General features: G+C 75.3%; 58 protein-coding genes and 2 pseudogenes (1 of these 60 running past the window's edge). 32 read left to right on the top strand and 28 right to left on the bottom strand.

The window, feature by feature from the left end; genetic code table 11:
• Nucleotides 1–406: 406 nt before the first annotated feature.
• From ABZS80_RS11595 to rho, 4 genes and pseudogenes are all read right to left on the bottom strand, one after another.
• Nucleotides 407–1180 carry a hypothetical protein gene (locus ABZS80_RS11595; protein WP_355055742.1) on the bottom strand — a complete coding sequence of 258 codons (774 nt, stop codon included), beginning with the start codon at nt 1178–1180 and terminating at the stop codon, nt 407–409.
• A 206-nt stretch (nt 1181–1386) separates the two neighbouring features.
• Nucleotides 1387–2478 (bottom strand): DUF3626 domain-containing protein, encoded by a 1092-nt coding sequence (locus ABZS80_RS11590; protein WP_355055654.1) that lies wholly within the window; start codon nt 2476–2478, stop codon nt 1387–1389.
• A 46-nt stretch (nt 2479–2524) separates the two neighbouring features.
• Nucleotides 2525–2989, bottom strand: coding sequence for a VOC family protein (locus ABZS80_RS11585; protein ID WP_355055653.1), 465 nt, complete (start codon nt 2987–2989; stop codon nt 2525–2527).
• An 11-nt stretch (nt 2990–3000) separates the two neighbouring features.
• Nucleotides 3001–4107 (bottom strand): annotated as a pseudogene (gene rho, locus ABZS80_RS11580) (transcription termination factor Rho); the annotation flags it as partial.
• Nucleotides 4108–4637: 530 nt separating this feature from the next.
• Between rho and ABZS80_RS11575 the strand changes: the two are divergent.
• The 3 genes from ABZS80_RS11575 to tsaA are packed head-to-tail and all read left to right on the top strand — an operon-like array spanning nt 4638 to nt 6852.
• The gene (locus ABZS80_RS11575; protein ID WP_355055652.1) at nt 4638–5501 is read left to right on the top strand and encodes an MEDS domain-containing protein; all 864 of its coding nucleotides are present in this window, start codon (nt 4638–4640) and stop codon (nt 5499–5501) included.
• On the top strand, nt 5498–6445 hold the full coding sequence (locus tag ABZS80_RS11570; protein WP_355055651.1) for a sensor histidine kinase: 948 nt from the start codon (nt 5498–5500) through the stop codon (nt 6443–6445). Before ABZS80_RS11575 ends, ABZS80_RS11570 begins: the two co-directional genes overlap by 4 nt.
• Nucleotides 6442–6852, top strand: a complete 411-nt coding sequence (tsaA, locus tag ABZS80_RS11565) for a tRNA (N6-threonylcarbamoyladenosine(37)-N6)-methyltransferase TrmO (protein WP_355055650.1) — start codon at nt 6442–6444, stop codon at nt 6850–6852. Before ABZS80_RS11570 ends, tsaA begins: the two co-directional genes overlap by 4 nt.
• 45 nt (nt 6853–6897) lie before the next feature.
• Here the strand turns inward: tsaA and ABZS80_RS11560 are convergent, their stop codons facing one another.
• Nucleotides 6898–7527, bottom strand: coding sequence for an MBL fold metallo-hydrolase (locus ABZS80_RS11560; protein WP_355055649.1), 630 nt, complete (start codon nt 7525–7527; stop codon nt 6898–6900).
• Nucleotides 7524–8612 carry an S-(hydroxymethyl)mycothiol dehydrogenase gene (locus tag ABZS80_RS11555; RefSeq protein ID WP_355055648.1) on the bottom strand — a complete coding sequence of 363 codons (1089 nt, stop codon included), beginning with the start codon at nt 8610–8612 and terminating at the stop codon, nt 7524–7526. Before ABZS80_RS11555 ends, ABZS80_RS11560 begins: the two co-directional genes overlap by 4 nt.
• A gap of 170 nt (nt 8613–8782) precedes the next feature.
• Between ABZS80_RS11555 and ABZS80_RS11550 the strand changes: the two genes are divergently transcribed.
• Nucleotides 8783–9202: a hypothetical protein gene (locus tag ABZS80_RS11550; protein WP_151464993.1), complete on the top strand. Its 420-nt coding sequence runs from the start codon at nt 8783–8785 to the stop codon at nt 9200–9202.
• On the opposite strand, the gene ABZS80_RS11545 is transcribed toward ABZS80_RS11550, so the two are convergent.
• The 3 genes from ABZS80_RS11545 to ABZS80_RS11535 all read right to left on the bottom strand — a co-directional run bounded on the left by ABZS80_RS11545 (nt 9195) and on the right by ABZS80_RS11535 (nt 12347).
• Nucleotides 9195–10514 carry an MFS transporter gene (locus ABZS80_RS11545; protein WP_355055647.1) on the bottom strand — a complete coding sequence of 440 codons (1320 nt, stop codon included), beginning with the start codon at nt 10512–10514 and terminating at the stop codon, nt 9195–9197. The two genes, ABZS80_RS11550 and ABZS80_RS11545, sit on opposite strands and share 8 nt — an antisense overlap.
• Nucleotides 10511–11179, bottom strand: coding sequence for a GntR family transcriptional regulator (locus tag ABZS80_RS11540; RefSeq protein ID WP_355055646.1), 669 nt, complete (start codon nt 11177–11179; stop codon nt 10511–10513). Before ABZS80_RS11540 ends, ABZS80_RS11545 begins: the two co-directional genes overlap by 4 nt.
• Before the next feature lie 67 nt (nt 11180–11246).
• The gene (locus ABZS80_RS11535) at nt 11247–12347 is read right to left on the bottom strand and encodes a CapA family protein (RefSeq protein ID WP_355055645.1); all 1101 of its coding nucleotides are present in this window, start codon (nt 12345–12347) and stop codon (nt 11247–11249) included.
• 66 nt (nt 12348–12413) lie between these two features.
• Here ABZS80_RS11535 and ABZS80_RS11530 point away from each other — a divergent pair, with 66 nt between their 5' ends.
• Entirely contained in the window at nt 12414–12716 is a 303-nt protein-coding gene (locus tag ABZS80_RS11530; protein WP_355055644.1) for a glycosyltransferase, read from the top strand.
• Between the two features lie 49 nt (nt 12717–12765).
• Nucleotides 12766–13929, top strand: a complete 1164-nt coding sequence (locus ABZS80_RS11525; RefSeq protein WP_355055643.1) for a low temperature requirement protein A — start codon at nt 12766–12768, stop codon at nt 13927–13929.
• Here the strand turns inward: ABZS80_RS11525 and ABZS80_RS11520 are convergent.
• Genes ABZS80_RS11520 through ABZS80_RS11510 form a run of 3 tightly spaced genes read right to left on the bottom strand, consistent with a single transcriptional unit; the run spans nt 13886 to nt 17151 of the window.
• Nucleotides 13886–14749 carry an alpha/beta fold hydrolase gene (locus tag ABZS80_RS11520; protein ID WP_355055642.1) on the bottom strand — a complete coding sequence of 288 codons (864 nt, stop codon included), beginning with the start codon at nt 14747–14749 and terminating at the stop codon, nt 13886–13888. The genes ABZS80_RS11525 and ABZS80_RS11520 overlap by 44 nt on opposite strands.
• Nucleotides 14746–15639, bottom strand: coding sequence for an SDR family oxidoreductase (locus ABZS80_RS11515; RefSeq protein ID WP_355055641.1), 894 nt, complete (start codon nt 15637–15639; stop codon nt 14746–14748). The genes ABZS80_RS11520 and ABZS80_RS11515 overlap by 4 nt, the downstream gene beginning before the upstream one ends.
• Nucleotides 15640–15654: 15 nt before the next feature.
• Nucleotides 15655–17151 carry an NAD(P)/FAD-dependent oxidoreductase gene (locus tag ABZS80_RS11510; protein ID WP_151464859.1) on the bottom strand — a complete coding sequence of 499 codons (1497 nt, stop codon included), beginning with the start codon at nt 17149–17151 and terminating at the stop codon, nt 15655–15657.
• Nucleotides 17152–17265: 114 nt separating this feature from the next.
• Here ABZS80_RS11510 and ABZS80_RS11505 point away from each other — a divergent pair, with 114 nt between their 5' ends.
• Nucleotides 17266–17928, top strand: a complete 663-nt coding sequence (locus ABZS80_RS11505; protein WP_355055640.1) for a TetR/AcrR family transcriptional regulator — start codon at nt 17266–17268, stop codon at nt 17926–17928.
• Here the strand turns inward: ABZS80_RS11505 and ABZS80_RS11500 are convergent.
• Genes ABZS80_RS11500 through ABZS80_RS11490 form a run of 3 tightly spaced genes read right to left on the bottom strand, consistent with a single transcriptional unit; the run spans nt 17898 to nt 19382 of the window.
• On the bottom strand, nt 17898–18440 hold the full coding sequence (locus ABZS80_RS11500) for a hypothetical protein (protein WP_355055639.1): 543 nt from the start codon (nt 18438–18440) through the stop codon (nt 17898–17900). The two genes, ABZS80_RS11505 and ABZS80_RS11500, sit on opposite strands and share 31 nt — an antisense overlap.
• A 10-nt stretch (nt 18441–18450) precedes the next feature.
• A complete protein-coding gene (locus ABZS80_RS11495; RefSeq protein ID WP_355055638.1) occupies nt 18451–18906 on the bottom strand; it encodes a hypothetical protein in 456 nt (151 codons plus the stop codon).
• Nucleotides 18906–19382 (bottom strand): hypothetical protein, encoded by a 477-nt coding sequence (locus ABZS80_RS11490; RefSeq protein ID WP_355055637.1) that lies wholly within the window; start codon nt 19380–19382, stop codon nt 18906–18908. The genes ABZS80_RS11495 and ABZS80_RS11490 overlap by 1 nt, the downstream gene beginning before the upstream one ends.
• 44 nt (nt 19383–19426) lie before the next feature.
• Here ABZS80_RS11490 and ABZS80_RS11485 point away from each other — a divergent pair, with 44 nt between their 5' ends.
• The gene (locus ABZS80_RS11485) at nt 19427–20431 is read left to right on the top strand and encodes a WYL domain-containing protein (RefSeq protein WP_355055636.1); all 1005 of its coding nucleotides are present in this window, start codon (nt 19427–19429) and stop codon (nt 20429–20431) included.
• On the opposite strand, the gene ABZS80_RS11480 is transcribed toward ABZS80_RS11485, so the two are convergent.
• Complete coding sequence (locus ABZS80_RS11480; protein WP_355055635.1) at nt 20402–21877, bottom strand: PLP-dependent aminotransferase family protein; 1476 nt, start codon at nt 21875–21877, stop codon at nt 20402–20404. The genes ABZS80_RS11485 and ABZS80_RS11480 overlap by 30 nt on opposite strands.
• A 28-nt stretch (nt 21878–21905) precedes the next feature.
• On the opposite strand from ABZS80_RS11480, the gene ABZS80_RS11475 reads away from it, so the two are divergent.
• Genes ABZS80_RS11475 through ABZS80_RS11465 form a run of 3 tightly spaced genes read left to right on the top strand, consistent with a single transcriptional unit; the run spans nt 21906 to nt 23703 of the window.
• Nucleotides 21906–22517: a LysE family translocator gene (locus ABZS80_RS11475; protein WP_355055634.1), complete on the top strand. Its 612-nt coding sequence runs from the start codon at nt 21906–21908 to the stop codon at nt 22515–22517.
• A gap of 9 nt (nt 22518–22526) precedes the next feature.
• A complete protein-coding gene (locus ABZS80_RS11470) occupies nt 22527–23267 on the top strand; it encodes a phenylalanine--tRNA ligase beta subunit-related protein (RefSeq protein WP_355055633.1) in 741 nt (246 codons plus the stop codon).
• A 7-nt stretch (nt 23268–23274) separates the two neighbouring features.
• Nucleotides 23275–23703: an archease gene (locus tag ABZS80_RS11465; RefSeq protein WP_151464867.1), complete on the top strand. Its 429-nt coding sequence runs from the start codon at nt 23275–23277 to the stop codon at nt 23701–23703.
• 5 nt (nt 23704–23708) lie between these two features.
• Here the strand turns inward: ABZS80_RS11465 and ABZS80_RS11460 are convergent, their stop codons facing one another.
• Nucleotides 23709–25127: an RtcB family protein gene (locus tag ABZS80_RS11460; protein ID WP_151464868.1), complete on the bottom strand. Its 1419-nt coding sequence runs from the start codon at nt 25125–25127 to the stop codon at nt 23709–23711.
• Between the two features lie 75 nt (nt 25128–25202).
• Here ABZS80_RS11460 and ABZS80_RS11455 point away from each other — a divergent pair, with 75 nt between their 5' ends.
• From ABZS80_RS11455 to ABZS80_RS11435, 5 genes are all read left to right on the top strand, one after another.
• Nucleotides 25203–26009, top strand: a complete 807-nt coding sequence (locus ABZS80_RS11455) for an SDR family oxidoreductase (protein WP_355055632.1) — start codon at nt 25203–25205, stop codon at nt 26007–26009.
• Between the two features lie 159 nt (nt 26010–26168).
• Nucleotides 26169–26576: an SSI family serine proteinase inhibitor gene (locus ABZS80_RS11450; RefSeq protein WP_355055631.1), complete on the top strand. Its 408-nt coding sequence runs from the start codon at nt 26169–26171 to the stop codon at nt 26574–26576.
• Between the two features lie 144 nt (nt 26577–26720).
• On the top strand, nt 26721–27653 hold the full coding sequence (locus ABZS80_RS11445; RefSeq protein ID WP_355055630.1) for a pentapeptide repeat-containing protein: 933 nt from the start codon (nt 26721–26723) through the stop codon (nt 27651–27653).
• A 113-nt stretch (nt 27654–27766) separates the two neighbouring features.
• Nucleotides 27767–28003, top strand: a complete 237-nt coding sequence (locus ABZS80_RS11440) for a preprotein translocase YidC (protein WP_151461808.1) — start codon at nt 27767–27769, stop codon at nt 28001–28003.
• 36 nt (nt 28004–28039) lie between these two features.
• Nucleotides 28040–28300, top strand: coding sequence for a hypothetical protein (locus ABZS80_RS11435; RefSeq protein WP_355055629.1), 261 nt, complete (start codon nt 28040–28042; stop codon nt 28298–28300).
• Between the two features lie 13 nt (nt 28301–28313).
• On the opposite strand, the gene ABZS80_RS11430 is transcribed toward ABZS80_RS11435, so the two are convergent.
• The 3 genes from ABZS80_RS11430 to rnhA all read right to left on the bottom strand — a co-directional run bounded on the left by ABZS80_RS11430 (nt 28314) and on the right by rnhA (nt 30333).
• Nucleotides 28314–28538, bottom strand: a complete 225-nt coding sequence (locus ABZS80_RS11430) for a ferredoxin (protein ID WP_355055741.1) — start codon at nt 28536–28538, stop codon at nt 28314–28316.
• An 8-nt stretch (nt 28539–28546) separates the two neighbouring features.
• Complete coding sequence (locus ABZS80_RS11425) at nt 28547–29770, bottom strand: cytochrome P450 (RefSeq protein WP_355055628.1); 1224 nt, start codon at nt 29768–29770, stop codon at nt 28547–28549.
• 86 nt (nt 29771–29856) lie between these two features.
• Nucleotides 29857–30333 (bottom strand): ribonuclease HI, encoded by a 477-nt coding sequence (gene rnhA / locus ABZS80_RS11420; protein ID WP_355055627.1) that lies wholly within the window; start codon nt 30331–30333, stop codon nt 29857–29859.
• A 115-nt stretch (nt 30334–30448) separates the two neighbouring features.
• Here rnhA and ABZS80_RS11415 point away from each other — a divergent pair, with 115 nt between their 5' ends.
• Both ABZS80_RS11415 and ABZS80_RS11410 read left to right on the top strand, forming a co-directional pair.
• On the top strand, nt 30449–31561 hold the full coding sequence (locus tag ABZS80_RS11415) for a serine hydrolase domain-containing protein (protein ID WP_355055626.1): 1113 nt from the start codon (nt 30449–30451) through the stop codon (nt 31559–31561).
• An 80-nt stretch (nt 31562–31641) separates the two neighbouring features.
• A complete protein-coding gene (locus ABZS80_RS11410) occupies nt 31642–32223 on the top strand; it encodes a dihydrofolate reductase family protein (RefSeq protein ID WP_355055625.1) in 582 nt (193 codons plus the stop codon).
• Here ABZS80_RS11410 and ABZS80_RS11405 read toward each other — a convergent pair.
• Complete coding sequence (locus tag ABZS80_RS11405; RefSeq protein WP_355055740.1) at nt 32208–33467, bottom strand: lycopene cyclase family protein; 1260 nt, start codon at nt 33465–33467, stop codon at nt 32208–32210. The genes ABZS80_RS11410 and ABZS80_RS11405 overlap by 16 nt on opposite strands.
• An 88-nt stretch (nt 33468–33555) precedes the next feature.
• On the opposite strand from ABZS80_RS11405, the gene ABZS80_RS11400 reads away from it, so the two are divergent.
• Nucleotides 33556–34623 (top strand): Gfo/Idh/MocA family oxidoreductase, encoded by a 1068-nt coding sequence (locus ABZS80_RS11400; RefSeq protein WP_355055624.1) that lies wholly within the window; start codon nt 33556–33558, stop codon nt 34621–34623.
• A 10-nt stretch (nt 34624–34633) separates the two neighbouring features.
• On the opposite strand, the gene ABZS80_RS11395 is transcribed toward ABZS80_RS11400, so the two are convergent.
• Nucleotides 34634–35899: an MFS transporter gene (locus ABZS80_RS11395; protein ID WP_355055623.1), complete on the bottom strand. Its 1266-nt coding sequence runs from the start codon at nt 35897–35899 to the stop codon at nt 34634–34636.
• Between the two features lie 78 nt (nt 35900–35977).
• Here ABZS80_RS11395 and ABZS80_RS11390 point away from each other — a divergent pair, with 78 nt between their 5' ends.
• Both ABZS80_RS11390 and ABZS80_RS11385 read left to right on the top strand, forming a co-directional pair.
• Nucleotides 35978–36604, top strand: a complete 627-nt coding sequence (locus ABZS80_RS11390) for a pyridoxamine 5'-phosphate oxidase family protein (RefSeq protein ID WP_355055622.1) — start codon at nt 35978–35980, stop codon at nt 36602–36604.
• The gene (locus ABZS80_RS11385) at nt 36601–37932 is read left to right on the top strand and encodes a nicotinate phosphoribosyltransferase (RefSeq protein ID WP_355055621.1); all 1332 of its coding nucleotides are present in this window, start codon (nt 36601–36603) and stop codon (nt 37930–37932) included. The genes ABZS80_RS11390 and ABZS80_RS11385 overlap by 4 nt, the downstream gene beginning before the upstream one ends.
• Nucleotides 37933–37944: 12 nt before the next feature.
• Here the strand turns inward: ABZS80_RS11385 and ABZS80_RS11380 are convergent, their stop codons facing one another.
• From ABZS80_RS11380 to ABZS80_RS11370, 3 genes are all read right to left on the bottom strand, one after another.
• A complete protein-coding gene (locus ABZS80_RS11380; RefSeq protein ID WP_355055620.1) occupies nt 37945–38547 on the bottom strand; it encodes a hypothetical protein in 603 nt (200 codons plus the stop codon).
• Nucleotides 38548–38613: 66 nt separating this feature from the next.
• Nucleotides 38614–40221, bottom strand: a complete 1608-nt coding sequence (locus ABZS80_RS11375; RefSeq protein ID WP_355055619.1) for an AMP-binding protein — start codon at nt 40219–40221, stop codon at nt 38614–38616.
• Nucleotides 40218–41909 (bottom strand): AMP-binding protein, encoded by a 1692-nt coding sequence (locus ABZS80_RS11370; protein WP_355055618.1) that lies wholly within the window; start codon nt 41907–41909, stop codon nt 40218–40220. Before ABZS80_RS11370 ends, ABZS80_RS11375 begins: the two co-directional genes overlap by 4 nt.
• A 130-nt stretch (nt 41910–42039) precedes the next feature.
• On the opposite strand from ABZS80_RS11370, the gene ABZS80_RS11365 reads away from it, so the two are divergent.
• Together ABZS80_RS11365 and ABZS80_RS11360 are read left to right on the top strand one after the other, a co-directional pair.
• Nucleotides 42040–42894: a helix-turn-helix transcriptional regulator gene (locus ABZS80_RS11365; protein WP_355055617.1), complete on the top strand. Its 855-nt coding sequence runs from the start codon at nt 42040–42042 to the stop codon at nt 42892–42894.
• Nucleotides 42895–43071: 177 nt separating this feature from the next.
• A complete protein-coding gene (locus ABZS80_RS11360; protein WP_355055616.1) occupies nt 43072–43896 on the top strand; it encodes a metalloregulator ArsR/SmtB family transcription factor in 825 nt (274 codons plus the stop codon).
• Nucleotides 43897–44041: 145 nt separating this feature from the next.
• Here the strand turns inward: ABZS80_RS11360 and ABZS80_RS11355 are convergent, their stop codons facing one another.
• Nucleotides 44042–44464 carry a DUF6069 family protein gene (locus ABZS80_RS11355; RefSeq protein ID WP_355055615.1) on the bottom strand — a complete coding sequence of 141 codons (423 nt, stop codon included), beginning with the start codon at nt 44462–44464 and terminating at the stop codon, nt 44042–44044.
• Between the two features lie 173 nt (nt 44465–44637).
• Between ABZS80_RS11355 and ABZS80_RS11350 the strand changes: the two genes are divergently transcribed.
• The 5 genes from ABZS80_RS11350 to ABZS80_RS11330 all read left to right on the top strand — a co-directional run bounded on the left by ABZS80_RS11350 (nt 44638) and on the right by ABZS80_RS11330 (nt 49119).
• On the top strand, nt 44638–45741 hold the full coding sequence (locus tag ABZS80_RS11350) for a histidine kinase (RefSeq protein WP_355055614.1): 1104 nt from the start codon (nt 44638–44640) through the stop codon (nt 45739–45741).
• Complete coding sequence (locus tag ABZS80_RS11345; protein WP_355055613.1) at nt 45738–46406, top strand: response regulator transcription factor; 669 nt, start codon at nt 45738–45740, stop codon at nt 46404–46406. The genes ABZS80_RS11350 and ABZS80_RS11345 overlap by 4 nt, the downstream gene beginning before the upstream one ends.
• Nucleotides 46407–46710: 304 nt before the next feature.
• Nucleotides 46711–47196 carry a hypothetical protein gene (locus tag ABZS80_RS11340; protein ID WP_355055612.1) on the top strand — a complete coding sequence of 162 codons (486 nt, stop codon included), beginning with the start codon at nt 46711–46713 and terminating at the stop codon, nt 47194–47196.
• An 84-nt stretch (nt 47197–47280) separates the two neighbouring features.
• Nucleotides 47281–47931: a class F sortase gene (locus tag ABZS80_RS11335; RefSeq protein WP_355055739.1), complete on the top strand. Its 651-nt coding sequence runs from the start codon at nt 47281–47283 to the stop codon at nt 47929–47931.
• A gap of 75 nt (nt 47932–48006) precedes the next feature.
• A complete protein-coding gene (locus ABZS80_RS11330; protein ID WP_355055611.1) occupies nt 48007–49119 on the top strand; it encodes a magnesium and cobalt transport protein CorA in 1113 nt (370 codons plus the stop codon).
• A gap of 6 nt (nt 49120–49125) precedes the next feature.
• Here the strand turns inward: ABZS80_RS11330 and ABZS80_RS11325 are convergent, their stop codons facing one another.
• Nucleotides 49126–50124 (bottom strand): phosphotransferase, encoded by a 999-nt coding sequence (locus ABZS80_RS11325; RefSeq protein ID WP_355055610.1) that lies wholly within the window; start codon nt 50122–50124, stop codon nt 49126–49128.
• 80 nt (nt 50125–50204) lie between these two features.
• Between ABZS80_RS11325 and ABZS80_RS11320 the strand changes: the two genes are divergently transcribed.
• Both ABZS80_RS11320 and ABZS80_RS11315 read left to right on the top strand, forming a co-directional pair.
• Nucleotides 50205–50981: an SGNH/GDSL hydrolase family protein gene (locus ABZS80_RS11320; RefSeq protein WP_355055609.1), complete on the top strand. Its 777-nt coding sequence runs from the start codon at nt 50205–50207 to the stop codon at nt 50979–50981.
• A 148-nt stretch (nt 50982–51129) separates the two neighbouring features.
• Nucleotides 51130–52605, top strand: a complete 1476-nt coding sequence (locus ABZS80_RS11315; protein ID WP_355055608.1) for an alkaline phosphatase PhoX — start codon at nt 51130–51132, stop codon at nt 52603–52605.
• A 67-nt stretch (nt 52606–52672) separates the two neighbouring features.
• On the opposite strand, the gene ABZS80_RS11310 is transcribed toward ABZS80_RS11315, so the two are convergent.
• Nucleotides 52673–53290 carry a DsbA family protein gene (locus ABZS80_RS11310; RefSeq protein WP_355055607.1) on the bottom strand — a complete coding sequence of 206 codons (618 nt, stop codon included), beginning with the start codon at nt 53288–53290 and terminating at the stop codon, nt 52673–52675.
• Nucleotides 53291–53543: 253 nt separating this feature from the next.
• Between ABZS80_RS11310 and ABZS80_RS11305 the strand changes: the two genes are divergently transcribed.
• A complete protein-coding gene (locus tag ABZS80_RS11305; RefSeq protein ID WP_355055606.1) occupies nt 53544–54062 on the top strand; it encodes a hypothetical protein in 519 nt (172 codons plus the stop codon).
• 21 nt (nt 54063–54083) lie between these two features.
• Nucleotides 54084–54253: pseudogene (locus ABZS80_RS11300) on the top strand (YchJ family metal-binding protein); it runs 249 nt beyond the window's last position.

Below are 54253 nucleotides of genomic sequence, written 5' to 3'. Positions count from 1 at the left end.
CGGTCGCTCTCGGCGGGGCACCCCGGGGGGCGGGGCGTGGTCCTCGGCCGTTCACCCGGATACAACGAGACCGGCCCGCCGGCCATTCCACCGCCGGGATGCCGCCGGTCACCCCTCCGAACCGGACACCCCGCCCAAGGCGGGACGCTCGGTGGAACGCTATGGACGTATCCGGACCCGGGAGACACACATAGCGTTCCACTCATCGCCCCGGGCAGAGCGGGAGGCGGACATTTCGCCCGAGGGCCCAGTGACGGGCGAGCGCCCGCGAAACGGACACCGACTCCGGACTCGACGTGGCGCCGGGACGCCTGCGGGCCGACTGGGCCGACGGACCGCGGGAGACCCGAACAGACGGAAGCGGCCGACCCCGTGTCCGGGGCCGGCCGCTTCGCTACGCGTTCTGTCACCAGAGCTGCTGGACGATGTCCGCCGCCTGCTCCTCCCACTGCGCGTACGCGTACGGGAAGGCGGACACCTGGACCGTCTGGGCCGCGGCGGTCAGCGGCAGTTCGTGCCAGCCGCCGACGTTCTTCAGCGCGTTGAAGAACGCCTTGCTGGCGTAGTCCGGGTCGGTGACCTGGTCGGGCGTACCCCAACCGGACGACGGGCGCTGCTGGAACAGGCCCTCCGAGTCGTGGTCGTTGTACGTGCCGAGGTGACCGAGGTTGTACAGCTTCGACTCCTGCAGGGAGGTGGCGACACCGATAACGGCGCCCCGCTCCCCCACACCGGTCTCCTTGGCCGCCTTGACGATGGCCTTGGCGTTGTCGAGCTGCGCGTCGTCGAGCGGAATGCGGGACTGGGCGCCCTCGACACCGTGCGGGATGAGCTGCTCCCGGTCGGGCCGGTCGGCCTTGGTCGGGACCTTGTCACTGCCGGTGGTCAGGCCCGACTTCACCGTCTCGGTGCCGGTCTTCTTGCCGGTAGCCAGGTCGATGGCGGCCAGGGCCCCGGCGTGCGGGCCGCTGGTCACCGGGGCGGCGACGGCGGTGGGGCCGAATGCCAGCCCGCCCAGGCAGGCCACGCCCGCGACGGTCAGCGCGGTGCGGCGGTTGGGGCTGGTGGCGATGGCGGTACTCGCGGCGGCGGTCCTCGCGGCGGCGGTCCTGGCGATGGCGGTCGTCGCCACGGCGGTCTTCGCCATGGCGGGGAGCCATCGAGTGAAGTGCTGCTTCACGATGGTTGCCCTTTCGATCGTCACGACGCGCTCCGGGGTGAGCGCCCCTCGGGGGAACTACTCGCCGGTACGGGTTTGTGTTCCGGCGGTACGGGGGACACAACCAGCTCGACCTGTCGGGCATTCCGGAAATGCCGGGGCCCGCCCAGGCTGCGGCCCAGGTCACCCGGCGTCTCGGACGGCCGTGACGATGGGACGGAAACGGCCTAGACGGCCGCGGGTACGCCGAACCGGACCAGGACGTGCCAGAGCTGCTTGAGGTGCTGCAGCGTCACCTCGGTCGGCCCGCGATCGGCCCAGCGGTGTGGCTCGCGTACCACCGAGGCGGCGGCCCGGCCGATCAGCGCGGCGTGCACCGGCTCTCCCGGGCGGGCGAACTCGGCGTGCACGCGGGCGGCGAGCGGCGGGATGGCGGGACCCCGGAACTCGGCGTCGACGCCGTCGACCGGCAGTTCGAAGCCGGTGTGCCAGCACAGCGCGAACCCGTGCCGCCGGGCGATCCCGGCGAGGAGCCGCCCTTCCTCCGTGCCCCGGAACGACGGGTCCACCACCACGGCCTCGACGTCGCGGGCGAGGCTCAGCTCACCGTGCACCTGCGCCTCGATGTAGTCGTCCAGTGCCCGGCCGGCCGCGTCGGACGCCCTCTCGCGGCGGCGCAGCAACGTCTGCAGGAGGGTGCCGGTGTCCATGCCGGCCACGCCGAGGCTGATCCCGGTCGTGGCGGTGGCCGCCAGCAGCGCGGCGAGCACGGGCTCGAACACCGTCACGGTTCCGAGGTCCTTCGGCTCGATGTGGCTGTCCCCGAAGCTGAAGGTGGCGCGGGCGAGCGCCGCGGGCCGCAGCCGCAGGTGGCAGGAGCCGAACCGGGGGCAGGCGCCGTCCGGATGGTCGAGCAGGTTGAGGCCGCCGTACTTCGGACGCTCCGCCGGGGACACATCCGGCCGGTGGTACGCCCCGCCGAACAGCCGCTCCTCCCAGCGGTCCCGGTCGCCGCCGGGGAACGCGGTCAGCCCGCCGTTGGAGACGCCCGTCTCGAACTGGCTGCGGTAGAGGCCCTCCTGGTCGAGCGCCTCGGCCACCGTCCGGCCGTCGCGCAGCACCCGGTCGGGGTGGAAGTTGAGAGTCAGCCGGCCGTGCGCGGCCACCGCGGCGACGATCTCCTCCGCGCGGTACGCGGCGCCGGAGCCGGCGAGGTGCCGGGCGATGACGGCGAGCGCCGCCGGACGGTCGCGGAGGGCGAGCTCGCGGACGTGCTGGAGGGCGGCGGCCTGCGCGGGGGTCAACGTCACGTCGGGCACGGGCACGAGTATCGCCGCGCACACCGGCGGTGCGCCACGCGGATTCTCAGCCGTCGGTGCCGAAGCCGTCCAGGGTCTCCCGCTCCGCCGGGCTCCGCAGCTCCTGGAAGACGGTGAGGTGCAGGCCCGCCGGGCCGTCGAGGCGGGCGTTGAGCGACTGCCACGGGGTGACCGTCGGCGGGGCGACCTCGGTGGCGCCCGCCGCGACCAGGCGCTCGGTGGCCGCACGGCTGTCGTCCACCTCGAACGCCACCCGCAGGCGGGGCGCGACCTGGCGGCCGACCTCGACCTCGTCGATCATCTGCTTCTGCGCGGGGTTCGCCAGCTCCAGGGTGGCCCGGCCCGCCTCCAGGATCACCACCCGGGCGCCGTCGCCACCCGAGTACGCGGCCTGCTCCGGCAGGCCCAGCGCGTCGCGGAAGAAGGCGACCGCGGCGTCGTAGTCCTCGGCCTCGACGACCAGGCGCAACTGGCGTACGGTCGGCGGCCCGTCGGCCCGGGGAGCGTCCATGACCGCAGATCCTAGCCGCGGGTCGCGGCGCCGAGGCGGGCCAGGAAGTGGGCGTTGCCGCCGGTGGCGGCGAGCTGGCGGAGCAGCTGGTCCAGCGCCGCCTGGCGGTCCAGCGTGGACAGCGCCGAACGCAGGGCCCGCAGGCGGTCCCGCTCGACGTCGGTGAGCAGCAGTTCCTCCCGGCGGGTGCCGGAGGCGCGCACGTCGACGGCGGGGAAGGTACGCCGGTCGGCCAGCCCCCGGTCCAGCCTCAGCTCGGCGTTGCCGGTGCTCTTGAACTCCTCGAAGATGAGGCTGTCCGCCGCGGACCCGGTCTCGACCAGGGCGGTGGCGATGACGGTCAACGAACCGCCCTCCTCGACCGTCCGGGCGGCGGCGAGCAGTTGCTTGGGTGGGGTGAGGGCGGCCACGTCGATGCCGCCGGAGAGGGTGCGGCCGGCCGAGCGGACGGTCAGGTTGTAGGCGCGACCCAGCCGGGTCATCGAGTCGAGCAGCACGACCACGTCGTGGCCCAGCTCGACCAGGCGCTTCGCCCGCTCGATCGCCAGCTCCGCCACCGTGGTGTGGTCCTGCGGCGGACGGTCGAACGTGGCCGCGATGACCTCGCCCTTCACCGACCGCTGCATGTCGGTGACCTCTTCCGGCCGCTCGTCGACCAGCACCACCATGAGGTGGCACTCCGGGTTGTTGCGGGTGATCGCGTCCGCGATCGCCTGCAGCACCATCGTCTTACCCGCCTTCGGCGGCGAGACGATCAGCGCCCGCTGGCCCTTGCCGATCGGCATGACCAGGTCGATGACCCGGGTGGTCAGGATGTGCGGCTCGGTCTCCAGCCGCAACCGCTGGTGCGGGTGGACCGGCGTGAGGCGGTGGAAGTCGGGGCGGCGGCGCGCCTGGTCCGGGGCCGTCCCGTTGACGGTGTCGACCCGGATCAGCGGGGCGTGCCGGCCCCGGGGAGGCGTGGCGGCGACCGCACCGGTGACGAGGTCACCGCGGCGCAGGCCGTACCGGCGCAGTTGGCCGGTGGTGAGGTGGGCGTCCGCGGTGGAGGGCAGGTAGCCGTCCACCCGGAGCAGTGCGTGGTCGTCGACCGTGTCGACGATGCCGCTCACCGGGAGCGGCGCGGAGGTGTCGGTCATGGAGTGCCTTTCGAGAAGTGGCCGTCCCGATCGGGACGGCGGTGGGGCGGCGAACCCTCGGCTCGCCGCGTGGTGGGATCGAGGTGCGGACACGCGAGCCGTGCACCGGCCGGAACGGCGCCGCACGGCGGGCACGCGACCTGCGAACGGGTAGGAGCCACGCCCCGCGCCGGCAGGTGACCGTGCGCAGGGCCCGCGCCGGTTCTCCGACGTCAGGCTCGGAATGCCGCGAGCGGGCAGGCCGTCGGGAGGGAACAGCGGGCCGCGTTCACTCCCGCGAAGGCCCGGGTCGGGTGATGATCGAGCCAGGACGGCGGCGGACCGGTGACGTGTGCCGGATGAGTTGCCGCGTCAGGAAGCGTGGACTCCGGGCGGCGTGATGCGCCGGCATCCGGGTCCATCCGCAGGTTACCCCGGGACGCCGCCGCCGACAAGCGGATCGCGGCCGGCTCGGTCGCGGCCCGGGCCGGGGCTACAGTGAGGGCGCGCCGACCGGGAAGGCCCGCACCGTGACTGCTACGACGGTGGTCGACCAGGTCCACCTGGGTGACCACGTCTGTTGGAGGCACGACGACGAGAGCGTCGCTCTCGACGTCGTCGGCCGCTTCGCCGCCACCGGCCTGCGTCTCGGTCACAAGGTCGTCTGCTTCACCGAGACCACGCCTCCGCAGGCGGTGCGCGCCCGCGTCGACGCCGTCGGCGTGCCGACCGAAGCCGCCGTGGCGGCCGGCCAGTTGCGCATCGTGCCGGCGGCGGACGCCTACCCGACCCGCGCGCGGCCGACCCCGGAGACGATGGTCGCCGTGGTGGTCGGCGAGGTCGACCGCGCGCGGCACGAGGGCTATCCGGGAATCCGGCTGGCCGGCGACATGGCGTGGGTGCTGCGCAGCGGCACCACGCTCGACGACCTGCGCCGGTACGAGACCGCGCTCAACCCGCTCTTCCTGGACACCCGGGTCGCCGGCCTGTGCCTGTACGACCGGCGGCTCTTCCCGGCCGACGGGATGCGCGCCCTGGCCGCCGCCCATCCGGGCACGGCCGGGCCGCAGGCGGCGCGCACCTGGACGCCGCAGCTGCGGGCGTACCGGACGACCGACCCGTCGGGGTTGCGGCTGGTGGGGCAGGTGGACCTGAGCAACCGGGAGGCGTTCACCGCGGTGCTGGACGAGGTGACGGCCGACGAGCGGGCGGCGGGAGCCCCACCGGTGCTGGACGTCTCCGACCTGAGCTTCGCCGACGTGGGCGCCGCCACCGCCATCGTGCGGGCGGACCGGGCGAGCGCCACCGGCGTCCGGCTGGCGGGGTGCCGGCCGGCGCTGCACCGGCTGCTGCATCTGCTCGGTGACCTGTCCACACCGGAGCTCCCCGCGTGAGGGCGCCCGCCGGCCTGGCGCCGGCCGGCTTCCGTCACGAACTGGCCTTCTACACCGACGCCGCGAGCCTGCTGGCGGTCACCGTGCCATTCGTCCGGGAGGGACTCGCCGCGGGCGACCCGGTGCTGGTGGCGACGCCCGGCCCGCAGCTGGCGCTGATCCGCGCGGCGCTCGGCGCGACCGGCGACGCCGTCGGCTGGGCCGACATGACCGAGGCCGGGCGCAACCCGGGCCGGATCCTCCCGTGCGTGCTCCAGGCGTTCGCCGACCGGCATGCCGACCGACGGGTCCGGATCATCGGCGAGCCGGTCTGGGCGGGGCGCACCGTCGAGGAGTACCGGGCCTGCGCCCAGCACGAGGCCGCGATCAACTGGGCCTTCGCGGGCCGGGCGGCGAGCATCCTCTGCCCCTACGACGCGGGCCGGCTCGGGCCCGGCGTGCTCGCCGAGGCCCGCTGCACCCACCCGCTGCTGGTCGACGGTGGCGGGTGCCGCCGCATCGCCGGCTACGCGCCGGCGGCGGTGACCGAGCGGCACAACAAACCGCTGCCGGCCCCCGCCGAGCAGGTCGCGGTGCTGCGCTACGACCTGGCGACGCTGCCGCAGGTGCGGCGGTTCGTCGCCGAACACGGGCTCTCCGCCGGGCTGGCCGCCGACCGGGTGGCCGACCTGCAGATCGCGGTCACCGAGTTGGCCACGAACAGCGTGGCGCACGCGGGCGGCGCGGGCACCCTCCAGGCGTGGCGCACCGACCGGCACCTGGTGTGCGAGATCCACGACGACGGCTGGCTGGCCGATCCGCTCGCCGGCCGGCTCGCACCGGCGCACGACGGCATCGGCGGGCGGGGGCTGGTCATCGTGCACGCCCTGTGCGACCTGGTGCTGCTGCACACCACCGCGGCCGGCACCACGGTCCGGCTGCACATGCTCCGGGAGGCCCCGTGACGGGAACGGAACAGACGCTGCGTGCGGTCGGCCGGGTCGAGTCGCCCCTGACCGATCCGGCGGCGGCGCCGAAGCAGGGCGACGAGGGCGCCCCGGAGGCGTGGCTGGTCTTCGACGAGGCGTACGCGCCGGCGCTGGACGGGTTGCGGGCCGGCGCGGACGTGCTGGTGCTGACCTGGTTGGACCGGGCGCGGCGGGACGTCCTCGCCGTGCACCCGCGGGGGGACGTGTCCCGGCCGGAGAAGGGGGTGTTCGCCACCCGCTCGCCGCACCGGCCGAACCCGATCGGGCTGCACCGGGTGCGGGTGCTCGCGGTGGACGGCGTCCGGCTGCGGGTGGCCGACCTGGAGGCGGTCGACGGCACGCCCGTACTCGATGTCAAGCCGGTCCTCGACGGCGAGCGCTGAGGCCCCCGACGCCCGGCCGGGCCGCGACCCGGCCGGGCGGCCCGGTCAGTGCCCGCGGGCGATCCACTCGTCGAGGTGGGGCGCCTCGGCGGCGATGCTGGTGTCGTCGCCGTGTCCGGTGTGGACCACGGTCTGCGGCGGCAGGGTGAGCAGGCGGGTGCGGATCGACTCGACGATGGTGCCGAAGTCGCTGTAGGAGCGGCCGGTGGCGCCCGGACCGCCGGCGAAGAGCGTGTCCCCGGTGAAGACCGCGCCGAGGTCGGGTGCGTAGAGGCTGCACGCGCCCGGGCTGTGGCCGGGGGTGTGCAGCACCCGGAGGGTGGTGCCGCCGACCTCGACGGTCTGCCCGTCGGTGAGGTCGCCGTCGGGCGGGCTGTCCGGGTGGACCAGGTCCCAGAGCACCCGGTCGGCGGGGTGCAGCAGCACCGGCGCGCCGGTGGCCCGGGCCAGCTCGGGCGCGACCCGGACGTGGTCGTCGTGCGCGTGGGTGGCCAGGACGGCGACCACCCGGCGGCCCCCGATGACCGCGCGGATGGCGGCCACGTCGTGCGGGGCGTCGACGACCACGCACTCGGCGTCGTCGCCGATCACCCAGACGTTGTTGTCGACGTCGAAGGTCTGCCCGTCGAGGGAGAATGTGCCGGAGGTGACGGTGTGGTCGACGCGGGCGGTCACGGGAAGACCACCACCGACCGGAGCACGTCGCCGTGGTGCATCCGGGTGAACGCCTCCTCGACCTGGTCGAGGGCGATCTCCTCGGTGACGAAGGCGTCCAGGTCGAGGCGGCCCTGCCGGTACAGCTCGGTGAGCATCGGGAAGTCGCGGCTGGGCAGGCAGTCGCCGTACCAGCTGGACTTGAGGGCGCCGCCGCGGCCGAAGACGTCCAGCAGCGGCAGCTCGACGGTCATCTCCGGGGTGGGTACGCCGACCAGCACGACGGTGCCGGCCAGGTCGCGGGCGTAGAAGGCCTGCTTCCAGGTCTCCGGGCGGCCCACCGCGTCGATGACCACGTCGGCGCCGAACCCGCCGGTCGCGGCGCGGATGGCCTCGACCGGGTCCTCCTCGGAGGCGTTGACCGTGTGCGTGGCGCCGAACTTCCGCGCCCAGTCGAGCTTCCGCGAGTCGGTGTCCACGGCGATGACGGTGGTCGCGCCGGCCAGGGTCGCGCCGGCCACCGCTGCGTCACCGACCCCGCCGCAGCCGATCACCGCCACCGAGTCGCCCCGGGTCACGGCGCCGGTGTTCATGGCCGCGCCGAGGCCGGCCATGACGCCGCAGCCGAGCAGACCGACGGCGGCGGGCCGGGCGGACGGGTCGACCTTGGTGCACTGGCCGGCGTGCACCAGGGTCTTCTCGGCGAACGCGCCGATGCCCAGCGCGGGCGCCAGCTCGGTGCCGTCGGTGAGCGTCATCTTCTGCGCGGCGTTGTGGGTGTTGAAGCAGTACCAGGGGCGGCCCCGCCGGCAGGCGCGGCACTGCCCGCAGACCGCCCGCCAGTTGAGCACCACGAAGTCGCCGGGGGCCACCTCGGTGACCCCCTCCCCCACCTGCTCCACGATGCCGGCGGCCTCGTGGCCGAGCAGGAACGGGTAGTCGTCGTTGATGCCGCCCTCGCGGTAGTGCAGGTCGGTGTGGCAGACCCCGCAGGACTGGACGCGCACCACGGCCTCGCCCGGCCCCGGGTCGGGTACCACGATGGTGGTGACCTCCACGGGCGCGCCCTTGCGCCGCGACACGACTCCCCGGACTTCCTGGCTCACGGTTCCTCCTTCGTCCGCGACCGCTCGCCGGCCGCTCACGATGCCCCGGCGCTCGCTGTGGGTCGAACCTACCGCTGATCATCGTCGGCGACCCACCGCCGTCCGCCGGGTTATCCCGCGCGTCGCGGGGTACGCGGGGGCCCGGTTGTCCGGCACCGACGGGAGTGATCATGAAGTTGACCCATGCGCCGCTCCGGCTCAGCATCGGCGCGTTCATCCTGAATTCCGGGCTGTCCAAGCGCTCCCTGGAGGGCGAGGCCGCCGCCGGCATGCACGGGATGGCGGTGGGGGCGATCCCGCAGCTGCGGCAGTTCCCGCCGGACCAGTTCGCGAAGCTGCTCTCCCGTGCCGAGATCGCGCTCGGCGCCGCGCTGCTCATCCCGTTCGTGCCGTCGCTGCTGGCCGGCGCCGGGCTGACCGCCTTCGGGGCCGGCCTGGTGCAGCTCTACCTCAAGACGCCCGGAATGCGGGAGGGGAACAGCCTCAAGCCGTCGCAGGCCGGCATCGGGCTGGCCAAGGACAGCTGGCTGGTCGCCGCCGGGCTGACGCTGATGCTGGACTCGCTGGCCCACAAGCGCCGCTTCACGTGACCGGACCCGCCACGGCGGCGGCGGGCACGGGCACGGGCACGGCGTCGGCGGCGTACCGGCGGCGGGCGGCGTTGCGGTAGCGCAGCACCTGCACCGCGCCCAGCGCCCAGAGCAGGTACTGCACGGCGAACGCCCAGCGGAACGCCGACAGCGGCGGCGTGCTCCGGCCGGCCGGGGTGGCCAGGTCGAGCACCACGCCGACCGCCAGGATCAGCACGATCGAGGCGACGAACCCGCCGACGTTGACGATGCCGGTGGCGCTGCCGATCCGGTACACCGGGTTGAAGGTGCGCGCGTAGTCGAAGCCGATCACCGAGCCGGGGCCGTTGACGGCGAGGACGACCACGAGGGCCACGAGCAGCCCGTGCGGGGCGCGGCCGGGCCAGGCCAGCACCACCGCCCAGACGGCGGCCGTGCCGGCGGTGATCGCGAAGACGACGGCCGAGCGGTGGAACGGGTGCCGGGCGCACAGGTGCGCGATCACCGGGCCGCAGACCAGGGTCACCACGGTCATCAGGGTGAGCAGGCCGGCCGCCGCGGTGGGCGAGAAGCCCTGGCCCTGCACGAGGAACGGGTAGCCCCAGAGCAGGGCGAACACCGAGCCGGAGAACTGCGTGACGAAGTGCGTCCACAGGCCCAGCCGGGTGCCGGGCTGGGCCCAGGCGTCGGCGAGCTGCCGGCGCACGGTGGTCAGGTCGGGGGCCAGCGCGGTGGTGTGCTCGGCGTGCGGGGTGTCCCGGACCGCCACGAGCACCACCAGCAGCACGGTCACGCCGAGCGCCGCCGCGGTCAGGAACGCGGGCGTCCAGCCGGCGTGGTGCAGCAACGCCACCAGGGGTACGGCGCCGAGCACCGCGCCGAGCTGCCCGATCGTGCCGGTGAGCTGCACCAGCAGCGGGTTGCGCCGGCCCGGGAACCAGAACGCCACGATCCGCAGCACGCTGATGAAGGTCATGGCGTCGCCCAGGCCGACCAGCACCCGGGCGGCGACGGCGAGTCGGACGTCGGTGGCCACGGCGAAGCAGAGCTGCCCGGCCACCATGAGCGCGCCGCCGGCCACCAGCAGCCGGCGCGAGCCGAACCGGTCGAGCAGCACCCCGACCGGCACCTGCATGGCCGCGTAGACGGCGAGCTGCGCGACGCTGAAGGTGGCCAGGGCGGCGGCGTTGATGTGGAAGCGGTCCGCCGCGTCGACCCCGGTGACGCCGAGCGAGCTGCGGTGGAAGACCGCGGCCACGTACGCGGTGACGGCCACCGTGAAGACCAGGGCGGCGGACCGGCGCGGCGCGACCGTGCGGGCGGCGGCGGTCACCGCAGCGTCCGCAGCACGGTCGCGGCGTTGTCGATGTGGGCGCCGATCGCGTCGAGCCACGCCTGCGGGTCTTCGCCGTCGAGGGCGGCGAGCTGGCCGGCGTGCTCGGTGAGGGCCACCTCGGCCCAGCCCGGCGAGAGCCGGAAGCTGGCCTCGCCCATCCGCAGTTGCCGGTCGCGCAGCCGGTGGTACAGCTCGGCGAGGATCTCGTTGCCGGCCGCCTCCACGACGGTGGCGTGGAAGGCCCGGTCGGCGGCCATCAGCGCGGTGACGTCGCCGGTGGCGTGCGCCCGGCGCATCTCGTCGAGCCAGCGGGCCAGGTCGTCGCGGATGGCGGCCCGGCGCGGCCAGACCTGCTCGGCGGCGTGCAGCTCGACCAGGCGGCGGGCCTCGATCACGTCGGCGATCTCCCGGGCGGAGACCGGCCGGATCAGTGCCCCCCGCTTGGGGTAGAGCTTCACGAGGCCCTCGGCCTCCAGGCGCAGCAGCGCCTCCCGGACCGGCGTCCGGGACACCCCGGTCGCCTCGGCGATCTCACCCTCGCTGATCAGCAGCCCGCCCGGGTAGACCTGCTCCAGGACGGCCCGCTTGAGGTGCCGGTACGCCCGCTCGGCGGCGGACGGCCCGGCCGACCGCGCCCCGGGCACGGGGGTGGGATGCGTCATGTATCTATGATGCGACCGCGCCGGCCCGGCACCGCCGCTGACCGGCCCGAACGTGGCCGACGCCACGTCACCGGATCGTCAGCACCCCGTCTGGCGCAAGGGTGACGCGGGTGCCGGAGGGCCGGCCGAGCGTGTCGAGGAGGTCGGCGAGCCAGCCGGCCTCCTCGGCCGTGGCCGGTCGCAGGCGCATCCGGCGCATCCGGAGCGGGACCAAACGCAGCCCCCGCAGCTCGCCGGTGACGGCGTCGAGAGTGGCCAGGTACAGCAGCCGCAGCTCCGGCCGGTACGCCTCCTGCCCGCCGATCCCCTCATAGTCGTCGATCAGGTCGCCGCAGCCGTAGAGGACCAGCCGGCCCCGGTAGCGCTCGACCGCGCGGGGATGGTGGGACGAGTGGCCGTGCACCACGTGCACCCCGGCGTCGATCAGGGCGTGCGCGAACTCCACGTGCTCGTCCGGCACCTCGTGGCCCCAGTTGCTCCCCCAGTGCACCGACACGACCACGAGGTCGGCCGGCCGCGCGGTCCGGGCGATCCGCTCGGCGAGCGTGCCGGCCGTCGCCACGGGCACCTCCGGCAGGTACGCCACACCCGGCCGGCCGGCCCCCGCGGCCCACTGCGGGAACACCCCGCTGGACACCGCGCCCAGCGACCAGACCAGCAGCCGGCGGTCACCGGCCAGCGGCACCGCCGCCGGTCGCCACGCCTCCTCGGCGTCCCGGCCGGCGCCGGCGGTCCGGATCCCCGCGCCGCGCAGCGCGTCCACGGTGTCGACCAGGCCGGTCGGACCGAAGTCCAGCACGTGGTTGTTGCCCAGGGCGCAGACGTCCAGCCGGGCGGCGGTGAGGCAGGGCAGGTTCGCCGGGTGCATCCGGTAGTGGATGCCCTTGCCGGGGTGGTGCTCGCCGCGCGCCGTCACCGCCGTCTCCAGGTTGACGATCCGCGCGTCCGGACGTTCCGCGTCGAGCAGCCGCAGCGCGTCGCCCCACGGCCACGCGGGCGGGGCGGGGCGCGGCACCGGCCCGGCGACGGATTCGGCCAGCGCGACGTACCGGCGGGCGTCGGTGACCAGTTCCTCCCGCAGCTCCGGCGGCCCCGGGTGCGGCAGGATCTGGTCCACGCCCCGCCCGGTCATCACGTCACCGGCGAGGAAGAGCGTCACCTCGGCCATGCCGGGGTGTTCCCGCCGTGCGCCGCGCCACGCGTGAGCCCGGCCGGCCGGGGTACCAGGGCCGCCATGACGACGGACGTGACGATCGTGGTGGCCACCCGCAACCGGCGGGACCAGCTCCTGACCCTGCTGCCCCGGCACACCGCCCCGGTGATCCTGGTGGACAACGGCTCCGACGACGGCACGCCGGCCGCCGTGGCCCGGGAGTTTCCCGCGGTCCGGGTGGTGGAGCTGGGCCGCAACGCGGGCGCGGGGGCGGCCCGCAACGTCGGGGTGGGGTTGGCCGCGCTCGTCACGCTGTCCAGCGCCGACGCCGCGCCGCCCCTTTCCGCCGGAGTTCCCCAACCGGCCAGGTCCGCGGCGGCCTAGCTGGTTATCGTGTGGGCGCAGCTGACCGGCCGCCGGCGAGGAGCACCGGGTGAAGAGCAGCGCGTCGGTTCGCGCCTGGTACCGGCCCATGCGGGCGCGCCGGCGCGACGAGGAGCACCGCTCGGCCACCCCGCTGGAGCTCTTCTTCGACCTGTGTTTCGTGGTCGCGGTGGCGCTGGCGTCGGAGGGCCTGCACCACGACGTCGCGGACGGGCACGTCGCGCGCGGCGTGGTCATGTACCTCAGCGTGTTCTTCGCGATCTGGTGGGCCTGGGTGAACTTCACCTGGTTCGCCTCCGCCTACGACACCGACGACGACGTCTACCGGCTGACCGTGCTGGTGCAGATCGCCGGGGCGCTGGTCCTCGCCTCCGGCGTGCCGCGCGCCTTCGGCGACGCGGACTTCACCACGATCACCTACGGGTACGTCGTGATGCGGCTGGCCTCCACGGTGAACTGGCTGCGGGCGGCCGCCGGCGACCCGGCGCACCGGGCCACCGCCCTGACGTTCGCGATCGGCGTGAGCGTGGTGCAGGTCGGCTGGCTGCTCCGGCTCCTCCTGCCGCACGTCTGGATGGCGCCCGCGTTCGCGCTGCTGGTGCTCGCGGACCTGCTGGTCCCGGTGCTGGGCGAGCGGCGCCGACAGACCACCTGGCACCCGCACCACATCGCCGAGCGGTACCAGCTGTTCACCCTCATCGTGCTCGGTGAGGTGGTGCTCTCCACGTCGGTGGCGATCCAGCGCGGGGTGGACGCGGGCAACGGGCAGCTGTGGTCGCTGGCCGCCGCCGGCACCCTGATCGTCTTCGCGATCTGGTGGCTCTACTTCGACCGGCCCGACCCGCTGCCGCCGGCGTCGGTGCGCGGCGCGCTGTTCTGGGGCTACGGCCACTACTTCGCGTTCAGCTCGATCGCCGCGGTCGGCGCCGGGCTGGCCGTGGCCGTCGACCACGACCTGCACGCCGGGCACGTCTCCGGCCGGGTGGCCGGCTACGCGGTCGCCGTGCCGGTGGCGGTCTTCCTGCTGGCTCTCTGGGCGCTGCACCTGCCCGCCAAGCACGGCGCCGGGCTGGTGCTGTTCCCCGGCGCGGCGGCGCTCGTGCTGGTGACGCCGTGGCTGTTCGGGCCGGTCGACCTGATCGCCGGGGTGCTGGTCGTCCTCGTGGCCGTCACGCTGGTCGTGCGGCACCGGACGGCGACCAGAATCCCCTGACCAGGGCCTCGAACTCCGCGGCCCGCTCGATCTGCGGCATGTGGCCGGTGTCGCGGAACAGGTGGCCCCGCGCCCCGGGCAGCCGGGACCGCGCGAAGGAGAAGTGCGCGGCGGGCAGGATGAGGTCCCGGTCGCCCCAGACGACCAGGGCGGGCAGGCCGAGTGCGGCCACCGCGTCGAGCAGTTCGGCCCGCCACTCCGGCCGTACGCCGCGGAAGGTGCCGAGGCTGCGGACCACCTCCAGCAGCACCCGGGCGGCGTGCGGCTGCCGGGCCGCCGCGAGGGCGGTGGTGATCCGGGCCTCGGTGACGTACGCCGGGTCGTGGAAGATGGCCCGCTCGGTGCGGCGGGCGACCGCCGGGTGGGGGCGCAGCAGCAGCCGGGCGAGCGGCCGCAGCGCGAGCAACCGCAGCGCGAAGGTCACCTCCCGGCCGAAACCGGCGCTGTTGACCAGCACCAGGCTGGCCGCCCGGTGCGGCGCGTCGGCGGCGAGCCGCATGGCCACGGCCCCGCCCAGGGAGTTGCCGACCAGATGCGCCGGGCCGGCGACCCCAGCGGCGTCGAGGAAGTCGGCGACCGCCGCGGCCAGGGTCGGCAGGCTGTGCCGCTCATCCAGCGGCGCGGAGCCGCCGTGGCCGGGCAGGTCCATGGCGAGCACCCGGTGGTCGCGGGCCAGCCCCGCGTGCACGTCGGCGAAGTCCTCCATGGTGCGGCCGATGCCGTGCAGCAGGACGACCGGCGGTCCGTCCCCGGTGATCCGGCAGCGCACCCGCCGCCCGGCGACGCGCAGCTCGTCGGCCGGCGGCAGCGCGAGGGTCACGCCGGCCGTCCCGGGTCCGACGGGACCGGTTCGGCGGGCGGTCGCGGGGCGGGCACCCGGGCCGGGCGCGGCCGCATCCCCAGGGCCAGCACCTTCCCGTACCCGGCGGGGGCGAACCGGGCGAGCAGGTCGGGCAGCTTCGCCGACCAGCCGATCAGCACCCGGCCGCGGCGGCGCTCGACCCCGCGCAGGATCACCTCGGCGGCCTTCGCCGGGTCGATGGAGAGCAGCTTCTCGAACTGCTTGCGGCCGGCCTCGTACTCCTCGAGCGGGACGCCGCTGCCCACCCGGGCGCTGGCCGCGATGCGGGTGCGGATGCCGCCCGGGTGCACCGAGGTGACGCCGACGCGATCGTCGGCCAGCTCGTGCCGCAGCGCCTCGGTGAAGCCGCGCACCGCGAACTTGCTGGCCGAGTAGGCGGCCTGCCCGGCGGGCGCGATCAGCCCGAAGAGGCTGGAGACGTTGACCAGGTGGGCGCCGGGCTCGGCCTTGAGCGCGGGCAGCAGCGCGTGGGTCAGCCGCACCACGGCCCGGAAGTTGATGTCGATGACCCAGAGGAACTCGTCCAGGGTGACCTGGTCGAACCGGCCGCCCAGCGCCACGCCGGCGTTGTTGACCAGCAGCCGGACCCGGGGGTGCGCGCGGTGGATCTCGGCGGCCACCCGGTCGGTGGCGTCGGCGTCGGCGAGGTCGACCAGGTGGGTCTCGATCCGCCGGTCGGGGTGGGCGGCGCGGATCGCGGCGACCACGGCGTCCAGCCGCTCGGCGTCCCGGTCGAGCAGGACCAGGTCGGCGCCGCGGCGGGCCAGCCCGTGCGCCAGGGCCTCGCCGATGCCGCTGGCCGCGCCGGTCAGCACCGCGGTGCCGCCGGGGAAGACGAAGTCACGCATGACGCTCCTCGGGGGTCAGGCGACGGGCGCGGGCCGGTCGGCGACGGTGGCGGGCGTGCCCGCGCGGGTGAACCGCACACCGGAGTCGGTGAGCCGGCCGTGCCGCATCAGCAGCACGTCGCGGGGATAGTTCTGGTGCAGCCGCCAGGGCGCCGCGGGGCCCTGCTTGGGCAGCTGGTCGACGGCGCGCAGCACGTAACCGGACTGGAGGTCGATGATCGGCACGAGGTCGTCCGAGTCCGGGGCGAGCGGGGTGACGACCTGCTGGCCGGTGTCGTCGAGGTGGCGCAGCAGCCGGCAGACGTACGTGGCGACCAGGTCGGCCTTCAGGGTCCAGGAGGCGTTGGTGTAGCCGATGGTCAGGGCGAAGTTCGGCACGCCGGAGAGCATCATGCCCTTGTAGGCGACCGTCGAGGCCAGGTCGACCTCGGCGCCGTCCACGGCCAGGGTCATCCCGCCGAGGGCGAGCAGGTTGAGACCGGTGGCGGTGACCACGATGTCGGCGGGCAGTTCCTCGCCGGAGGTGAGCCGGATGCCCCGCTCGGTGAAGGTGTCGATGGTGTCGGTGACCACCGAGGCCGTCCCGGCGCCGAGCGCGGCGAACAGGTCCCCGTCGGGCACCACGCAGAGCCGCTGGTCCCACGGGTTGTAGCGGGGCGAGAAGTGCCGGTCGAGGTCGTAGCCGACCGGGAGCTTGCCCCGTGCGGCCCGGCGGAGGAACGTCTTCACCAGGCCGGGCGCGCGCCGGCTGAGCTGGAAGTTGGCCACCCCGAGGGCGACGTTCTTCCAGCGCGTCACCGCGTACGCGGCCTTCGCCGGGAGCCAGCGCCGCGCCGCGTCGGCGAGCGGGTCGCGCGAGGGCAGCGAGATGACGTACGTGGGTGAGCGCTGGAGCATGGTGACGTGGCCGGCCCGCTCCGCCATGGCCGGGACCAGGGTGACCGCCGTGGCGCCGCTGCCGATCACCACCACCCGCTTGCCGGCGTAGTCCAGGTCCTCGGGCCAGTGCTGCGGGTGCACGAGCCGGCCGGCGTACCGCTCGACGCCCGGGAAGTCGGGCGTGTAGCCCTCGTCGTAGCGGTAGTAGCCCGAGTTGGTGAAGAGGAACCCGCAGGTCAGGACCACGTCCTCGCCGGTGTCGTCGCGGTGGGCGCGCACCGTCCAGCGGGCCGTGGCGCTGTCCCACTCGGCCCGCAGCACCCGGTGGTGGAAGCGGATGTGCTGCTGCACCCCGTGCTCGCGGGCGGTCTCCCGGACGTAGGACCGGATGGCGTCGCCGTCGGCGATCGCCTTGGGGTTCGTCCACGGCTTGAACGAGTAGCCGAGGGTGAACATGTCGGAGTCGGAGCGGATGCCCGGGTAGCGGAACAGGTCCCAGGTGCCGCCCACGGCGCCCCGGGCCTCCAGCACCGCGTACGTCTTGCCGGGGCACTGGCGTTGCAGGTGGACGGCGGCGCCGACGCCGGAGAGCCCGGCGCCGACGATGAGGACGTCGACGTGGTCGGAGGCCATGACATCTCCCGTTCGGCCGGCAGTGGACCGGACACTATCCACCCCCGTCGACACCAGTCAACACCCTGTCGAGTGGAACCGACACGGTGTCGAACGGGTGTAACATCGGCCGACATGACACCCGCCCGTACGCCGACCGGCGCCGCGCCGACGCGCGGGCGGCGACCCGGCCGCTCCACCGGCGACGACCGCGAGGTGGCCATCCTCGCCACCGCCGAACGGCTGCTGCGGCAGCGACCCTTCGGCGACATCTCCATCGACGACCTGGCCCGGGGCGCCGGCATCTCCCGGCCCACCTTCTACTTCTACTTCCCGTCCAAGGGCGCCGTGCTGCTCACCCTGCTCGACCGGGTGACCGAGGAGGCGGACGCGGCCGCGGGCGACGCACTGGTCCGGCTCGCCGAGGACCCGCGGGCCCGCTGGCGGGAGCTGATCGCCCGGTTCCACGCCACCTTCGGGGGCCACCGGGACGTGGTGCTGGCCTGCGCCCAGGTGCGCGGCACCAACGCCGAGGTGCGCCGGCTCTGGGCCGAGGTCCTGGAGCGCTGGGTCGGCGCCGTCGAGGCGGCCATCGAGGGGGAACGCGCGCGCGGCGCGGCCCCGGACGGGCTGCCCGCCCGGGACCTCGCCATCGCGTTGAACTCCATGAACGAACGGGTCTGGTACGCGACCTTCGCCGGCGACGGGCCGGCCGTGGCCGAGCGGGACGTGGTCGACGTGCTGCTCGACGTCTGGTTGACCGCGATCTACCGCACCACCACACCGCCACCGGCCTGAGCGGCGGCATGCGCCTCGCGCAGCCGCCGTATCACCAGGTCGAACTCGGCGGCGGGCAGCGCCGGGCCGGTGAGGCTCTCCAGCTGGCGCATCAGCACCGGGCCGCGCGACTGCACGGGCGTCTCCACTGCCCCGTCCCGGGTCAGCACGCACAGGGTCCACTGCCGGCCTTCGAGGCCGGGGTCGGAGAGGACGGTCGGGCCCGGGTAGAAGCCGGTCACCTCCCGCCAGGGCAGGAGCCGGGAGAAGAGCACGTTGCGGATCAGCAGCCCAGGCTCGCCGTGGTAGACGCCGACCAGGTGGAACCGGACCGCGACGAGCAGGACCCCGACGATCACCGCGATGGCGACGGCCATCGACCCGGCCTGGTCGAGGGTGAGCCGACCGGCGACCAGCTCGGTCACCATCCCGGCCGACAGGACGAGCAGCGCCAGGCTGCCGTACAGGATGGCCACCCCGGCGAGGACCTGCCGCCGTATCGTCCAGGGATCAGCCCGTCTCCATCGCCGCACCCCGGTCACCCTAGCCGGTACGGGCAAACTCCATGATCCAGTTGGTCTCCCAGGTGCGCTCGCCGTCGGTGGAGAACGCCTGCTCCCAGCGGCAGGAGTCGGGCGTGCTCCGCGACCAGATGAACCGGCAGCGGATGGGCCGCCCCTCGTCGGTGTCGTCGGCGTAGAAGGTGCCCACGCCGTCGACGAACCGGCCGACCATCGGCGGGAGTTCCAGCACCCCACGCTTGCTGTTCATCCAGTAGATCGACCACAGCCCGGTGGCCGGGTCGAGGATGCGGACCGTCGAGCCGGAGAAGCCGCGGGTCGGGCAGCGCATCTCGTCGAAGCTGCCGGCGCCGTCGAAGAACGTGCGGGCCACCGAGGTGCCGGGGAACTCATCCCAGTCGTCGCTGCCGACGTGCCGCTCGCGCAGCCGCCGGTTCGTCACGTCCCAGGTGCCCACGAGGAAGTCGAAGTCGCCCATCAGATGCCCACCGGCCCCTCGGCGCGGCTGTCGGCCAGGTAGCCGGCCAGGTCGGGCCGGTCGGGGGCGAGGACGTGCCGGACCCAGGCGGCCCGCTCGTGCTCCAGCACGCCCAGCTCCCAGACGCAGCCGACGCCGGGGCGCTCCAGCGGGACGAAGTGCGCCGGGTCGTCGTCCGGGCAGTCCAGCGCGGGCTGGCCGGCGATCGCGATCCGGCACTCCACCACGTTGTCGAAGAACCAGCTGTACGCCAGCAGGTACGCGCCGGTGTCCGCGCCCCGGTGCAGCACCACCCAGCTCGCCGGCGGGGTGTCGCCGTCCGGACCGGGGAGCAGCTTCGGCAGGTACGCGTAGGCGGCGTCGACGACCTCCGGTTCGAGGCGGCGGTCCGGCTGGTCGATGTGGTAGCGCTTGACGTGCCGGCCGGCGACCTCGACGGTGCCCGGCACGGTCAGTTCCTTGTTCTGGAATGCCATGCCGGGACGGTAGGCCCACTCCCCTGACAGCTAGTGTCAGTGGAATGCGGGCCAGTCGTCTCCTGTCCATCCTGCTGCTGCTCCAGGCCCACGGCCGGCTCACCGCCGCCGAGCTGGCCCGCCGGCTGGAGGTGTCGGTCCGCACCGTCTACCGGGACGTCGAGTCGCTGCACGCCGCCGGCATCCCGCTCTACGGCGAGGCCGGGCACGCCGGCGGCTACCGGCTCGTGGACGGCTGGCGGACCCGGCTGACCGGGCTCACCGCCGAGGAGGCCGACCGGCTGCTCTTCGCCGGGCTGCCCGGACCGGCCGCCGAGCTGGGCTACGAGTCGGTGGTCGCCACCCTGCAACTCAAGCTACGCGCCGCGCTGCCGCCGCCGCTCGCCGACCGTGCCGCCCGGCTCGAGCAACGGTTCCACCTGGACACCCCCGGCTGGTACTCCGACGGCGACCCGTCGCCGTACCTGGCCGCCGCGGCCGAGGCGGTGTGGCGGGAGCACCGGATCCGGGTCCGCTACCGGAGCTGGAGCGGCGAGGTGAGCCGGGTCCTCGAACCGTACGGGCTGGTGCTCAAGGGCGGCCGCTGGTACGTGGTAGCGGGCCGCCCGGACCGGGCCGAGGCGGCGACCTACCGGGTGAACCAGATCCTCGACCTGACCCCGCTGGACGAGCCGTTCGACCGGCCCGAGTTCGACCTGCCGGCCTGGTGGCGGGCGCACGTGGTCGCCTTCCGGGCCCGGCTGCACCGCGACGAGGCGACCATCCGGCTCTCGCCGGCCGGCCGGGAGCGGCTGCGCGAGGTCGCCAGCGACGCGGTGGTCGGGGCGGTGGACGCCAGCGCCGGCCCGCCCGACGCGGCCGGTTGGGTGCGGGCCGTCGTACCCATCGAGTCGCTCACCCACGCGCACGGCGACCTGCTGCGGCTCGGCGCCGAGGTGGAGGTCCTCTCCCCCGCCGCGCTGCGCGACCGCCTGGCCGAGACGGCCACCGCCCTCGCCGCCCTCTACCACCCGCCCGCGTCAGCGCAGGTCGCGGAGGGCGGCGCCTAGGGTGGCCAGGGCGCGGTCGAGGTCCGACGGCGGGTTGGCGGCGTAGCCGAGGACCAGGCCGGGCGGTTGCGGGAGCTGGGCGTGCCAGGAGAGGGGTTGCACCTTGACGCCCTGGCGCAGCGCCGCCGCGGCCAGCGCGGTGTCGTCGACCTCGTCGGGCAGGGTGACCAGCAGGTGCAGGCCGGCCGCGGCGCCGTGCACCACAGCACCGGGCAGGTGCTCGCGGATCGCCCGGATCATCGCGTCCCGGCGCCGGACGTGCCGGCGGCGCAGCAGCCGCAGGTGGCGTTCCAGCGCGCCGGAGTCCATCAGCTCGGCCAGCACGAGCTGCGGCAGGGCGGCGTTGCCGAGGTCGGCCATCCGCTTGGCGGCCACCAGGTCGTCGTGCCACCGGGCCGGCACCAGCACCCAGCCGATCCGCAGCGCCGGTGCGAGCAGCTTGGACACGCTGCCGGTGTAGCAGACCCGGTCCGGCAGCATCCCGCGCAGCGCCGACACCGGCGGGCGGTCGTAGCGGTGCTCGGCGTCGTAGTCGTCCTCGATGACCAGTCCGCCGCTCCGGGCCCAGCGCAGCAGCCGGCGGCGCCGGTCGCCGTCGAGCACCACCCCCGTCGGGAACTGGTGCGCCGGCGTGAGCATCACGGCCGGGGCCCCGCTGGCCTCCAGCCGGTCGACCCGCAGGCCGTCGGTGTCGACCGGCACCGGCGGGGTGTCCAGCCGCCAGTTGTTCAGGTGCTGGCGTACGCCGAGCGAGCCGGGATCCTCCACGGCCACCGTGTGCACCCCGTCGGCGTGCAGCACCTGGGCGAGCAGGCCGAGCGCCTGGGACACCCCCGCCACGACCACCACCTCGGCCGGGTCCACCCGGATGCCGCGGTTGCGGGCCAGCCAGGTGGCGATCGCGAGCCGCAGCGCGGGAGTGCCGGTCGGGTCGCCGTATCCGAAGGCGGCGGGCGCCAGGCGGTGCAGCACGGCGCGTTCGGCGCGCAGCCAGGCCGCGCGGGGAAAGGCCGCCAGGTCGGGTACGCCGGGCGTCAGGTCCAGCTCCGCCGGAGCGTGGCGCAGCGCGTCGAAGACGGCGGTGTCCGGCCGCGCGGCGAACACCTCCGGTGGGCGGCGGGGCGCCGGCGCCCGGGTGACCACGGCGGCCGGGGTGGCCACCACGACCGTGCCGGCCCGGCCCCGCCCGGCCACGTGCCCGTCCTCGGTCAGCCGCTGGTACGCCTCGGTCACCACGCCCCGGGACACGCCCAGCTCGGCGGCGAGCACCCGGCTGGCCGGCAGCCGGGCGCCCACCGGCACCCGGCCGTCGGCGATCGCGGCCCGCAGCCGGGCGGCCAGCCAGTCGGCGCGCCCGCCGGGCGGGGCCTCCCCGACGTCGAGCTGGAGGAAATCGGCACCGGCCGTTATGGACCCCTCTGTCGTCACCGGTTTGGCCCTGTCCATCGGACCATTATGATCGCAGGCTGGACCGGTGACTATCGCCTTCCTGCTGACCACGCTCGTCGTGGTGATCACCCCGGGCACCGGGGTGGTCTACACCCTCGCCACCGGCCTCTCCGCCGGGCGGCGGGCCGGCCTGGTCGCCGCCGCCGGCTGCACCCTGGCCCTCGTCCCGCATCTGGTCGCCGCGGTGACCGGGCTGGCGGCCCTGCTCCGCGCCGGGACCCCGGCGTTCCGCGTGGTCACCTGGCTGGGCGTGGCGTACCTGCTCTGGATGGCGTGGGCGGCGCTGCGCGACCGCGGTCCGCTGCCGGTGGACGAGCACCGCACGCCCCGACCGGCCGGCCGGCTGTTCCGCGACGGGGTGCTGATGAACCTGCTCAACCCCAAGGTCACCGTCTTCTTCGTCGCGTTCCTGCCGCAGTTCGTCCCGCCGGACGCGCCGGACGCGCCGGCCCGGATGCTGCTCTGCGGCGTGGTGTTCATGCTGGCCACCCTCGTGGTCTTCGCCGGGTACGCGCTGCTGGCCGGCGCGCTGCGCCGCCGGGTGCTGGCCCGGCCCCGGCTGACCGCGCTGCTGCGGCACGGCTTCGCCGGCAGCTTCCTCGCCCTGGGCATCGGCCTGGCCCTCACCGCCCGATAGGAGTCACCCGTGCGCTTCCGGCGCTCCCCGCAGGTCTGGTCGACCTTTCCCGAGCTGACCTGCGGCGTCCTGCACGCCACCGGCATCACCCCCGGCGTCGACGTCACCCCACGGCTCGCCCGGTACGCCGACACCGCCCGTGCCCGCCTCGCCGGCGGGCCGGAGGGCGGCTTCCCGGAGATCCAGGCCTGGCGGCGGACCTTCGCCCGGATGGGTTCGCCGCCGACCCGCTACCGGTGCGCCGCCGAGTCGCTGCTGCGCCGCTTCCGCCGCGACGGCGCGCTGCCCCGGCTGCACCCGCTGGTCGACCTGGGCAACGCCCTGTCCCTCGGGTACGCCGTGCCGGTGGCCGTGCTGGACCCCGCGCGGATCGCCGGGGACCTGACGGTGCGCCCGGCCACCGGCGCGGAGATCTACCTGACCCTCGGCGGGGACGAGGAGCACCCCGAGCCGGGTGAGCTGGTCTTCGCCGACGCGGCCGGCCGGGCCCACTCCCGGCGCTGGACGCACCGGCAGAGCGGCGCGTCGGCGGTGCGCGCGGAGACCGCCGAGGTGCTGGTGGTGATCGAGGCGATGCACGAGGACGGACCGGTGGCCGTGCCCCGGATGCTCGCGGAGCTGGCCGCCGCGCTGGCCGGGGAATGGACCGCGCCGACCCGGACGGCGGTGCTCACCGCCGCGGCGCCCGACTTCGTGGTGTCCGAGCGAACCGGCGCAGCCGCCACCGGCCCCGGACCGGGGACGGCATGATCGGGGCATGGAGCGACGACCGGCCCGCGGGCACCGGAACATCCCGCACACCGCCGACGTCCGCATCGAGGCCTGGGCGCCGGACCGGGAGGGCTGCGTGGCCGAGGCGGTCACCGCGCTGGTCGACACCTTCGTGGACACCACGGGAGCGGTCGCCGACGGGGAGACCGCGTTCCGGGTGCCACCGGGCGCCGACGCGGACCTGCTGGTCGGCGTCCTCGACGAGGTGATCTTCCGGCTGGAGACGGAGGCCGCGCTGCCGCTGGAGACCGAGGTGCGGGCGGCCGGCGACGGCGGCCTGGCGGTGCGCTGGCGGACCGCCGGCACCGACGCGGTCGAGCTGGTCGGCGCGGTCCCCAAGGCGGTGTCCCTGCACGAGCTGCGCTTCGCCGCCGAGCCCGACGGCTGGCGCTGCGCGGTGACGTTGGACGTGTGAGCGGCTCAGCCCTTGACCACGCCGAGCGGCACGAGCCGGGCCACCTTCCGGCACAGGCCGGCCCCCTCGGCCGCCGCCACCACGGCCGTGACGTCCTTGTACGCGGCTGGCATCTCCTCGGCCAGCCCGCGCCGGCTCGCGCCCCGCACCGCGATGTCCTGCGCCTCCAGCTCGCGGCGCGGGTCGTGCCCACGCTCCGCCTTCGTGGCCTGCTTGCGGCTCTGCACCCGGCCCGCTCCATGGCAGGTGGACGCCCAGGCCGGTGAGCCGGCCACGCCGGTGAGCACGTACGAACCGGTGCCCATGGAGCCGGGGATGAGGACCGGCTGCCCGGCCGGGCGCAGGTCGTCGGGCAGCTCGGGGTGCCCCGGCGGGAGGGCCCGGGTGGCGCCCTTGCGGTGTACGCAGAGCGGGCGCGGTGACCCGTCGACCTCGTGCGTCTCGATCTTGGCGAGGTTGTGCGAGATGTCGTACACGAGGTCGAGGTCGCATCCGGTGACCCGGGCGAAGACCTGGCGGGCGGCGTGGGCGAGCAGCTGCCGGTTGGCCCGGGCGTAGTTGGCCGCGGCGGCCATCGCCCCCAGGTAGGCCCGGCCCTCGTGGGACGAGACGGGCGCGCAGGCCAGCTGCCGGTCGGGCACGTGGATGCCGTGCCGGGGCATCACCTTCTCCATCTCCCGGACGTAGTCCGTGCAGATCTGGTGACCCAGCCCCCGCGAACCGCAGTGGATCATGACGCAGACCTGGCCGGCGCGCAGCCCGAAGGCCCCCGCCACCGCCTCGTCGTAGACCTCCTCCACCGCCTGCACCTCCAGGAAGTGGTTGCCGGAACCGAGGCTGCCCACCTGGCGGGCGCCGCGCTCCACGGCCCGCTCGCTCACCTGCGCCGGGTTCGCGTCGTCCACCGCGCCCCGGTCCTCGCAGCGGTCCAGGTCCCGCTGGACGCCGAAGCCCCGCTCGACGGCGTACCGGGAGCCTCCGCGGAGCACCGCGTCGAGCTCGGCCCGGTCGGTCAGGTGCCACACGGCGCCCTTGCCCATGCCGCGCGGGGTGGACTCGCTCAGGCCGTCCATGACGGCGTCCAGCCGTGGCCGCAGCCCGGCCCGGTCCAGGTCGGCGGTGAGCAGCCGCACCCCGCAGGAGATGTCGAAGCCGACCCCGCCGGGCGAGACCACTCCCCCGTCCTCGACGGCCGTGGCGGCGACCCCGCCGATCGGGAAGCCGTAGCCCCAGTGCACGTCCGGCATGGCGTAGGAGGCGCCGACGATGCCGGGCAGGGTGGCCACGTTCGCCACCTGCTCCAGCGACTTGTCCGCCCCGGCGTCCGGAAGCAGCGCGCGGGAGGCGAAGACCACGCCCGGCACCCGCATCGGCTCGTGCCGGTCGATCCGGAACCGGTACGGCGACTCCTCGACCAGGTCCATCCGGCCCGGCTACCCCGGCCGGGACCGGTTACACCCCGTCTGGTTCGGCCCGCCCGATCCGGGTAGTGCGCCACCATGCCCCAGCGATACGAGGATTACGACAGGATCGCCGTCGTCACCGGCGCGGACTCCGGCATCGGCAAGGCGTGCGCCGTGGCGCTCGCCGAGGCCGGCTTCGACATCGGCATCACCTGGTACGGCGACCCGGACGGCGCCGAGCGCACCGCCGGCGAGGTACGCGCCACCGGCCGCCGCTGCGAGGTGGCCGAGATGGACCTGACCCGGCTGCCCGAGGGCGCCGCCGTCGTCGACGACCTGGCCGACCGGCTCGGCGGCCTCGGCGTGCTGGTCAACAACGCCGGCACCGGGCTGGCCACGCCCTTCGTCGACGTGGCCTGGGAGAAGTGGCGGGAGGTGCTCGCCGTGGACCTGGACGGGCCGTTCCTCTGCTCCCAGCGGGCCGCCCGGCGGATGCGGGCAGCCGGCCGGGGCGGCCGGATCATCAGCATCACGAGCGTCCACGAGCACGCCCCGCGGGTCGGCTCGTCGGCGTACTGCGCGGCGAAGGGTGGACTGGGCCTGCTCACCAAGGTGATGGCGCAGGAACTGGCGGCCGACGGGATCACCGTCAACGCGGTCGCCCCCGGCGAGATCGCCACCCCGATGACCGGGCAGGAGGACGTCGACCCGTTCACCCAGGAGCGCCCGGGCGTGCCGGTGGGACGGCCCGGGGACGCCCGGGAGGTGGCCGCGGTGGTGGCGCTGCTCGCCTCGCCGGCCGCCGCGTACGTGACGGGCGCGTCCTGGCCGGTGGACGGCGGGATGCTCATGATGGGTCCCCAGGCGTCGTCCCTGCCCGACGACGGGTGGCGGTCGGTGTGAGGGTGCCTGTCACACCCGCCGGCCGCCGGGGCGAACCGGTGTAACACTTCGTGACGCTGTGCGTTCACACCGTCCACTTAGGGTTCTGGTCGGTCCGGTCGCACGACGGCCGGGCCGACGCCCGGCCCCCACCCCGGGGCCCCGACGGAAGGACGACACATGCCCTTCGCCCGACGCACCGCCGCGCTGGCCCTGGCCGCCGCGCTCGGCGGCCTCGCCGTGACCGCCGCCCCCACGGCGGCCGGCGCGGCGCCCCGACCCGGCCCCGACACCCCGTCGGCGCTGCTGCTCACCGTCGACACCGGCGGCGACGTCCGCGCCACCGTGCTGACCTGCGGCCCCGAGGGCGGGCTGCACCCCGACCCGGCGACCGCGTGCCGGCTCGTCGCCCGGGTCGACGGCCACCTCGACGCGCTCGAGGTGCAGCCCGGCCCGTGCACCCGGGAGTACGCCCCGGTCACCGCCCGCGCCGTGGGCTTCTGGCAGGACCGGCCGGTCGCGTACACCCGGACCTTCGACAACCGGTGCCACCTGCTGCGCGGCACGGACGTGCTGTTCGACTTCTGAGCCGGAGGGCCGGCGCCCGCCCCGCGCGGGCGCCGCGCCCCGGGCCCGTCACACCGCCGTGCCCCGCCGGCCGGTCCGGGCGGACCCGGGCGGAGAATGGTGGGGGGCGCGAGGGGCGTGCCCGACGGTGGCGGGAGGCCGGCGGTGTCCGAGGCGGTGGACCAGCGGGTGGCGGGCGGCGCCCGCGAGCTGCGCGCCGACTGCGCGCGCTGCTTCGGGATCTGCTGCGTCGCGCCGGCGTTCGCCGCCTCCGCCGACTTCGCGATCGACAAGCCCGCCGGGCAGCCCTGCCCGAACCTGGGCGCTGACTCCCGCTGCGGCATCCACCGGGACCTGCGGCAGCGCGGCTTTCCCGGCTGCACGGTCTTCGACTGCTTCGGCGCCGGCCAGCACGTCGCCCAGGGCACCTTCGGCGGGCGGGACTGGCGCGGCGACCCGGCGGCCGCGCGGCGGATGTTCGACACCTTCGCGGTGATGCGGCCGCTGCACGAGCTGCTCTGGTATCTGACCGAGGCCGTGGCGCTGACCCCGGCGGGGCCGCTGCGCGACGAGCTGACCGCCGCCCTCGCGGAGACGGAACGACTCACCGACGGCACCCCGGAGGACCTGCTCGCCGTCGACGTCGACGCCCAGCGGGAGCGGGTCAACCGGCTGCTCTCCCGGGCCGGCGAGCAGGCCCGGTCCGGCCGGGCGGGCGTGGACCGGCGGGGCGCCGTGCTGATCGGGGTGGACCTGCGGCGGGCGGGGCTGGCCGGGGCGAACCTGCGCGGGGCCTGCCTCATCGGTGCGGACCTGCGCGGGGCCGACCTCGGCGCGGCCGACCTCACGGGGGCCGACCTGCGCGGGGCGGACCTGCGCGGCGCCGACCTGGGCGACTGCCTGTTCGTGCACCAGTCCCAGCTCGACGCGGCCCGCGGCGACCACCGCACGGTCCTGCCGCGCGGCCTGCGCCGACCGGCGCACTGGTCGCTGACCGTCACCCCGGCCGGGTCGCCCGGGGCCACGCGACCGTCCGGCGGGCGGTCGGGAGGTGGGCGCCCGACGGGCGGCCGCTCCGCGGGCCGGCGCCGCCGCTGACGACACCGCGGGCGGCGGAAGAGGACGGCCGGGTTTCGCGGCGACCGCCCCGGGTAGGCGGCGTCACCGCGCGACGGACGGGAGGCGGACCGGTGAAGCACGAGACACGGCCGGTGAAATACGAGACACGGCAGGGCAGGCAGCCGGTCGATCCGGCGCACGCCGAGGACGAGGTCGGCCAGGCCCGGCTGGTCCAGGTGGAGGCGGACACCGACGTGCCCGCGCCGGAGCCGGGCGCGCCGAAACCGGACGAGGTGACCGAGGACGACGGTTCCGGCGTTGCCGGTGGGGCGTCGGGCAGCAGCTCCGGCGGCTCCTCGATGCCGACCCACCCGGATGCGGCCCGCTGAGCGTTTGTCCCCGCCCCCGATGGGCAGGAGTGCCACATGACGAGTGAAGAGTCCTTCGGCCGCGCCCCCACCGACGAGCCCGACGGCGCGACCGCGTACGAGGCGTCGCTGCGCCCGCCGGGCGAGTCCCTGCACAGCACCGACGACACCGGCGACGACTTCGCCGACCTGCCGGCCGAGGATCGTCGCTCCGCCCGGGAGGTCAGCCGCGCCGGTTACGACGTGGCCGACGTCTCCGGCACCGCCGACCCGGCGAACGAGCCGGAGGAGATCGAGGAGGGCCGCCCGGAGCGGTGAGCGGGCCGGCGCCTCACGGTGTCGAGGAGTGCTCCGGCACCGGCCGGGGCGCCACGCTGATCGCCCAGGCCGGGCAGAGCTCCACGGCGAGGCGCACCCGGTCGGCCGCGTCGGCGGGCGGTTCGGCCCGGCGTAGCAGCACGAGGCCGTCCGCGTCATCCTGGTCGAACACCTCCGGCGCGGTCACCACGCAGTTGCCGGACCCGCAGCACCGGTCCCGGTCCACCCGGACCCGCACGGCCCCGCTCACCAGGTCACCGGCAGCGCGTCGAGGCCGTAGACGATCGAGCTGTCCCGGGTCGGCAGCCGCCCGGCGGTGGCGGCTGGCCGCAGCCGCGGGAACCGGCGAGCCAGCTCCACGAGCGCGATCCGCAGCTCCGCGCGGGCGAGGGGCTGGCCGATGCACTGGTGCACCCCGAAGCCGAACGCGACGTGCTGCTGCGCCGCCCGGTAGGGGTCGAACTCGTCCGGCCGGTCGAAGGCGGTCCGATCCCGGTTGGCCAGGGACAGCACCGCGATCGCGCCCTCCCCGGCCCGGATCAGCCGCCCGCCGATCTCGACGTCCTCGGTGGCCAGGCGGGGCAGGCCGGTGCGCACGATGCTGAGGTAACGCAGCAGCTCGTCGACCAGCCCCTCGGCGTGCCCGGTGTCGTCCCGCAGCGCGGCGTACCGGGCGGGGTGGCGCAGCAGCAGCAGGGTGCTCAGGCCGATCATGTTGGCGGTCGTCTCGTGGCCGGCGATGAGCAGCAGCACCGCCATGCCGACCAGTTCCTCGACGGCCAGCTCCCCGGTGTCGACCCGGTCCCGGGCCAGCCGGCTGAGCAGGTCGTCGGCGCGCTCCCCGGTGGCCACCTTCGCCTCGACCAGCCGGTGCAGGTAGTCGCGCAGCTCCCGCACGTGTCGCTGGACCCGTTCCGGCGGGGCGTCCCGGTCGATGAGCGTCCGGCTGCGCTCCTGGAAGAAGTCGTGGTCGGCGTAGGGGATGCCGAGCAGGTGGCAGATGACCATCGACGGCACCGGCAGGGCGACGTGCGTGACCAGATCGGCGGGCGGGCCGGCGGCGTGCAGGTCGTCCAGCGCCCGGTCGACGGTCTGCCGGATCAGCGGCTCGATCCGCCGCACGTTCCTGATCATGAATTCGGCGGTGAGCATCCGGCGCAGCCGGGTGTGCTCGACGCCGTCCATCCGGATGAACCCGCCCCGGCGGTCGCCGAACGCGCCGGGCGGGATCCGGCGCAGCAGCGGGAAGCCGGGCCGGGTCAGGTCCGCGCTGAAGCCGGGGTGGCGCAGCATCTGCCTGACGTCGGCGTGCCGGGTCACCAGCCAGGCCGTGGCGTCGGTGGGAAGCCGGACCCGGGTGACCGGACCGGCGAACCGTCGCCGCTCCCCCGCGTCCAGCGGGACGAGCGGATCACGGTCGAGGTTGATCGGTGGCCAGAGCGGCAGGTCGGTGAGGGCGGCAACGGTCACGCGGACACCTCCGGGAGGGCGACTGTCCGTGACGGCATCGATCCGCTACGTTACCCATCGACCGGGGTCGACACAACCCGCCCGGGTCAGCGGGCGGCCACCCCCCTGGCCCGCGCCTCGGTCATCCCCCGGTTGGCCAGCGCGTCGGCACGCTCGTTCTCCGGGTGCCCGTTGTGGCCCTTCACCCAGAGCCAGGTCACGTCGTGCCGGGCGCAGGCCGCCTCCAGGCGCTGCCACAGGTCGGCGTTCTTCACCGGTTGCTTCGCGGCGGTCAGCCAGCCGTTGCGCTTCCAGGAGGCCAGCCAGCTCGTGATGCCGTTGCGCACGTACGTGCTGTCGGTGTGCAGGCGCACGGTGACCGGGCGGGTGAGGCTCTCCAGCGCCTGGATCGCGGCCGTCAGCTCCATCCGGTTGTTGGTGGTCGGGGTGGCCTCGCCGCCGCACAGCTCGCGCTCGTGCCCGCCCCAGCGCAGCAGCACGCCCCACCCGCCGGGGCCCGGGTTGCCGCTGCACGCGCCGTCGGTCCAGATCTCCACGACCCCGCCGGTCGCCGCCTCCACCATGCCGGCAACCTACCCGGTACGCCCCGGCGCGGGACCACCCGACCCGCCGGCCGCCGCCGACCGGCGGCGGAAAACCGCACGACACCCGCGCGGCGGTCTGGCAGGGTCGCTGATCATGGACGGGCGCTGGGACGGCCTGCGGGCCGAGGTACGCGAGGCAGTCGACGACCTGGTCACCTCCGGGCGGGAGGCGGGCGTGCAGGTGGCCGCGTACCTGGCCGGCGCGCCGATCGTCGAGGAGCAGGCCGGGCTGGCCGACACCACCACCGGCCGGCCGCTGACCGCCGACACCCCGGTGCACGCCGTGTCCACCGGCAAGGGGCTCACCGCCACCGTCGTGCACGTGCTCGCCGAGCGGGGACTGCTCGACTACGACCTGCGCATCGCCGAGGTGTGGCCGGAGTTCGCCCGGCACGGCAAGGACGGCATCACGCTGCGGCACGCCCTCACCCACACCGCCGGGCTGCCCACCCTTCCCCCCGACATCACCCCGGCGGACTTCACCGACTGGGACCGGATGTGCGGGCTGCTCGCCGACGCGCAGCCCCGGTGGGCGCCCGGCGAGCGGCTGGCGTACCACGCCTGGACGTGGGGCTGGCTGGTCGGCGAGGTGGTCCGGCGGGTCACCGGCACGCCGGTCTCGCAGGTGCTGGCCGAGGAGGTGGCCCGGCCGCTCGGGGTGACCGGCGAGCTGTTCCTCGGCGTGCCGGAGGCCGACCTGCCCCGGCTGGCCCGGCTGGAGGACGCCGGCCTGGCCGCCCTCATGACCTGGGCGGGCGCCAACCTGCCCCATTTCGACGCGGTGGCCCCACCGCACGTCCGCCCGGACGCCACGACCGGCAGCCGCCCCGACGTACTGCGCGCCGACGTGCCCGCGGTCGGCACGATGTCGGCCCGCGCGGTCGCCCGGATGTACGCGGCGCTGCTCGGCCCGGTCGACGGGGTGCGGCTCATCGCACCGGAACGCCTCCGGGAGGTCTCCGCCGTGGCGGTCCGCGCCGAGGAGTGGGTCTTCGGGCAGGAGACGACGTTCGGCCTCGGCTACGCGGTCGACGCCGACGGGTCGTTCGGCACGGCCGGCAGCGGCGGCAGCCTGGCGTTCGCGTACCCGGAGCTGGGGTTGACCGTGGCGGCGGTGCGCAACCGGCTCGGCGCCGGCGACGGCGACCCCATGGAGCGGCTGCGGGTGCTGGTCCGCGACCGGGTCGCCGCGGAACTCCGCCGCTGACCGCTGTCGAGATCGGCGGTCGCCGTTCGTGTGAAGGGGTGAGGGGCCGGCAGCGGGCCGGCCCCGCCCGAGGGAGCGGCATGCGCAAGATCATCGTCACCGAGAACGTCAGCCTGGACGGGGTGATGCAGGCCCCCGGACGTCCCGACGAGGACACCCGGGGCGGCTTCAGCCGGGGCGGCTGGGCGATCCCCTACAACGACCCGGTCCTGGGCCGGAAGATGGGCGAGGGCATGGCCTCGACCGGCGCCCTGCTGCTCGGCCGCCGCACCTGGGCCGACTTCGCCGGCTACTGGCCCCGGCAGACCGGCAACCCGTTCACCCCGATGCTCGACGCGCTGCCCAAGTACGTCGCCTCGACCACGCTGGACGAGCCGCTGCCCTGGGTGAACTCGCACCTGTTGAAGGGCGACGTGATCGAGGCGGTGCGGGAGCTGAGGGCGCAGCCCGGGCCGGACATCGCCGTGCTGGGCAGCGGCGCGCTGGTCCGGTCGCTGCGCCGGCACGACCTCGTCGACGCGTACGTGCTGCTGGTCCACCCGCTGGTGCTGGGCGGTGGGCGGCGGCTGTTCGACCCCGGCGACGAGCCGGGCGCGCTGCGGCTGACCGACAGCGTCACCACCGCCACCGGGGTGGTGATCGCCCGCTACGAGCCGGCCTGACCGGCGCCCCGCGGTCCGGCCTCCGGCACGGGGGTGGCGGCCGGGCCGCGGCCCCAGCGGGCGCGCAGCCGGCCGGCCGCGTCGCCGAGCACCGCGCCGGTCATCGGCAGCAGCGGGCTGGACCGCATCACCGCCAGATCCTCGGCCGGCGAGGTGACCCCGTCGAGGAAACGCAGCACCCGCTCCGGCGGGTTTCGGTCGAAGAGCCGCTCGAAGAACGCCACCCCGCCGACGTGCCCCCGGTCCAGGGCGCGCAGCGCCACCGCGTCCATCCACCGGTGCCGCCCGGGGTAGGCGGGCGCGGGCACCGGCGGCCGGCCCGCCGCCAGGGCCCCGGCCACCTGCTCGGCCTGCCGGAGCATCGCGGAGAACGTGAACCCCGTGGACGGGCGGGTGGCGCCGCCCGCGGTGCCGAGCCGGACCACCCGCGGCGAGGGGCGGGGCACGAACGGGCCGTCCGTCATTGGGATCACCCCGTTCTCCACCTCCCGCACCCGCAGCCCGGACAGGTCCAGGCCGAGCAGGCCGGCGTACCCGCGCAGCGCCGTGTCGTAGCCCGCGTCGGTGAGCACGGCCCGGCCGAACTCGGTGTACTCGACTAGGGCGTACCGGTCGTCGACCGGCAGCACGTAGCCGAAGGAGACGCCGCGGGCGGGCTGCGGGGTGCGGAAGTCCATGAGCACCGCCCGGCCCGGGTCGAAGGTGGGCCGGTCGGCCGCCAGCCACCACCCGCGGAAGTGCTGCAACCAGCTCGTCCGACCGGGCCGGGCCGGCGGGCGGGGCCGGGAGTCGAGCACCCAACCGGCCCGGACCAGCGGCCGCCCCTCCGGATCGTGGACGGTCACCCGGTGACCGTCGTCGGCCAGCGCCCCGGCCGGCGCGCCGATCCGCACGGCGCCCAGCCGCCGCTCGGCCTCGGCAGCCCGGTCGTAGACCGGGGCGGAGCGGAGCATGGCGTACCTCAGCGGGGTGAGCGGCAGGACCCGGCGGCCGGCGGGCGTGACCACGTCGACCCGCGACCAGCTCGCGCTCAGCAGCGGGTCCAGGTCGCTGCCCGGGGCGCCCCAGAACGCCCAGGTGCGGTCCTGGCCGCGCTTGCGCACCGGATCGACCACGGCGACCCGCAGGCCGGTCACGTCGTGGCGGGCCAGGGCGGCCAGCACCAGGGAGGCGGCGCCGCCGCCGCCGACCAGCGCGACGTCGACCTCGACCGGCGTTGGGTGCACCCGCCCACGCTGCCACACCCGCAGGTGGGCCGCCGCCCGGGACCCGCCGTCCCGGGCCGGACGCGGCGCGTAGATTCGCAGGGGATCATCGAGGACGGGGGACGGCATGGCGCAGGCGCCGCTGCGGGTGGGGTTGCTGGGGTACGGGATCGCCGGGCGGGTGTTCCACGCCCCGCTGGTCGCCGCCACGCCCGGCCTACGGCTGGAAGCCGTGATGACGCGGGACCCGGAGCGCCGGGCGCAGGTCCACGCCGAGCACCCGGACGCCCGGGTCCTCGACGACGCCGACCAGCTCTGGCAGGCCGCCGACACGGTCGACCTCGTGGTGGTGGCCACACCGAACCGGCAGCACGTGCCGATGGCCCGGGCCGCCGTGGCGGCCGGGCTGCCGGTGGTGGTGGACAAGCCGCTCGCGCCGACCGCCGCCGAGGGGCGGGCGCTGGTCGCGGAGGCGGCCGCCGCCGGGGTGCCGCTGACCGCATTCCAGAACCGCCGCTGGGACGGTGACTTCCTGACCGTGCGCCGGCTCGTCGAGGCCGGCGAGCTGGGCCGGGTGACCCGCTTCGAGTCCCGGTTCGAGCGGTGGCGGCCGGCCATCAAGCCCGGCTGGCGGGAGAGCGCCGCGCCCGGCGAGGCCGGTGGCGCCCTGTTCGACCTCGGCGCCCACCTGGTCGACCAGGCGGTGCAGCTGTTCGGCCCGGTGCGTCGGGTCTACGCCGAGGTGGACCGGCGCCGGCCGGGCGCCGAGGTGGACGACGACGCGTTCGTCGCGCTCACCCACACCAACGGCGTCCACTCCCACCTGTGGATGAGCGCGCTGACCGCCCAGCTCGGCCCGCGCTTCCGGGTGCTCGGCGACCGCGCCGCGTACACCACGTACGGGCTGGACCCGCAGGAGGCGGCGCTGCGCGACGGCGGCCGGCCCGGCACGCCGGGCTGGGGCGAGGTCGGCCCCGAGGCGTACGGCCGGCTCGGCGCCGACGGCGACCTGCGCGCGGTGCCCACCGAGGCGGGCCGCTACCAGGACTTCTACACGCAGCTGGTGGCGGCGCTGCGGGACGGCGCGCCGCTGCCGGTGGATCCGGCGGACTCGGTCGGGGTGGTGGAGCTGATCGAGCTGGCGCACCAGGCGGCGGCGCAGGGCGTCACGCTTCCGGTGCCGCCGCTGCCCTGAGCGCGGACCCTCACGCGACGGTCGCCGGGGTGTCCCGGCCCTCCGGGGCCGGGTCGGCGTAGGCGGCGGCCACCGTGGCCCGGTCGAACACCCGCCAGGTCGCGGCGATCACCCCGACGGCCACCACGAGCCCCACCCAGTAGGGCGCCGTGATCCCGTACCGGTCGGCGACCACCCCGCCGAGCAACGCGCCGACGCAGTTGCCGCCCGCCGCGATGAACAGCGTGGTGCTGCCCACCCGGCCCATCAGCGCGGGCGGGGTGAGCCGCTGGCGCAGCGAGTTGGCCACGATGTTCCACAGCGCGCCGTGCACCCCGAAGGCGAACAGCGCCACCCCGACCACCACGGCGCTGCGCGAGGCCGCCAGGGCCAGGTGCAGGCCCGCCTCGATCAGCAGGCCCACCCGGACGGTCCAGGTGGCCGTGATGGCGGCGACCAGCCGGTCGCCGACCGCCGAGCCGAGCAGCCCGCCCACCGCCATGCAGGTGAACAGCGCGCCGTAGCCGACCGAGCCGAGGCCGAGCCGGTCGGTGGCGAGCAGCACGAGGACCGCGAGGGCGGCGGTCAGAGTGACGTTGAGCAGCCCGATGAGCAGGGTCATGGTGCGCAGCAGGCGGTGGGACAGCAACCAGCGGAAGCCCTCGGCGACCTCCGCGCGGACCGAGCGGCGCCCGCCCGCCCCCGGCGAGCCCCGGTACGACCCGGCGAGCAGGCCGACGAGGACGGCGCTGAGCGCGTACGTGCCGGCGTTCACGGCGAACGGGATGGCCGCGGCCACCACGAAGAGGAAGCCGCCGAGCGGCCCGGCGACCATGTTCTGCATGATCTGGGTGCCCCCGCCCAGCCAGCCGTTGGCCCGCTCCAGGCGGGACCGGGGCACCACCGCCGGCACGACCGCCTGGGCGGCGGTGCGGAACACCACCTCACCGGTGTTGACCACGAACAGCACCGCGTAGAGCAGCGGCACCCCGGCCCGGTCGGTGACCAGCGCGGCGGCCAGCACGGCCAGCACGGCGACGCGCACCCAGTCGATGACCACCATGAGCCGGCGCCGGTCCACCCGGTCGACCAGCACCCCGCCCGGCAGCGCGAACAGCAGCCACGGCAGCCAGGCCACCGCGGCGCCGGCCGAGACGGTCAGCGGATCGTCGGTCTGCGAGGCCACGTAGAGCGGGGCGGCCACCGTGGCCATGCCGCTGCCCAGCGCCGACATGGTGCTGGCCGTCCAGAGCCGGGCGAACCGCCCGTCCAGCCGATCCCCCGCGATGCCCGTCACGGCGAGCGAACCTACCAGCCCCCGGAGCGTCACCCCGACCGGATTTTCCCGGTCGTGGTCGGGATGAAAAGATCAACCATGCCCGTCACGAACCCCTGGCTCGCCGGCCCCTCCCCCACCGCCCGCCTCAACCGCGACCGCCTCCAGGAACGCATCCTCCACCTGTTCTCCACGCAGAACATGTGCGTGCTGGCCACCGCCGGCCCGAACGGCCCGCTGGCCACCCCCGTGCGCTACTTCCACCTGGACTTCACCCTGATGTTCACGGCCGTCGCCGACTCGCCGAAGATGCGCAACCTCGCCGCCGACCCGCGCGTCTCGGTCGGGATCTTCGCGCCCCTGGTCGGCCAGGCCAGCAGCCGCGGCGCGCAGGTCTTCGGCCGGGCCCGGGTGCTGCACCCCGGCGACCCGGATTTCGACCACCACTGGCCGGCGTACCGGTGGCAGTCCGACCACGTGGAGCGGTCCCGATCGCTGGACGAACCGCCGGCCGGGCCGCTCGTGGTGGTGCCGGCGGAGCGGATCGTCTACACCGAACACTGGCTGCGCCGCGAGGGCTTCGCGCCCGCCAGTTCTGGCGGGCGTGACCCGCTCCTGCCGAGCGCTGGCGGCGGGCGGCCACCGCCCCGTGGCGGATCTCCCGTTTCCCGTACGCCCCGCAACCGGATGGATCACAGTGGGGGCGTGGTGGAGGAGGTGACATGACGGGACTGCGTACCGACCTGTACGAGCTGCGGATGGCGGCCAGCTACCTGCGCCGGGACATGACGGAGCACGCCACGTTCAGCCTCTTCGTCCGCCGGCTGCCGCACCGGCGCGGCTTCCTGGTCGCCGCCGGGCTGGCCGAGGCACTGGCGTTCCTGGAGAGCTTCGCCTTCGACGACGCCGAGCTGGGCTACCTGCGCGACGTCGTCGGGTTCGACGAGCCGGCCCTCACGGCGCTGGCCGGGCTGCGGTTCACCGGGGACGTGTGGGCCGTGCCGGAGGGTCGCGTCGTCTTCGCCGACGAGCCGCTGCTGGAGGTCACCGCGCCCATCGCGGAGGCGCAGCTGGTGGAGACCGGCGTGCTGAACCTGATCACCTTCCACACCACGGTGGCCACCAAGGCGGCCCGCTGCCGGCTCGCCGCCGCCGGCGCGCAGCTGATCGACTTCGCGTTCCGCCGCACCCACGGCATCGAGGCCGGCGCAGGGGTGGCACGGGCGTCGGCCATCGCCGGCTTCGCCGCGACCAGCGACGTCGAGGCCGCCATGCGGTACGGGATCCCCCCGTCCGGGACGATGGCCCACTCGTACGTGGAGGCGTTCCCGGACGAACGGGCGGCGTTCCGCGCGTTCGCCGCCGACTTCCCCACGAACCCGATCTTCCTGGTGGACACCTACGACACGCCGGCGGGAGTCCGGGCCGCCGTCGACGTCGTCACCGAACTCGGGTTGACCGGCCCGGTCGGCGTACGGCTCGACTCCGGCGACCTCGGGGCGCTGGCCCGGCAGACCCGGGCGATCCTGGACGACGCCGGGCTGCGGCAGGCCACGATCATCGCCAGCGGCAGCCTCGACGAGAACGTCATCGCGGGGCTCGTGGCGCAGGGCGCACCGATCGACGGGTACGGCGTGGGCACCAGGATGGGCGTCTCGTACGACGCGCCGTCGCTGGACAGCGCCTACAAGCTGGTCGCCTACGGCGACCGGCCGGTGCTGAAGCTGTCCCCGGGAAAGGCCACGCTGCCCGCCGCCAAGCAGGTCTTCCGTGATCCCACCGGCGCGGCCGGGGATGTGGTGGGGTTGCGCGACGAGCCACCACCGGATGGCCGGGAGCCGCTGCTGGTGCCGGTCATGCGCGGTGGCCACCGGTTCGACCCCGCCGACCCGGCCGAGGCGGTTCGCGCCGCCCGTGGCCGCTTCGACGCCGACCTCGCCTGGCTACCGGAGCCGGCCCGCCGGCTGGCCGACCCGACGCCGCTGACCGCGACGGTCAGCCCGGCGCTGGCGGCACTGCACGAGCGGGTGGCCGCGCGGCTCGGGCGCGGCTAGGGGGAACGACCGTCAGGGTGGCGGACGCCGGTCACGGTGACGGCCATCCGGTCGCCGCCGGTCCGGACCGCCGCGCCGGCCCCCTCCGGGGCCTGTCCGGTGAGGACCAGCGCGAGGTCGCGCCCGACCGGGATGATCCAGTGCGCCTGCCACCAGGCGGCGCCGTCGTGCGTACGCGAGTTCCACCACGTCGATGTCGTCCTCCAGCACCCGCCGGTGGACGACCCGCTGCCCCGGGGCAACCAGGGCATCCGGCCCGGCCAGTCGGGCCAGCGGCACCGGCCCCTGCGGGAAGATCATCGCCTGGTCCGGGCCGAGCAGGTAGCACGGCGTCCCGTCCCCTGGTTCGGTGGGCGACTCCACGGCGAAGCCCGCCGGCCACCAGAGGCTGAACGGCCCCATCTCCAGCCGCCAGTCCCCGTCCGGGCCGGCGTCGACGTCCACCACGCCGGGCACCGACGCGGCGCCGGGCGCGACGACCGCCCGCCGCTCACCTCCGTCGCCGACGACGGTGACCTGGACCGTCGACGACCCGGCGGACCCGGTGAACCGGTACGGCCAGTACGGGACCAGCCGGGTGCCATGCCCGGCCAGCCTGACGAACACGTGCCCCACGCCGACCTCCCCGAAGAAGATCGCTCAGGATAAGCCTCAGGATCAGGGCCGCACCGGGAGTGACGGTCAGGCGGGGCCCGCGTGGCGCAGCTCGACCTTGCGCACCTTGCCGCTGACCGTCATGGGGAAGGCGTCCATCACCCGCACGTGCCGCGGGATCTTGTAGTGCGCCAGCCGGTCCCGGCAGAACTCGGCCACCTCCTCGACGGTGAGCGTGTCGTGCCCGTCGCGCAGGATCACGCAGGCCAGGATCTCCTCCCCGTAGCGCTCGTCGGGGACGCCGACCACCTGCACGTCGGAGATCTTCGGATGCCGGTAGAGGAACTCCTCGATCTCACGCGGGTAGATGTTCTCCCCACCCCGGATGATCATGTCCTTGATCCGGCCCACGATGGTCAGGTAGCCGTCGTCGCGCATCACCGCCAGGTCGCCGGTGTGCATCCAGCGCGCCGGGTCGATGGCCTCGGCGGTCTTCTCCGGCTCGTCCCAGTAGCCGAGCATCACCGAGTAGCCCCGGGTGCACAGCTCCCCCGGCTCGCCGCGCGGCACGGTCACCCCGGTCGCCGGGTCGACCACCTTCACCTCGACGTGCGGCAGCACCCGCCCCACCGTGGCGGTCCGCCGGTCCAGGTCGTCGTCTCCCCGGGTCTGGGTGGACACCGGCGACGTCTCGGTCATGCCGTAGCAGATCGCCACCTCGGCCATATGCATCCCGTCGATGACCCGCTTCATCACCTCGACCGGACACGGTGAGCCGGCCATGATGCCGGTACGCAGGCTGGACAGGTCGTAGTCCGCGAAGTCGGGCAGGGCCAGCTCGGCGATGAACATGGTCGGCACCCCGTAGAGCGCGGTGGCCCGCTCGGCGGCGACCGCGCGCAGCGTCGCGGCCGGGTCGAAGGTCGGCGCCGGGATGATCACGCAGGCGCCGTGGCTGGCGGCCGCCAGGTTGCCCATCACCATGCCGAAGCAGTGGTAGAACGGCACCGGCAGGCAGATCCGGTCCCGCTCGGTGTAGCGGACCAGCTCGCCCACGAAGTAGCCGTTGTTGAGGATGTTGTGGTGCGACAGCGTCGCGCCCTTCGGGAACCCCGTGGTCCCCGACGTGTACTGGATGTTGATCGGGTCGTCGCAGCTCAGCTCCGCCGCGCGCGCGGCCAGCCGCTCGACCGGCACCGCCGCCCCGCCGGCCACCAGGTCGTCCCAGCTCGACTCGCCGAGAAAGACCACCCTGCCCAGCGCCGGGCAGGCGCCGCGGACATCGGCGACCATCCCCCGGTAGTCGCTGCTCCGGTAGCCGGGCGAGGAGACCAGCAGGCTCACCCCCGACTGGTTCAGCACGTACTCCAGCTCGTGCCGCCGGTAGGCCGGGTTGATGTTCACCATGATCGCGCCGATCGCGGCGGTGGCGTACTGCACGCGGACCCACTCCGCGCAGTTCGGCGCCCAGATGCCGACCCGGTCCCCCTTGGCCACCCCCGCCGCCAGCAGGCCGCGCGCCAGGTCACCCACCGCGCGACCGAGTTCGGCGTATGTCCAGCGCCGGCCGCTCGGGCAGTCGACCAGGGCCTCCCGGTCCGGGTACGCCTCCACGGCGCGGGCCAGGTTCGCGCCGATGGTGTCGCCGAGCAGCGGCGCGTCGGAGATCCCGCTCGCGTAGGACGGCAGGCTCATCGGAAGTCCTCCTCCCGGTACTCGCCTTCCGGCCGCGCCTCCGCGTCACCGTGCTTGTCCCGCTCGGCGGCCCGCAGCTCGGTCCGGCGGATCTTGCCGGAGATGGTCTTCGGCAGGTCGGCGAACTCCAACCGCCGCACCCGCAGGTAGGGGGCCAGCCGGTCCCGCGAGTGCGCGAACAGCGCCGCCGCGGTCTCCGGCCCCGGCGCCCAGCCGGGCGCGAGCACCACGTACGCCTTCGGCACGGCCAGCCGCACCGGGTCCGGCGACGGCACCACGGCCGCCTCGGCCACCGCCTCGTGCTCCAGCAGCACGCTCTCCAGCTCGAACGGCGACACCCGGTAGTCCGACGCCTTGAACACGTCGTCGGTGCGCCCCACGTAGGTGAGGTAGCCGTCGGCGTCCCGGGAGGCGATGTCACCGGTGTGGTACCAGCCGTCGCGCATCGCGTCGGCGGTCAACTCCTCGTCGCCGTGGTAGCCGACCATGAGCGCGGTCGGCCGGTGCGCCAGGTCCAGGCAGACCTCCCCGTCGTCGCCCACCTCCCCGGTGACCGGGTCGACCAGACGCACCACGTAGCCGGGCAGCGGACGCCCCATCGAGCCCGGCTTCACCGGCGCGCCGGGCGGGTTGCCGATCTGCGCGGTGGTCTCGGTCTGCCCGTACCCGTCTCGGACGGTGACCCCCCAGGCCGCCTGGACCTGCTCGATCACCTCGGGGTTCAGCGGCTCCCCCGCGCCGACCACGCTGCGCGGCGGGCGGGCGAGCTGGGTCAGGTCGGCCTGGATCAGCATCCGCCACACCGTCGGCGGCGCGCAGAAGCTGGTCACCCCGCACCGGTCCATGGCGGCCATCAGCCCGGCCGGGTCGAAGCGCGCGGAGTTGTAGACGAACACCGTGGCGCCGGCGTTCCACGGCGCGAACACATTGCTCCACGCGTGCTTCGCCCAGCCGGGCGAGGAGATGTTGAGGTGCACGTCGCCGGGGCGCAGCCCGATCCAGTACATGGTGGACAGGTGCCCCACCGGGTACGAGGCGTGGGTGTGCTCCACCAGCTTCGGCCGGGCCGTGGTGCCGGAGGTGAAGTAGAGCAGCAGCGGGTCGCAGGCCCGGGTCGGCCCGTCCGGGGTGAACACCTCGTCCGCGCCGTACGCGTCGGCGTAGTCGTGCCAGCCGTCGACCGGGGCGCCGACCCCGATCCGGGTGTAGTCGCCGGCCACCTCGGCGAACTTGCCGGCGTGCTCCGCCCCGACCACCACGTGCCGGGCCGCGCCGCGCGCCAGGCGGTCGGCGAGGTCGGCCGGACCGAGCAGCGGCGTGGCGGGGATGATCACCGCGCGCAGCTTGATCGCGGCGAGGATGGTCTCCCAGAGTTCGAGTTGGTTGCCGAGCATGAGGATGAGCCGGTCCCCGGCCCGTACGCCGCGGGCGCGCAGCCAGTTCGCCACCCGGTTCGAGCGGCGGGACAGCTCGGCGTACGACCAGCTTCCCTCGCCGCCGCCCGCCTCGACGATCCGCAGCGCGGTGTCGTCGTTGCCCTCGGCGAGCACGTCGAACCAGTCCAGCGCCCAGTTGAACTCGTCCAGCCGGGGCCAGCGGAACTTCTCGTACGCAATCTCGTGGTCCGTCCGGTGCGCGAGCAGGAAGTCGCGCGCCTCGCGGAAGGCCTGGGTGCCGGCGGTGGCCATGGGGGTGTCCTTCCTGTCCCGGGCGCGCGGCCGGGAGGGGGACGGCGCCGCGCGCAGTACGCTGATCCTCGATCGGGTGACGCAGGTCTCACCACCCCCGGACGGGGGTGGTCGGCGATGAGGTGGCCAGGTGGTGACGCTCTACCCGCGCGACGACGCCGACGAGGTCCGGCGCGGCCTGCTGACCCTGCGCCGCCGCACCGACCTGCCGGTCGCCTTCGGCGGGCTGGTCGCGCCGGGCGGCCCGCCCCGGATGACCATTACCGAGCTGACCGGCACCAGCACGACCGCGCTGCGCGGCCTCGCCATCCACGCCGGTGCCGGCCTCGGCGGCAAGGCGCTCGCCCTCGGGCTGCCGCTGCGGGTCGACGACTACCCGGCGGCCCGCTCGATCAGCCACGAGTACGACGCCCCCGTCTCGGTCGAGGGGCTGCGCTCGGTGCTCGCCGTGCCGGTGGTGGTGCGCCGCGAGGTCCGCGCGGTCCTCTACGGCGCGGTACGCCAGCGCCTGCCCCTCGGCGACCGCCTGGTCTCCGCCGCCGTCGACGCCGGGCGGGACCTGGAACACCGCCTCGCGGACCGGGACGCCGCCCGGACGGCGCTGGCCGCCCTGCCGACCGTGCCGCCCCACCCGGACCCGATCGGGCCGGAGTGGGAGCAGGTCCGCCAGGCGCACGCCGAGCTGCGCGGCCTGCTGACCCGGATCGCCGACCCCGAGCTGCGCGACCGCCTCGACGCCGTCGCCGACCGGCTCGCCGGCGCGGCGCGCCGCCCCGGACCGCCGGCCGCCGTGGCCCTGTCGCCCCGGGAGACCGACGTCCTGGCCTGCATCGCCCTGGGCTGCACGAACGCGGACGTGGCCGGGCAGCTCGGGCTGCGCCCCGAGACGGTGAAGAGCTACCTGCGCTCGGCCATGCGCAAGCTCGGCGCGCACACCCGGCTGGAGGTCGTGGTGGCCGCCCGCCGCGCCGGCCTCCTCCCCTAGCGCCACCCGTTCCGCTCCACCCGCGTGGGCTTTCTCCGTCGTGCCGACCCGCACACCGCCTAGACCATCCTAGGAGGCTAGCTTCGCGGGAACCGGCATGGGCTGGACAGGCAACCGCGCGGCTGCTTATCCTTGGAACAGGCAGCCGCGGGGTTGCCTGTTCCGGACGGAGGACGAGTGGACGAGGTGTTCCGGGCACTGGCCGACGCCAGCCGCCGCCGGCTGCTCGACCGTCTCAACGTCCGCAACGGACAGAGCCTGCGCGAGCTGAGCGCCGGGCTCGAGATGACCCGACAGTCGGTGAGCAAGCACCTCGCGGTGCTGGAGGCGGCCGGCCTCGTCACCACCACGCGACGCGGGCGGGAGAAGCTGCACCACCTCAACACCGCCCCGATCAACGCCGTCGCCGACCGGTGGATCGGCCGGTACGACCGGGCCCGGGCACAGGCCCTCGCCGACCTGCAGAGAGCATTGGAGGGGCAGCCCATGGCAGGCCCGACGTTCGTCTACACCACCTACATCCGCACCACACCGGAGCGGCTCTGGACGGCGCTCACCGCGCCCGAGTTCACCCGCCGCTACTGGGGCGGCGTCACCCTGGTCTCCGACTGGCGGCCAGGCTCGCCCCTGCTCTGGCAGGACGCCCCCGACGCCGAGCCGAAGGACCTCGGGCAGCGGGTGCTGGAGGCCGAGCCCCACCGGCGGCTCGCGTACACCTGGCACGGCTTCCAGCCCGAGCACGCCGCGCACTTCGGCTGGTCCGACGAGGAGTTGGCCGTCCGGCTCGGCGAGCGCCGCTCGACGGTCACCTTCGACCTCACCCCGCACGGCGAGACGGTGCGGCTGACGGTGACCCATGACGACTTCTCGCCGGACAGCGAGATGCACCGGGCCATCAGCGGCCAGCTCGACGGCAGCGGCGGCTGGCCGGAGCTGCTGGCCAGCCTCAAGAGCCTGCTGGAGACCGGCGAGCCGCTGCCGGAGCCGGTCCCGGCCGGCTGAGCCCGCCCGGTCCGTCCGTCCGACCAGCCCGCCCGGTCCGTCCGACCAGCCGGCCCGGGCATCGGCCGGGCCCGCCGAGCCGCTGGACGGGGGAAGGCCGGGTCGGAGCTGCCCACCCCCGTCGCGACAGCCCCGACCGGCGCCGTCACCCGCGGGCTGTGCGCGGCAGCAGCGGGACGAGCACGGCGGCGGCCACCAGGTGCAGGGCGACCAGGGTCAGCGTCGCCCCGGTGCCCACTCCCCCGCCCACCGGGCCGAGGAGCGACAGCAGCAGCACCAGCACCGCCGCGCCCGTCCAGACGGCCCGTGCCCGGGCGGCGAACTTCTCCAGCAGGGCCAGCAGCGCCCACCCCGCCAGGCCGGCGAGCAGGGTGCTGACCCCGACCGCCCCGGCGGTCACCGGCTGCTCGGTCCCGCCGTTGCGCACCACCAGGTCCATCCCGGCCCCGGGGACGGCGGCGGCCCACACCGCCAGGGTCGCGGCGGGGGCGGCGAGCACCGCCAGGGCGCGGTCGCGGCGGCGCGCCGGACGGGCGACGGTGACGGCGGGGGTGGTCGTGGTGTCCATCGGTGCGTACCTCCATCAGCGGGATCGGTCACCAGGGACGCTAGGCCCGCACCGGCTTCCGGCGGATCGCGCCGCGGACCGGTTCGCCCCTCCCTCCGGAGGACCAGATCCGGCCCGGATCTCCGTCTGGCGACCGATGAATCCGGGTGGGTGGGCGGCCTAGCATCCGGGACGTGACCTGCCGGCCCCACTCCCGTTTCCTGCTGCTGCTCGACGGCGGCATCGCCACCGTGATGCTCGCCGTCGCCCTGACCGTCGTGCTCGCCCCGGGCACCCCGCCGGACTCGCCGGCCGGGACCGCCGCCGCGGTCGGCCTCGCCGCCGTGCAGGCCAGCTGTCTGCTGTGGATCCGCCGGCGACCGGGGTACGCGCTCGCGGTGGCCGCTCTCGCCGGCGTCGGGTTGGAGGTGCTCTGCCCTCCGCTCGGCTGGCTCGGCCTGGTCACCGTGCCGATGGCGTACGTCGCCCGGCTCCGCCCGCCCCGCTTCTCGCTGGTCGCGCTGGGGCTGCTGCTCCTCCCGACGCCGTGGGAGCTGGTCACCGGGGGCTGGCGGGACCTGCTGTTCGCGGTGACCGCGCTGGGTCTCGGCTGGGCCCTCGGCGAGCTGCAGCGGGGGCACTTCCACCGCCGCCGCGACCGGCAGCGGGAGGTGCTCACCCGGGAGCGGGAACGGATCTCCCGCGAGCTGCACGACGTGGTGGCCCACCACGTGGCGGTCATCGCCGTGCAGGCCGCCGCCGCCGAGGACGTCTTCGACGCGCAACCGGAGCGGGCCCGCGCCGCGCTCGGCGCCATCAACACGGCGGCCCGGTCCGCGCTCACCGAGTTGCGGGCGATGCTGCACGCGCTGGCCGCCGACGACGGCGCGGATCCGGACCGGCCGCAGCCGGGGCTGGCGCAGCTCGACGCCCTCGCCGACGCCGTCCGGGCGGTGGGCCTGGACGTGACGATGGACCGGGACGCCGGCGCCGAGGACCTGCCCGGTGGGGTGCAGCTGTCGGCGTACCGGATCGTGCAGGAGTCGCTGACCAACGCGCTGCGGCACAGCCACGCCACCCGGGCCGACGTCAGCGTCCGCTACGGCGACGGGGTGCTGAGCCTGGCGGTCGTCGACGACGGCACGGCGCCGCCGCGCCGCCCGGGCGCGGGCGGGGGCCGGGGCATCGTCGGCATGCGCGAGCGGGCCCGGCTGCTGGGCGGCACGCTGGAGGCCGGCCCGCTGCCCGCCGGAGGGTTCCGCGTGGCGGCCCGGCTCCCGGTGGCGGTGAGCCGGTGAACGTCCGCGTGGTGGTCGCCGACGACCAGGACCTGATCCGCGCCGGGCTCACCATGGTCCTCGACGCCCGGCCCGACCTGACCGTCGTCGGCGAGGCCGCCGACGGGGTCGAGGCCGTGGCGGTGGCGAACCGGACCCGGCCCGACGTGGTGCTCATGGACGTGCGGATGCCGCGGCAGGACGGCATCGCCGCCACCCGGGAACTCGTGTCCGGCGGCAACCCGGCGCGGGTGGTCATGCTCACCACCTTCGACCTCGACGAGCACGTGTACGCCGCGCTGCGCGCCGGCGCGAGCGCCTTCCTGCTCAAGGACACCCGCCCGGCCGACCTGGCCGAGGCGGTGCGGGTGGTGGCCCGGGGTGAGGCGCTGCTGGCGCCCACGGTGACCCGCCGTCTGCTCGACCGGTTCGCCGACCGGCTGCCCGGCGCGCCCGCCGACCGGGGGCGGCTCGCCGCGCTCACCGCCCGCGAGGTGGAGGTGCTGACGCTCGCCGCGCGCGCACTGTCCAATGCGGAGATCGCCGAACGGTTGTTCCTGAGCACCGCCACCGTGAAGACGCACGTCTCCGCCATCCTCACCAAACTCGGCCTGCGCGACCGGATCCAGGCGGTGGTCTTCGCCTACGACGTGGGCCTGGTCCGCCCCGAACCACCGTCCCGCTGAGGGCACCCCAGGCGGGGCCGAGCGGCGCGGGCGGGGCCGAACCGGACAGACGCGCCGGGACCGTCGGGACGGGACGTCGCACGCAGGCCGGGACGAGCCGCGCCGCCCGGTTGCCCGTGCTGGGCGGGCATGTCCGTCGCACCCGGGAGCGACCGGGAACACGTGACGGCAGCGAAGATTTCTCAATTACGCCAAGTGACCGCCGCAACCCTCCTAGTGTTGGCCACACCGGTGCTAGTCACGGAGTTGGCCACCCGAACGACGTCCCACGCAGACAGCGGACGAAAAGTGAGGGAAGACGCGGATGAAGGCAAAGACAGTTCTCGGATCGGCGGCGGTCGGCGTGGGCCTCGGCACACTGCTGCTCCCGGCCGCCGCCCTCGCGGACACCACCGTCTCACCGGCCACCACCCCGGTCGGCGGGACCGTCGTGCTCACCACGACGTGCAACCCGAAGGCGGGTGACGCGCTCTTCCGCGTCACCGGTCCGAACCGGGACCAGAACGTCAGATCCACCACCGCCGCGGCGGGCGGCGGGCTGAGCGCCGAACTGTTCACCGCCGGCTTCACGCTCGGCACGTACACGGTCACCGCCACCTGCGGCGACGGCAGCAACGGCGGCACCGCCAGCTTCACCGTCACCCCGATCGGCGGCGCGCAGGCCGGCGCCGGCGGCGGGGACGGCGACACCGGCGTGCTGGTCGCGGGCGGCGCCCTGGCCGCCGCGGCGGTCGCCGGCGGGACGTACGTGCTGGTGCGCCGCCGCCGGCGCGCGAACGCCGTCGCCTGACGGCCCGCCACACCATCCCTGAGCGGGTGCCCGCGCCGGTCCGACCGGCGCGGGCACCGCGTCCACGACGGACGGAGGTGGACCCTGTCGTCGCCGCGCCACCCCGCGGGCGGGCCGTCGAGAGCCCGCACCGCCGTCATCGTCGCCGCGGTCACCCTCGCCGGCGCCACCGGCGCCGGGCTGGTCGCCGCCGGCCTCGGCACCACCTCGCACCCGCCGCCCCAGCCGGGCGCCTCGGCCGCGCCGACCGCCGAGCGCTCCGGCCCGGTCGGCCCGGTGCTCCCCCGCTCGGAGCCGCTCCGCGTCGCCATTCCCCGCATCGGCGTCGACGCCGACATCGTCCCGGTCGCCACGGACACCAACGGCGCGCTGGAGGTGCCGCCGCTGGACCATCCGGAGATCGCCGGCTGGTACCGCCGCGGCCCCACCCCCGGCGAGGCCGGCAACGCCGTGCTGGTCGGGCACGTCGACTCACTGCGCGGCCCGGCGGTCTTCTTCGACCTCGGCCGGCTGCGCGCCGGCGACACCGTCGAGGTCACCCGGGCCGACGGTCGGGTCGCGGTGTTCACCGTGGACGGCGTCGGGGCGTATCCGAAGGAGCGCTTCCCCACCGAGCGGGTGTACGGCGGCGGCGCCGAAGCCCGGCTGCGGCTGATCACCTGCGGCGGCCGGTTCGACCCGCGCACCGGCAGCTACCCGGACAACATCGTGGTCTTCGCCACCGCCGCCCGCTGACGCGGGCCGGACACCGCCGCGGGGCCGGCAAGCCGTACGGTAGGCCGTCAGTTCCTCGGCGGGCGGAGGTGCGCGGTGGGCCGGTCGGCGACACGGACCCGGTGGGGCGGGCGGCTGCTGCCCGGCCTCCTGACCCGCCTGCTCGGCCGCGCCGACGAGGCGGCCGGGCCGGCGCCGCGCCGCGCCAACCCGGACGCGGTGGTGGACTGCGCGATCTACGTGGCCGGCCGGCGGGAGCCGGGCCGGCCGCACTACGCCGACGCGTACGACCGGGCCCGCGGCACCCGGCGGGCGTTCGTCTGGCTGGGGCTGCACGAGCCGGGCGCGGCCGTGATGGCCGCGGTCGGGCGGACCTTCGGGCTGGACGAACTGGCCGTGGCGCAGGCGCTCGCCGACGGGCACCGGCCCACCGTCCAGCGGCACGGCGACGTGACGCTGCTGGTGCTGCGCACGGCCGGCTATGTGGAGCACGCCGAGCTGACCGCCACCTCCGAGGTGATCGACACCGGCGACGTGATGGTGTTCCTCGGCGACCGGTTCGCGCTCACCGTCCGGCACGGCGCGACGGGCGCGCTGACCCCGGTGCGGGAGGACGTGCAGCGCCGGCCGGGGCTGCTCGCCGAGGGACCGTGGGCGGTGGCCTACGCGGTCTGCGCCCGGATGGTCGACCTCTACCTGGAGGTCGCCGGGCACCTGGAACGGGACCTGGAACGCGTCGAGGAGAGCGTCTTCGCCCCCGACCGCGACGCCGACATCCAGCACATCTACCAACTCAAGCGGGAGGTGGTGGAGTTCAAGCGGGCGGTGCTGCCGTTGCAGGCGCCCCTGCGCGCGCTGCTGGAGCAGCGGGGCGAGGGCCCGCCGCCGGCGCTGCACCGCTGGTTCGCCGACGTGGAGAGCCGGCTCACCCGGGCGGTGGACCGCCTCGGCTCGTACGACGAGCTGCTCAACTCGATCCTCCAGTCCCGGCTGGCGCAGCTCGCCGTCGAGCAGAACAACGACATGCGCAAGATCGCGGCGTGGGCGGCGATCGCCGCGACGCAGACCGCGGTGGCCGGCGTCTACGGGATGAACTTCGCGCACATGCCGGAGCTGGGCTGGCGCTACGGCTACGCGGGGGCGCTGCTGCTCATGGCGACGGCCGCGGTCACCCTGCACCGGCTGTTCCGGCGCTCCGGCTGGCTCTGAGGACGGTCAGGGCCCGTCCAGGTCGGACAGTTCGGCGTCGAGCAGCTCGGCGAGGCGCGCCACCCGCCACGGGTCGGACTCGGCCGTGATGCCCCGGCTGGGCATCTCCACGGTCATCAGCAGGTAGAGGTGCAGCCGGTAGAGCCCGAGCCGGCGGCGCGCCCCGGCGTCCAGCGGGAACGGCGCGGCCGCCCGGTAGGCGCACACGAGCGGGTCGTCCGGCTCGTCCTCGGCGCGCCGGAACAGCAGCGGCGACACGAGGTCCAGCAGCGGGTCGCCCCAGAGGTGACGCTCGCCGTCGACCAGCCCGCTGAGTCGGGGTGTCCCGTCGGGGCCGTCGAGGGCGAGGACGTTGCCGGCCCAGCCGTCGAAGTGCAGCAGCGCCGGGCGGCGTACCGCGTCCAGGACGTCGGCGTGCCGGTCGACCAGCTCGCGGATGCGGGACGCCGGGACGGGCAACGGCACCGCCCAGTCGGCCGCGTCGGCCAGCAGGTCGTCGAGCATGGCCGTGTACGCGCCGCGCCAGGTGGGCGCGGCGGCCCGGCCGCCGTCGTAGCCGTAGCGCTCGCCGGTGACGGCGTGCAGGGCGGCGAGGGCGCGGCCGAACTCGGCCCGGACCGGGGCCACCTCGGCGCCGGCCTGCGTCAGGTCCCACAGGGTGCGGCCGGGCAGCAGGCCGGTGAGCAGCCAGTCGCCGAGCACCGGGTCGCGGCCGTGGTGCAGCAGGGGCGGCACGGGCACAGCGGGCGCCCGCGCGGCGACCAGCCGCAGGTAGCGCGCCTCCGCCCCGATCATGTCCCGCTCGTAGCGCAGCAGCGGGACGTGCGGCGGCGGCCCGACCTTGAGCACCACCGCCCGCCCGTCGTCCAGGTGCACCCACCAGACGGCCGCGAACCCGCCGCCGGTCAGCGGCCCGCAGTCGGTCACGCCGGGCGCGGAGCCGAGGGAGGCGGCCACGTAACGCCGGACCTGATCCGGGTCGAGGCGGCGCTGGGTCGGGCTCATGTCCCGCACCACGCTAGCGGCCGCGGCCTGCCGGCGCCGTCCCCGGACCCGCCCGCCGCGGGTTTCGTAGGCTGGCGCGCATGATGTGGCGGCGGTACGTGGCGATCGGCGACAGCACCACCGAGGGCCTGGACGACCCGGACGGCGCGGGCGGCTACCGGGGCTGGGCCGACCGGTTCGCCCTCGCGGTGGCCCGCGCGCAGGGCGGCCTCGAATACGCCAACCTCGCCATCCGCGGCCGCACCACCGCGCTGATCCGGAGCGAGCAGCTGCCGGTGGCGCTGGAGCTGGCGCCCGACCTGGCGACCGTGGTGGCCGGCATGAACGACGTGCTGCGACCGTCGTTCGACGCCGACCGGGTGGTCGAGGACGTGCGCGCCATGCAGCGGGCGCTGGTCGGCCAGGGCGCGACGGTGCTCACCTTCACCCTGCCCGACCCGGCGCCCGTGATGCCGCTGGCCCGCCCGCTGCGCGGCCGGGTGCTGGCGCTCAACGAGGCGGTCCGGGTGGCCACCGCGGAGACCGGCGCCACCCTGCTCGACCTGGGCGCGCACGCGGTGGCCTCGGATCCCCGGCTGTGGAGCGACGACCGGCTGCACGCCAACACGGCCGGCCACGAGCGGATCGCCGCGGCGCTCGCGCACACGGCCGGCCTGCCCGGGTACGACGACTCGTGGTCGCACCCGCTGCCGGTGGCCGCCCGCCTGCCCCGGCACGAGGCGGTCCGCGCCGAGCTGGCCTGGGCCCGCCGGCACCTGCTGCCCTGGCTGGGCCGGCACCTGCGCGGGCGCTCCTCCGGCGACGACCGGGTGGCGAAGCGGCCGGTGCCGCTGCCGGTGGAGCTGCCGGCGTCCTGAGCAGCCCGGCCGCACCGAGCTGCGGTCCTGAACCGCGCCCCGGCGGCCGTGCCGGAGGTTGCCATGCGGTGATCAGGTGACGAGGATCACTGGGAGGATCGGTCCCCGGCCTCGATGGACGCGGACCTGGCGACAAAGGAGTCCCCCGATGCCTGATCTCCACCGGCGCACCCTGCTGCGCGGCGCCGCAGCCGCGGCGGGCGGCGCCGTCCTCGGCGGCCCGTTCATCGGGTTCGCGGCACGCGGCGAGGCCGGCGCGGCCGACCGGCGGCCGGCGCCCGAACCGACCCTGGGGCCGGTGCCGGACCTGCGCGACGGCAAGGTCCGCCTGCACCTGCCCGACGGCTTCCAGTACCGCTCGTTCCACGACACCGAGTTCGCGGTCACGCTGGACGACGGCACGCGGCTGCCCGGCCGGCACGACGGCATGGGCGCCTTCCGCGGGCCGGACGGCACCGTCCAGTTGGTCCGCAACCACGAGGTGAACAACCCCGGCCCCGCCTTCGGCGACGCCGCCGCGGCGTACGACCCGATGGCGCAGGGCGGCACCACCACGATCGAAGTCACCCGTCACGGCGAGGTCCGGCGCTCGTGGACCAGCCTGAACGGCACCATGATGAACTGCTCCGGCGGCCGGATGCCCTGGGGCAGCTGGATCACCTGCGAGGAGACGGTCAACGGGCCGGACGTCGGCCCGGACTTCACCGGCGCCTCCAACGTGCCGCTCACCCAGCCGCACGGCTTCATCTACGAGGTACCCGCGGGCGGGCAGTCGGACCGGGCGCCGATCACCGCCGCCGGCCGGTTCGCGCACGAGTCGGTGGCCTACGACCCGCGCGGCGGGCACCTCTACCTGACCGAGGACAACTTCGGCTTCCCGTCCGGCTTCTACCGGTACACGCCCCCGGTGGACCCGATGAGGTCCGGCCGGCTGGCCGACGGGGGCCGGCTGCAGATGCTCGCGGTGCGCGGCCGCCGGAATCTGGACCTGGCCGCGGCACAGCGGCCGCACGCGACGTACCCGGTGCAGTGGGTGGACATCGACGACCCGTCGCCGCGGTTCCCGTACACCCCTGGCCAGGACGCGCCTACGACGAACGACCAGGCGCTGACGTACGTGTCGCGGCAGGGCTGGGACCGGGGCGCCGCCTACTTCTCCCGCCTGGAGGGGTCGGCGTACGACGACGGCTTCGTCTACTTCACCGCCACCCAGGGCGGTGGCCCCGCGGAGACGTCGACCGGCCCCGTCGCCGACGGCTACGGCAACGGGCACGGCCAGGTGTGGGCGTACGACTGCCGGGCGCAGGTGCTGCGGTTGGTGTACGAGTCGCCCGGGCCCGATGTGCTGGACTTCCCGGACAACGTGACCACCAGCCCGCGCGGCACGCTGGTGGTCTGCGAGGACAACGTGGACGACAACTACGTGCGCGGGCTCACCCCGCGCGGCGAGTTGTTCGACATCGCGTTGAACCGGTTGGTCAGCAGCACCGGAGCGGACCGGTCCAACGACGAGTTCGCCGGCTCCACCTTCAGCCCGGACGGACACACCCTGTTCGTCAACATCCAGGCGAGCCGGGGTATGACGTTCGCGATCTGGGGTGACTGGTGCCGGATCGGGGTCTGAGACACCGGCCGCGGCGGGTGGGGTGCCCCACCCGCCGGGGCTGGGTCAGGCCGAGGCGCCACCGTCCTCAGCGCTCGATCGGCCGGCGGGTCCGCGCCCGCTTCAACTCGAAGAACCCGTCGGTGCCGGAGACCAGCAGCACCCCGTCCCAGAGCCGGCCGGCGTCCTCCCCGCGCGGGATGGGCGCCACCACCGGCCCGAAGAACGCGTTCACCCGCCCGTCGGCGCCGGTGACGTGGATGGTCGGCGTGCCGAGATCCTCGCCGACCGGGGTCAGCCCGGCCTGGTGGCTGGCCAGCAGGGCCGCGTCGTGCTCGGCGGTGTCCGCGGCGTCGGCCAGGTCGACGGGCAGGCCGACCTCGGTCAGCGCGGCCGCGTACAGCTCCCGGCCGATGGGGGCGCGCTCGTGGTGGATCCGCTCGCCCAGCGCCGTGTAGAGATCACGCAGCACCTCCGGGCCGCACTTCTGCGCGGCCGCCACGCAGACCCGGACCGGGCCGAGGCCCGGCTTCAGCCACTCCCGGTACCACTCCTCCAGATCCTCGCGTCCCTCGTTGAGCAGGGACAGGCTCATCACGTGGAAGCGGAGCCGGACGTCGCGGACCCGCTCCACCTCCAGAAGCCAGCGGGAGGCGTTCCAGGCCCACGGGCAGCGCGGGTCGAACCACATGTCGGCGGTGGTCATCGTCGTCTCGGTCCCTTCGCGGGTGTCGGTTGCCGAGTCGACGGTAGGCCGCGAAATGGCCCATCAGCAGAGCCAATCCACGCCCTGGTTCTTGGGCCGATCGATGCCCCCGCTCCCGCTGCCCAGCCGGGCGTGTTCCCGGGTTTGACCACCCGGTGCGGCGGGAAGACACGCGCGCCGCGCGGGCCGGCCGGCCCGACGTCGCCGGACGGCAGCATGCGTCCGGGCCGCGGCGGACCCGCGAGGAGGACCGATGGCCCAGGCGGCCACCAGACCGAGCAGCGCCAGGAAGGCCACCGGGGCCCGCAAGGCCCCGATGCCGAACAAGGCCGCGGCGAAGAAGGTCGCGACCGCCAGCAAGCGGGCGACCGGCGCCACCGCCGCCAAGACCCCCGGCGGCAAGCCGACCCCGACCACCGCGCGGGTGGCGCGGAAGAAGGCCACCTCGGCCAGCACCGCCACGCCCACCCGCAGGCCCACCGCCAAGGCCGTCGCCGCGAAGAAGGCCACCCCGGCGAAGAAGGCCCCCGCCACGAAGGCCGCGGCCAAGAAGGCGCCCGCCACGACGGCTGCGGCGAAGAAGGCACCGGCCACGCGGACCACGGCGAAGAAGGCACCGGCCGCCAAGGGCACGGCCCGCGCGGCCACCGCCAGGAAGACCGCCGCCGGCGCCAAGGCCCGCCGGGTCGCCGCGACGCGCACGCCGGCGAAGAAGGCGACCACCATGGAGTCGTTCGGCAACCGGCGGACGGCCCGGACGAGCGGCCGGTGAGCCGTCGGCGAGAATGACCGGGTGGCGAAACGCGGTGACCGCCGGAGCGCGGCCGACCCCACCGGTGGTCCCTGCCCGTGCGGCTCCGGTCTGCCGTACGCCGACTGCTGCGGCCCGGTCCACCGGGGCGTCGCCGCGGCGGCGACCGCCGAGGCGCTGATGCGCTCCCGGTACAGCGCCTTCGCGGTGGG

The sequence above is a fragment of the Micromonospora sp. NPDC005305 genome (assembly GCF_040607315.1).
Classification (GTDB): Bacteria; Actinomycetota; Actinomycetes; order Mycobacteriales; family Micromonosporaceae; genus Micromonospora.
The sequence above is the reverse complement of the archived record's forward strand: the minus strand, read 5'-3'. Positions and strand labels throughout refer to the sequence as shown.

What these genes read in the sequence shown, in the direction of transcription:
- ABZS80_RS11585 (WP_355055653.1), bottom strand. Translation starts at nt 2,989, where the DNA reads ATGGACGCTCCCCGGGCCGACGGGCCGCCGACCGTACGCCAGTTGCGC.
- ABZS80_RS11550 (WP_151464993.1), top strand. Translation starts at nt 8,783, where the DNA reads ATGAAGTTGACCCATGCGCCGCTCCGGCTCAGCATCGGCGCGTTCATC.
- ABZS80_RS11540 (WP_355055646.1), bottom strand. Translation starts at nt 11,179, where the DNA reads ATGACGCATCCCACCCCCGTGCCCGGGGCGCGGTCGGCCGGGCCGTCC.
- ABZS80_RS11535 (WP_355055645.1), bottom strand. Translation starts at nt 12,347, where the DNA reads ATGGCCGAGGTGACGCTCTTCCTCGCCGGTGACGTGATGACCGGGCGG.
- ABZS80_RS11530 (WP_355055644.1), top strand. Translation starts at nt 12,414, where the DNA reads ATGACGACGGACGTGACGATCGTGGTGGCCACCCGCAACCGGCGGGAC.
- ABZS80_RS11515 (WP_355055641.1), bottom strand. Translation starts at nt 15,639, where the DNA reads ATGCGTGACTTCGTCTTCCCCGGCGGCACCGCGGTGCTGACCGGCGCG.
- ABZS80_RS11510 (WP_151464859.1), bottom strand. Translation starts at nt 17,151, where the DNA reads ATGGCCTCCGACCACGTCGACGTCCTCATCGTCGGCGCCGGGCTCTCC.
- ABZS80_RS11505 (WP_355055640.1), top strand. Translation starts at nt 17,266, where the DNA reads ATGACACCCGCCCGTACGCCGACCGGCGCCGCGCCGACGCGCGGGCGG.
- ABZS80_RS11495 (WP_355055638.1), bottom strand. Translation starts at nt 18,906, where the DNA reads ATGGGCGACTTCGACTTCCTCGTGGGCACCTGGGACGTGACGAACCGG.
- ABZS80_RS11490 (WP_355055637.1), bottom strand. Translation starts at nt 19,382, where the DNA reads ATGGCATTCCAGAACAAGGAACTGACCGTGCCGGGCACCGTCGAGGTC.
- ABZS80_RS11485 (WP_355055636.1), top strand. Translation starts at nt 19,427, where the DNA reads ATGCGGGCCAGTCGTCTCCTGTCCATCCTGCTGCTGCTCCAGGCCCAC.
- ABZS80_RS11480 (WP_355055635.1), bottom strand. Translation starts at nt 21,877, where the DNA reads ATGGACAGGGCCAAACCGGTGACGACAGAGGGGTCCATAACGGCCGGT.
- ABZS80_RS11465 (WP_151464867.1), top strand. Translation starts at nt 23,275, where the DNA reads ATGGAGCGACGACCGGCCCGCGGGCACCGGAACATCCCGCACACCGCC.
- ABZS80_RS11460 (WP_151464868.1), bottom strand. Translation starts at nt 25,127, where the DNA reads ATGGACCTGGTCGAGGAGTCGCCGTACCGGTTCCGGATCGACCGGCAC.
- ABZS80_RS11455 (WP_355055632.1), top strand. Translation starts at nt 25,203, where the DNA reads ATGCCCCAGCGATACGAGGATTACGACAGGATCGCCGTCGTCACCGGC.
- ABZS80_RS11450 (WP_355055631.1), top strand. Translation starts at nt 26,169, where the DNA reads ATGCCCTTCGCCCGACGCACCGCCGCGCTGGCCCTGGCCGCCGCGCTC.
- ABZS80_RS11435 (WP_355055629.1), top strand. Translation starts at nt 28,040, where the DNA reads ATGACGAGTGAAGAGTCCTTCGGCCGCGCCCCCACCGACGAGCCCGAC.
- rnhA (WP_355055627.1), bottom strand. Translation starts at nt 30,333, where the DNA reads ATGGTGGAGGCGGCGACCGGCGGGGTCGTGGAGATCTGGACCGACGGC.
- ABZS80_RS11415 (WP_355055626.1), top strand. Translation starts at nt 30,449, where the DNA reads ATGGACGGGCGCTGGGACGGCCTGCGGGCCGAGGTACGCGAGGCAGTC.
- ABZS80_RS11410 (WP_355055625.1), top strand. Translation starts at nt 31,642, where the DNA reads ATGCGCAAGATCATCGTCACCGAGAACGTCAGCCTGGACGGGGTGATG.
- ABZS80_RS11400 (WP_355055624.1), top strand. Translation starts at nt 33,556, where the DNA reads ATGGCGCAGGCGCCGCTGCGGGTGGGGTTGCTGGGGTACGGGATCGCC.
- ABZS80_RS11390 (WP_355055622.1), top strand. Translation starts at nt 35,978, where the DNA reads ATGCCCGTCACGAACCCCTGGCTCGCCGGCCCCTCCCCCACCGCCCGC.
- ABZS80_RS11385 (WP_355055621.1), top strand. Translation starts at nt 36,601, where the DNA reads ATGACGGGACTGCGTACCGACCTGTACGAGCTGCGGATGGCGGCCAGC.
- ABZS80_RS11375 (WP_355055619.1), bottom strand. Translation starts at nt 40,221, where the DNA reads ATGAGCCTGCCGTCCTACGCGAGCGGGATCTCCGACGCGCCGCTGCTC.
- ABZS80_RS11370 (WP_355055618.1), bottom strand. Translation starts at nt 41,909, where the DNA reads ATGGCCACCGCCGGCACCCAGGCCTTCCGCGAGGCGCGCGACTTCCTG.
- ABZS80_RS11355 (WP_355055615.1), bottom strand. Translation starts at nt 44,464, where the DNA reads ATGGACACCACGACCACCCCCGCCGTCACCGTCGCCCGTCCGGCGCGC.
- ABZS80_RS11340 (WP_355055612.1), top strand. Translation starts at nt 46,711, where the DNA reads ATGAAGGCAAAGACAGTTCTCGGATCGGCGGCGGTCGGCGTGGGCCTC.
- ABZS80_RS11325 (WP_355055610.1), bottom strand. Translation starts at nt 50,124, where the DNA reads ATGAGCCCGACCCAGCGCCGCCTCGACCCGGATCAGGTCCGGCGTTAC.
- ABZS80_RS11320 (WP_355055609.1), top strand. Translation starts at nt 50,205, where the DNA reads ATGATGTGGCGGCGGTACGTGGCGATCGGCGACAGCACCACCGAGGGC.
- ABZS80_RS11315 (WP_355055608.1), top strand. Translation starts at nt 51,130, where the DNA reads ATGCCTGATCTCCACCGGCGCACCCTGCTGCGCGGCGCCGCAGCCGCG.
- ABZS80_RS11310 (WP_355055607.1), bottom strand. Translation starts at nt 53,290, where the DNA reads ATGACCACCGCCGACATGTGGTTCGACCCGCGCTGCCCGTGGGCCTGG.
- ABZS80_RS11305 (WP_355055606.1), top strand. Translation starts at nt 53,544, where the DNA reads ATGGCCCAGGCGGCCACCAGACCGAGCAGCGCCAGGAAGGCCACCGGG.